This is a genomic window from Rhodococcus sp. NPDC056960, assembly GCF_042674125.1.
In the GTDB taxonomy this organism is placed as follows: Bacteria; Actinomycetota; Actinomycetes; order Mycobacteriales; family Mycobacteriaceae; genus Rhodococcus_F.
In genome coordinates this window covers 115,344-172,418 of record NZ_JBHURF010000007.1, presented here as the reverse complement: position 1 = coordinate 172,418, position 57,075 = coordinate 115,344, and the positions used below count along the sequence as shown (strand labels likewise).

Annotated in this window: 51 protein-coding genes, 1 tRNA gene and 1 pseudogene (2 of these 53 running past the window's edge); 22 read left to right on the top strand and 31 right to left on the bottom strand. The window is 67.1% G+C overall.

Annotated features, from left to right (window positions below):
- From ACFTWF_RS13175 to ACFTWF_RS13155, 5 genes and pseudogenes are all read right to left on the bottom strand, one after another.
- A protein-coding gene (locus tag ACFTWF_RS13175) for an amino acid adenylation domain-containing protein (RefSeq protein ID WP_378461648.1) crosses the window boundary here: on the bottom strand, positions 1-1,707 show its start. It extends 12,996 nt beyond the left edge of the window; the window shows 1,707 of its 14,703 coding nt (coding positions 1-1,707); its start codon is at positions 1,705-1,707; its stop codon lies off the left edge, out of view.
- A 135-nt stretch (positions 1,708-1,842) separates the two neighbouring features.
- Positions 1,843-2,850, bottom strand: a complete 1,008-nt coding sequence (locus ACFTWF_RS13170; protein ID WP_185725721.1) for an NAD(P)H-dependent glycerol-3-phosphate dehydrogenase — start codon at positions 2,848-2,850, stop codon at positions 1,843-1,845.
- Positions 2,851-2,934: 84 nt separating this feature from the next.
- Positions 2,935-4,192: pseudogene (locus ACFTWF_RS13165) on the bottom strand (HNH endonuclease).
- Positions 4,193-4,793: 601 nt separating this feature from the next.
- Positions 4,794-5,630, bottom strand: a complete 837-nt coding sequence (locus tag ACFTWF_RS13160; protein ID WP_378461647.1) for a class I SAM-dependent methyltransferase — start codon at positions 5,628-5,630, stop codon at positions 4,794-4,796.
- Between the two features lie 105 nt (positions 5,631-5,735).
- A complete protein-coding gene (locus ACFTWF_RS13155; RefSeq protein WP_378461646.1) occupies positions 5,736-8,438 on the bottom strand; it encodes an AAA family ATPase in 2,703 nt (900 codons plus the stop codon).
- A gap of 122 nt (positions 8,439-8,560) precedes the next feature.
- On the opposite strand from ACFTWF_RS13155, the gene ACFTWF_RS13150 reads away from it, so the two are divergent.
- Both ACFTWF_RS13150 and ACFTWF_RS13145 read left to right on the top strand, forming a co-directional pair.
- Entirely contained in the window at positions 8,561-10,495 is a 1,935-nt protein-coding gene (locus tag ACFTWF_RS13150) for a 2-oxoacid:acceptor oxidoreductase subunit alpha (protein WP_378461645.1), read from the top strand.
- A 5-nt stretch (positions 10,496-10,500) separates the two neighbouring features.
- Positions 10,501-11,568 carry a 2-oxoacid:ferredoxin oxidoreductase subunit beta gene (locus ACFTWF_RS13145; RefSeq protein WP_378461807.1) on the top strand — a complete coding sequence of 356 codons (1,068 nt, stop codon included), beginning with the start codon at positions 10,501-10,503 and terminating at the stop codon, positions 11,566-11,568.
- On the opposite strand, the gene ACFTWF_RS13140 is transcribed toward ACFTWF_RS13145, so the two are convergent.
- The 7 genes from ACFTWF_RS13140 to ACFTWF_RS13110 form a co-directional block, all read right to left on the bottom strand.
- Positions 11,544-12,812: an MFS transporter gene (locus ACFTWF_RS13140; protein WP_378461644.1), complete on the bottom strand. Its 1,269-nt coding sequence runs from the start codon at positions 12,810-12,812 to the stop codon at positions 11,544-11,546. The two genes, ACFTWF_RS13145 and ACFTWF_RS13140, sit on opposite strands and share 25 nt — an antisense overlap.
- A gap of 146 nt (positions 12,813-12,958) precedes the next feature.
- A complete protein-coding gene (locus ACFTWF_RS13135) occupies positions 12,959-13,753 on the bottom strand; it encodes a 1,6-dihydroxycyclohexa-2,4-diene-1-carboxylate dehydrogenase (RefSeq protein ID WP_378461643.1) in 795 nt (264 codons plus the stop codon).
- Positions 13,750-15,288: a benzoate 1,2-dioxygenase electron transfer component BenC gene (benC, locus tag ACFTWF_RS13130; RefSeq protein ID WP_378461642.1), complete on the bottom strand. Its 1,539-nt coding sequence runs from the start codon at positions 15,286-15,288 to the stop codon at positions 13,750-13,752. Before benC ends, ACFTWF_RS13135 begins: the two co-directional genes overlap by 4 nt.
- Positions 15,289-15,324: 36 nt before the next feature.
- Positions 15,325-15,834 carry a benzoate 1,2-dioxygenase small subunit gene (gene benB / locus ACFTWF_RS13125; protein WP_378461641.1) on the bottom strand — a complete coding sequence of 170 codons (510 nt, stop codon included), beginning with the start codon at positions 15,832-15,834 and terminating at the stop codon, positions 15,325-15,327.
- Between the two features lie 14 nt (positions 15,835-15,848).
- The gene (gene benA / locus ACFTWF_RS13120; RefSeq protein ID WP_378461640.1) at positions 15,849-17,225 is read right to left on the bottom strand and encodes a benzoate 1,2-dioxygenase large subunit; all 1,377 of its coding nucleotides are present in this window, start codon (positions 17,223-17,225) and stop codon (positions 15,849-15,851) included.
- A gap of 93 nt (positions 17,226-17,318) precedes the next feature.
- The gene (locus ACFTWF_RS13115) at positions 17,319-18,341 is read right to left on the bottom strand and encodes a 2Fe-2S iron-sulfur cluster-binding protein (RefSeq protein ID WP_378461639.1); all 1,023 of its coding nucleotides are present in this window, start codon (positions 18,339-18,341) and stop codon (positions 17,319-17,321) included.
- 2 nt (positions 18,342-18,343) lie between these two features.
- Positions 18,344-19,555 carry a cytochrome P450 gene (locus ACFTWF_RS13110; protein WP_378461638.1) on the bottom strand — a complete coding sequence of 404 codons (1,212 nt, stop codon included), beginning with the start codon at positions 19,553-19,555 and terminating at the stop codon, positions 18,344-18,346.
- A gap of 205 nt (positions 19,556-19,760) precedes the next feature.
- Here ACFTWF_RS13110 and ACFTWF_RS13105 point away from each other — a divergent pair, with 205 nt between their 5' ends.
- Positions 19,761-20,708: an AraC family transcriptional regulator gene (locus tag ACFTWF_RS13105; protein ID WP_378461637.1), complete on the top strand. Its 948-nt coding sequence runs from the start codon at positions 19,761-19,763 to the stop codon at positions 20,706-20,708.
- 22 nt (positions 20,709-20,730) lie between these two features.
- Here ACFTWF_RS13105 and ACFTWF_RS13100 read toward each other — a convergent pair whose 3' ends face one another.
- Together ACFTWF_RS13100 and ACFTWF_RS13095 are read right to left on the bottom strand one after the other, a co-directional pair.
- Positions 20,731-22,347 (bottom strand): 4-hydroxyphenylacetate 3-hydroxylase family protein, encoded by a 1,617-nt coding sequence (locus tag ACFTWF_RS13100; protein WP_378461636.1) that lies wholly within the window; start codon positions 22,345-22,347, stop codon positions 20,731-20,733.
- A gap of 26 nt (positions 22,348-22,373) precedes the next feature.
- Complete coding sequence (locus ACFTWF_RS13095) at positions 22,374-22,934, bottom strand: flavin reductase family protein (RefSeq protein WP_378461635.1); 561 nt, start codon at positions 22,932-22,934, stop codon at positions 22,374-22,376.
- Between the two features lie 164 nt (positions 22,935-23,098).
- Between ACFTWF_RS13095 and ACFTWF_RS13090 the strand changes: the two genes are divergently transcribed.
- Entirely contained in the window at positions 23,099-24,037 is a 939-nt protein-coding gene (locus ACFTWF_RS13090; RefSeq protein WP_378461634.1) for an AraC family transcriptional regulator, read from the top strand.
- A gap of 1 nt (position 24,038) precedes the next feature.
- Here ACFTWF_RS13090 and ACFTWF_RS13085 read toward each other — a convergent pair whose 3' ends face one another.
- Positions 24,039-24,986 (bottom strand): acyl-CoA thioesterase, encoded by a 948-nt coding sequence (locus ACFTWF_RS13085; protein ID WP_378461633.1) that lies wholly within the window; start codon positions 24,984-24,986, stop codon positions 24,039-24,041.
- 232 nt (positions 24,987-25,218) lie between these two features.
- Between ACFTWF_RS13085 and ACFTWF_RS13080 the strand changes: the two genes are divergently transcribed.
- The gene (locus ACFTWF_RS13080) at positions 25,219-25,758 is read left to right on the top strand and encodes an intradiol ring-cleavage dioxygenase (protein WP_378461632.1); all 540 of its coding nucleotides are present in this window, start codon (positions 25,219-25,221) and stop codon (positions 25,756-25,758) included.
- Between the two features lie 14 nt (positions 25,759-25,772).
- On the opposite strand, the gene ACFTWF_RS13075 is transcribed toward ACFTWF_RS13080, so the two are convergent.
- On the bottom strand, positions 25,773-26,543 hold the full coding sequence (locus tag ACFTWF_RS13075) for an IclR family transcriptional regulator C-terminal domain-containing protein (RefSeq protein ID WP_378461631.1): 771 nt from the start codon (positions 26,541-26,543) through the stop codon (positions 25,773-25,775).
- Positions 26,544-26,750: 207 nt separating this feature from the next.
- Here ACFTWF_RS13075 and catA point away from each other — a divergent pair, with 207 nt between their 5' ends.
- Genes catA through catC form a run of 3 tightly spaced genes read left to right on the top strand, consistent with a single transcriptional unit; the run spans position 26,751 to position 29,041 of the window.
- A complete protein-coding gene (gene catA / locus ACFTWF_RS13070; RefSeq protein WP_378461630.1) occupies positions 26,751-27,593 on the top strand; it encodes a catechol 1,2-dioxygenase in 843 nt (280 codons plus the stop codon).
- A 29-nt stretch (positions 27,594-27,622) separates the two neighbouring features.
- Positions 27,623-28,744 carry a muconate/chloromuconate family cycloisomerase gene (locus ACFTWF_RS13065; RefSeq protein ID WP_378461629.1) on the top strand — a complete coding sequence of 374 codons (1,122 nt, stop codon included), beginning with the start codon at positions 27,623-27,625 and terminating at the stop codon, positions 28,742-28,744.
- Positions 28,745-28,759: 15 nt separating this feature from the next.
- Positions 28,760-29,041, top strand: a complete 282-nt coding sequence (gene catC / locus ACFTWF_RS13060; protein ID WP_378461628.1) for a muconolactone Delta-isomerase family protein — start codon at positions 28,760-28,762, stop codon at positions 29,039-29,041.
- Between the two features lie 8 nt (positions 29,042-29,049).
- Here catC and ACFTWF_RS13055 read toward each other — a convergent pair whose 3' ends face one another.
- Positions 29,050-30,237 carry an ROK family protein gene (locus ACFTWF_RS13055; RefSeq protein WP_378461627.1) on the bottom strand — a complete coding sequence of 396 codons (1,188 nt, stop codon included), beginning with the start codon at positions 30,235-30,237 and terminating at the stop codon, positions 29,050-29,052.
- Positions 30,238-30,388: 151 nt separating this feature from the next.
- On the opposite strand from ACFTWF_RS13055, the gene zwf reads away from it, so the two are divergent.
- From zwf to ACFTWF_RS13030, 5 genes are all read left to right on the top strand, one after another.
- Complete coding sequence (gene zwf / locus ACFTWF_RS13050) at positions 30,389-31,867, top strand: glucose-6-phosphate dehydrogenase (RefSeq protein ID WP_378461626.1); 1,479 nt, start codon at positions 30,389-30,391, stop codon at positions 31,865-31,867.
- The gene (gene edd, locus ACFTWF_RS13045; RefSeq protein ID WP_378461625.1) at positions 31,864-33,717 is read left to right on the top strand and encodes a phosphogluconate dehydratase; all 1,854 of its coding nucleotides are present in this window, start codon (positions 31,864-31,866) and stop codon (positions 33,715-33,717) included. The genes zwf and edd overlap by 4 nt, the downstream gene beginning before the upstream one ends.
- 10 nt (positions 33,718-33,727) lie before the next feature.
- Positions 33,728-34,354: a bifunctional 4-hydroxy-2-oxoglutarate aldolase/2-dehydro-3-deoxy-phosphogluconate aldolase gene (eda, locus tag ACFTWF_RS13040; protein WP_378461624.1), complete on the top strand. Its 627-nt coding sequence runs from the start codon at positions 33,728-33,730 to the stop codon at positions 34,352-34,354.
- A 17-nt stretch (positions 34,355-34,371) separates the two neighbouring features.
- On the top strand, positions 34,372-35,550 hold the full coding sequence (locus tag ACFTWF_RS13035; RefSeq protein WP_378461623.1) for an ROK family transcriptional regulator: 1,179 nt from the start codon (positions 34,372-34,374) through the stop codon (positions 35,548-35,550).
- 216 nt (positions 35,551-35,766) lie between these two features.
- A complete protein-coding gene (locus ACFTWF_RS13030) occupies positions 35,767-37,218 on the top strand; it encodes a sugar porter family MFS transporter (protein WP_378461622.1) in 1,452 nt (483 codons plus the stop codon).
- 36 nt (positions 37,219-37,254) lie between these two features.
- On the opposite strand, the gene ACFTWF_RS13025 is transcribed toward ACFTWF_RS13030, so the two are convergent.
- A complete protein-coding gene (locus tag ACFTWF_RS13025) occupies positions 37,255-37,986 on the bottom strand; it encodes a FadR/GntR family transcriptional regulator (protein WP_378461621.1) in 732 nt (243 codons plus the stop codon).
- Between the two features lie 167 nt (positions 37,987-38,153).
- Between ACFTWF_RS13025 and ACFTWF_RS13020 the strand changes: the two genes are divergently transcribed.
- The 3 genes from ACFTWF_RS13020 (at position 38,154) to ACFTWF_RS13010 (ending at position 41,204) form a co-directional block, all read left to right on the top strand.
- Positions 38,154-39,548: a GntP family permease gene (locus ACFTWF_RS13020; protein WP_378461620.1), complete on the top strand. Its 1,395-nt coding sequence runs from the start codon at positions 38,154-38,156 to the stop codon at positions 39,546-39,548.
- A 31-nt stretch (positions 39,549-39,579) separates the two neighbouring features.
- Positions 39,580-40,116, top strand: coding sequence for a gluconokinase (locus tag ACFTWF_RS13015; protein WP_378461619.1), 537 nt, complete (start codon positions 39,580-39,582; stop codon positions 40,114-40,116).
- Between the two features lie 116 nt (positions 40,117-40,232).
- Entirely contained in the window at positions 40,233-41,204 is a 972-nt protein-coding gene (locus ACFTWF_RS13010) for an alpha/beta hydrolase (RefSeq protein ID WP_378461618.1), read from the top strand.
- On the opposite strand, the gene ACFTWF_RS13005 is transcribed toward ACFTWF_RS13010, so the two are convergent.
- Complete coding sequence (locus ACFTWF_RS13005) at positions 41,149-42,606, bottom strand: MFS transporter (protein ID WP_378461617.1); 1,458 nt, start codon at positions 42,604-42,606, stop codon at positions 41,149-41,151. The genes ACFTWF_RS13010 and ACFTWF_RS13005 overlap by 56 nt on opposite strands.
- Before the next feature lie 101 nt (positions 42,607-42,707).
- Between ACFTWF_RS13005 and ACFTWF_RS13000 the strand changes: the two genes are divergently transcribed.
- Positions 42,708-43,088 (top strand): MarR family winged helix-turn-helix transcriptional regulator, encoded by a 381-nt coding sequence (locus ACFTWF_RS13000; protein ID WP_378461616.1) that lies wholly within the window; start codon positions 42,708-42,710, stop codon positions 43,086-43,088.
- Between the two features lie 4 nt (positions 43,089-43,092).
- Here the strand turns inward: ACFTWF_RS13000 and ACFTWF_RS12995 are convergent, their stop codons facing one another.
- The 12 genes from ACFTWF_RS12995 to ACFTWF_RS12940 all read right to left on the bottom strand — a co-directional run bounded on the left by ACFTWF_RS12995 (position 43,093) and on the right by ACFTWF_RS12940 (position 52,574).
- Positions 43,093-43,896, bottom strand: a complete 804-nt coding sequence (locus tag ACFTWF_RS12995) for a transglutaminase family protein (RefSeq protein WP_378461615.1) — start codon at positions 43,894-43,896, stop codon at positions 43,093-43,095.
- 51 nt (positions 43,897-43,947) lie between these two features.
- Positions 43,948-44,787, bottom strand: coding sequence for an alpha/beta hydrolase (locus ACFTWF_RS12990; RefSeq protein ID WP_378461614.1), 840 nt, complete (start codon positions 44,785-44,787; stop codon positions 43,948-43,950).
- A gap of 70 nt (positions 44,788-44,857) precedes the next feature.
- Entirely contained in the window at positions 44,858-46,084 is a 1,227-nt protein-coding gene (locus ACFTWF_RS12985) for a cytochrome P450 (RefSeq protein ID WP_378461613.1), read from the bottom strand.
- Positions 46,085-46,187: 103 nt separating this feature from the next.
- Positions 46,188-46,264, bottom strand: a tRNA-Met gene (locus ACFTWF_RS12980).
- A 61-nt stretch (positions 46,265-46,325) separates the two neighbouring features.
- On the bottom strand, positions 46,326-46,964 hold the full coding sequence (locus tag ACFTWF_RS12975) for an LON peptidase substrate-binding domain-containing protein (RefSeq protein WP_378461612.1): 639 nt from the start codon (positions 46,962-46,964) through the stop codon (positions 46,326-46,328).
- Positions 46,964-47,437 (bottom strand): DUF309 domain-containing protein, encoded by a 474-nt coding sequence (locus tag ACFTWF_RS12970; RefSeq protein WP_378461611.1) that lies wholly within the window; start codon positions 47,435-47,437, stop codon positions 46,964-46,966. The genes ACFTWF_RS12975 and ACFTWF_RS12970 overlap by 1 nt, the downstream gene beginning before the upstream one ends.
- Positions 47,438-47,453: 16 nt before the next feature.
- Positions 47,454-48,203 carry an ESX secretion-associated protein EspG gene (locus ACFTWF_RS12965; RefSeq protein WP_378461610.1) on the bottom strand — a complete coding sequence of 250 codons (750 nt, stop codon included), beginning with the start codon at positions 48,201-48,203 and terminating at the stop codon, positions 47,454-47,456.
- The gene (locus ACFTWF_RS12960) at positions 48,200-49,531 is read right to left on the bottom strand and encodes a hypothetical protein (protein WP_378461609.1); all 1,332 of its coding nucleotides are present in this window, start codon (positions 49,529-49,531) and stop codon (positions 48,200-48,202) included. Before ACFTWF_RS12960 ends, ACFTWF_RS12965 begins: the two co-directional genes overlap by 4 nt.
- Before the next feature lie 21 nt (positions 49,532-49,552).
- Positions 49,553-50,122 (bottom strand): DUF3558 domain-containing protein, encoded by a 570-nt coding sequence (locus ACFTWF_RS12955; protein WP_378461608.1) that lies wholly within the window; start codon positions 50,120-50,122, stop codon positions 49,553-49,555.
- The gene (locus ACFTWF_RS12950; RefSeq protein ID WP_378461607.1) at positions 50,119-50,454 is read right to left on the bottom strand and encodes a hypothetical protein; all 336 of its coding nucleotides are present in this window, start codon (positions 50,452-50,454) and stop codon (positions 50,119-50,121) included. Before ACFTWF_RS12950 ends, ACFTWF_RS12955 begins: the two co-directional genes overlap by 4 nt.
- A 97-nt stretch (positions 50,455-50,551) precedes the next feature.
- Positions 50,552-51,895, bottom strand: coding sequence for an HNH endonuclease (locus ACFTWF_RS12945; RefSeq protein ID WP_378461606.1), 1,344 nt, complete (start codon positions 51,893-51,895; stop codon positions 50,552-50,554).
- Between the two features lie 79 nt (positions 51,896-51,974).
- Complete coding sequence (locus ACFTWF_RS12940) at positions 51,975-52,574, bottom strand: TetR/AcrR family transcriptional regulator (protein WP_378461605.1); 600 nt, start codon at positions 52,572-52,574, stop codon at positions 51,975-51,977.
- 139 nt (positions 52,575-52,713) lie between these two features.
- Between ACFTWF_RS12940 and ACFTWF_RS12935 the strand changes: the two genes are divergently transcribed.
- The 5 genes from ACFTWF_RS12935 to fabG all read left to right on the top strand — a co-directional run.
- Positions 52,714-53,859: an acyl-CoA dehydrogenase family protein gene (locus ACFTWF_RS12935; protein WP_185727810.1), complete on the top strand. Its 1,146-nt coding sequence runs from the start codon at positions 52,714-52,716 to the stop codon at positions 53,857-53,859.
- Positions 53,860-53,898: 39 nt separating this feature from the next.
- A complete protein-coding gene (locus ACFTWF_RS12930) occupies positions 53,899-54,660 on the top strand; it encodes an SDR family NAD(P)-dependent oxidoreductase (RefSeq protein WP_378461604.1) in 762 nt (253 codons plus the stop codon).
- Between the two features lie 44 nt (positions 54,661-54,704).
- The gene (locus ACFTWF_RS12925; protein WP_378461603.1) at positions 54,705-55,400 is read left to right on the top strand and encodes a TetR/AcrR family transcriptional regulator; all 696 of its coding nucleotides are present in this window, start codon (positions 54,705-54,707) and stop codon (positions 55,398-55,400) included.
- Positions 55,401-55,517: 117 nt separating this feature from the next.
- Positions 55,518-56,327 (top strand): SDR family oxidoreductase, encoded by an 810-nt coding sequence (locus tag ACFTWF_RS12920; RefSeq protein WP_378461602.1) that lies wholly within the window; start codon positions 55,518-55,520, stop codon positions 56,325-56,327.
- Positions 56,328-56,393: 66 nt separating this feature from the next.
- Positions 56,394-57,075: the 5' portion of a 3-oxoacyl-ACP reductase FabG gene (gene fabG / locus ACFTWF_RS12915; RefSeq protein WP_378461601.1), read on the top strand. Its footprint extends 77 nt past the window's final position; only the first 682 of its 759 coding nucleotides appear in the window; the start codon lies at positions 56,394-56,396; its stop codon lies beyond the right edge, outside the window.

Genomic DNA, 57,075 nt, shown 5'->3' with positions numbered 1-57,075 from the left:
CGGAGAGGTCAACCCGACCGTTGCCCGGGCGTCGCCGAGCATGTGCCGCACCCGCGTGACAGGGTAGGTGGGGTCCACCGGCAGGAAGGCCGCTCCCGTCTTCGCGACGGCCCAGACCGCGCACACGTAGTCGAGCGACCGCGGAAACGCGAGCGCCACAACGTCGCCGGACCCGACACCGAGCTGCCCCAGCGCCGCAGCGATCCGGTCGGAGCGCGCGTCGAGGTCGCGGTACGTGATCCTGCGGCCGGAACAGACCACGGCGGTGGCGTCCGGATCCTGCGCGGCGGCAGCGCGAAACACATCAGCGAGCGTGACTGGCGCGCTGCCGGGCGGTCCGGAGGCGGGAACCAGCGCAGCTGTCTCGTCGTCCGTGAGGACCGCGAGCTCACCGACGGGGAGGGACACATCGGCGTCGAGGAAGTGCCGGAAGTACCGCAGGAACCTCGTGTGGTGCCCCTCCACGTCCTCTGGCGAATACAGTCGCGGATTCGCCTTGAAATCGAGGTGCAGCTGTCCGCGGGGACCGTACCGGTAGAGGTTGACGAGGAGATCCTCGATCGGGCCCGAAGACAGCACCTGCAAGTGCCCCTTCAGCGAGCCGAGTTCGATCTCCTCCGAAAACAGCATGATGTTGACCGCCGGTCCGAACAGTCGCGGCCCCGATGGCGACGGTCCCAGATCGGCGCGAATGTCCTCGTGCCGGTACCGCTGATGGCGCAGGGCGCCGGACATCGCGAGCCGCGTGCGGGACACCAGATCGCCGACACTCGCGGTCCCGGCAGACCCGATGCGCAGCGGCACCACGTTCGACACCATGCCACCCGACCGGCGCAGCGCAGCCGTCGTGCGGGCCGACACCGGCAGGCTGAGCGTGACGTCGTCCTCGCCGCTCATCCTCGCCAGATACCCGGCGACCGCAGCGACGGCCAGCGTCGCGGGATTGGCGCCGTGCACCGCCGCGCTCTTCTCGAGCTGATCGACGGTCTCCGTCGTCAACGTTCCACTGACGCTCCGGGAATCGGCGGTCGCCGGTGCGGAGCCGCGCGCCAAGGTGCTCGGGTGCGTGACGCCGCGCATCGTCTCGAACCAGTAGTCTCGGTCGGCTTCCCGGCGAGCGGAGTCGCGGTATCCGATCTCGAGTTCGTGGACACGGCGAAGACCGAGGGCCCTGTTCGGGGGCGGCGGCAGTCCCCGCACCGCGGCGGAATACAGCTCGGCGATCCGGTAGACCATCGTGACGGAACCGTAACCGTCCAGGGCGATGTGGTGGGCGCGTGAATACCAGAAGTAGTGGTTTGTCCCGACCTGGAGGACGTACGTGACCACCAGGCGTTCCCGCCGCACATCGATCGGCGCGGCCGTCTCGGTGCGCATCCACGCGTGCGCCGACGCCGCAGGATCCGGTGCGTCGCGGAAGTCGACGTACCCGACTGTCACACCCAGTCCCGGATCCACCCGTTGCACGGGTTCGCCGTCGGCCTCGGAGATGGTCAGGAAAAACGATTCGAATTCGGCCGCCGCTTGCGCACACGCCGACGTCAGGACACCGCGGTCCAGGTCGCCGCGGATGTCGACGTATTGGGCGACCGATACGGGAACCGCGGGGTCGACGTGCTGCGCGAGCCACATCCCCCTCTGTGCGGGGGACAGCGGAAAGGCGTGCGCAGACGAGTCTCCGGGACCAACCGAGGTCGGTGAACTCATCGCTGACTTCTCTCACGCAGCCGTCCCCGCACGACGCTGCTAGGCGGGATACCTCCACTCAGGAGTCTGCCCCAGATTTCTAGGAGATTGCTTAGAAACGTCTAGATAATGCAATGGCTGGATGCAGTTGTGCGGTCACGCCACCTCGTGCTCCCCGCCGGCAGCGACTTTCCGCAGGCCACGATAGGCGCCTTCCGGTGTCTGCCGCCCCGCGACCACGGCCTCGACTTCGGCGGCGATGGGCATGTCCACGTTGTAGTCGCGGGCCAACTCCATCACCGTGGGGGCAGTCTTGACGCCTTCCGCCACCTGCCCCAGCTTGGCGACGGCCTCGTCGACCGTCATGCCGCGGGCAATGAACTCACCCACCCGGCGGTTCCGCGAACTGGGGCTCATGCACGTGGCGATGAGGTCTCCGACCCCGGTGAGTCCCGCGAACGTCCGCGGATTCGCGCCCATCGCCTCGCCAAGCCGGGTCATCTCGGCCAGCCCGCGCGCCAGGACCATCGCGCGCGTGTTGTCGCCGACATCCAGGCCGTCGGCCATTCCCGACGCGATGGCCACGATGTTCTTCAGCACGCCACCGAGTTCGCAGCCCAGCACATCGGTGTTGCGGTAGACGCGGAACACGGCGGACGCGAACAACGGCTGCAACGCCGTGGCCACCCGAACGTCCTGGGTGGCGACGACGGATGCCGCGGCCAGTCCGTCGACGATCTCCCGCGCAATGTTGGGGCCCGCGAGAAGCCCGACCGGATGACCGGGCAGGCATTCGGCGATCACCTCGGTGGGACGCAACCGGGTTCCCGGTTCCAGTCCCTTCGCCAGCGACAGCACGGGCACCCACGCTCGGACCTCGTTGGTGATCTGAGCGAGCGTGCTGCGGACCGCATGCGACGGCACCCCCACCACGAGAACGTCGGCTTCCTGCGCGGCCTCCACCAGGTCGGCCGTAGACCGCATCGAGTCGGGGAGCGGGCGGTCGCCGAGGTAGCGGGAGTTGCGGTGCTCGGTGTTAATCTCGTCCGCGGTTTCGGCATTTCGCGACCACAGCAGAGTCGGTGTGTTGTGGGCGGCGAGACCAGCCACCGTCGTACCCCACGAGCCGGCGCCGAGCACGACGACGCGTACCGGCCGGGCCATTACCGATCACCCATCGTGTTGTTGCTGTCCATGACCTCAAGCCTCGCACTTGCCGGGCGTTCACGAAGCTGATTCGGTGCACACTCATGACGCGCGCAGGTGTGTCGGAGTCGGCAGCGGCGGCGCGGTGGATCGGTAGTGGTGCCCGGTCGGGGTGCCGAGATCGATCGCATGCCGACCACCCCGGCGGGTGACCGGGCGGGCCACCCACCCCGGTGCCTCCTTCGCGTAATTACACGCCTCACACACACCCGACCCGTTGCCCGCACTGGTCCGACCCATCTTGTCGTGTGAGCGGATGTGATCGTGATGGCGGATCGGCGCATCACACCACGGCGTCCGGCACGTCCGATCCCGCAGATCGATCAACCTCGCCAGACTCTTCGGAAACGTGCGCGACCGCGAGTCCATCGCCGTCAACGCCCCCGACCCCGGGCACGCATACACCCGCCGCAACGCGGTCTCCGTGTCCGCGCTCACCGCGTCCGCCACCAGGTGCCGGGCGATCCCCGCCGGCACCGGACCCCACCCCTGCAGCTGCGCCGCCTCGGAACCCGCCCGCGATAAGGGTGTCATCGGAGAGCACCAGATTCACCGCCACCGGCACCCCCGCCGCCACCGCCCGTCCGGTGCCGCGGTCGAACAACAGATCCACCATCAGCTGATTCCGGGTCCGGCCACCGCCCTGTCCGGTGGCGATCAGACGGTCCGCGTCCCGCCCCAGCGTGGCCTGCAAACACACCGCCTGCGCCACCGGCATCAGCACACTCAGGTACGCCATCATGTCCGGCGCCGGCCGTGTCGTCACCCGCCGCTCCGACACCGCCTTGCGGTGCCGGCGGACGACTGCGGCGGCGTCGAGTTCAGCCGCCAACGCCGCCGCCCGCGCGATCAGCCCGCGATCACCGACCCCGTCCAGCACCGTCGGGTCGGCGCACAACCGGCGGTCCACGATGCCCCGATCCGATGCGGACAGGCAGGCCGTCTCCCGCACCAACAGGGTGGCCCGCCATTCGTTCAACCGCCCCGACCGCAGCAACGCCAGCGTGTGCGGCATCTCGTGCACCACCGCCCGAGCGAACCCCAGATGCCGGCCACCCCGGTTCGGGGATTCCCTGCGCGCCAACGCGATCTGCGACCCGATCCCGCGATTCCACTCCGCCCGCGGCAGCCCCGCGGCCTGCCGCTCCGCCCGAACACATGTCGCGACGTGATCGGTGATCACCGCCTGCGCCGCACAGCCCACCGACTTCAACGCCTCGATCGCATCGAGCAGGTCGATCCCCGCCCCGGCATCCCCACCGGCCTCGACGCACCGCAACCGCGCGGTGAACGCCCGCACCTCCGCCAGATCCGGTGCCACCACATCCCCCGATGCAGCCTCCCCCACGACCAACCTCCCCCAAGGTGATTCGAAACTTTGTTCGATTCTAGCAACCGATCCCGCACCGGGCAATACCCCGACCGTCCGGCGCTCAGGTTCTCCTCGGGTGCCGCCGTCCGAGTTCGTTGCCGCCACAACGGGCCTCGCATTCATGTCGTCCTGTCGACATATAGTCGGCCGATGACCGTTCCAGAGGGGTGGGCCAGGACCGTCACGTGGTGCGCGAGCACCATCGACCCCGCCGAAGGGCGGCGCGCCCCTCAGCTCGGTCGGAGTCCCTCTGCGACAAAGGCGGCCACGGTGCTGGCGATGCTGTTCGTCGCCGCTTCGGCGATAGATTACGGACTGTCCTTTCTTGCGGCGGGGGTCTGCACTGGCAGAGGTTGGCGGCGCTTCTCGTCGGTTGTCCGCTCACCCTGCTCGGGCTGATCAGCTGGATCAGTATGTGCGTCAAGTACGGTCGCGGAGGGCCGCTATACGGTCCGGCGGCGGCGGTGGCTGTGCCCGACAAGGCTTACCGCGAGCTGGGTTCGGCGGACCGCGATCGTGGTCGAGCTCGCTACCACTTCCGCGCGGTGAGTAGCAGGTACTCCCAGTTCATCACGGTGCTGCCGTTCCCGTAGTCGAAGCGGTGTGCGAGATCGGCGAGTTCCCGGTCCAGCGCGGCCACGCGGTCGGGGTCGCCGGCGATGTGCCGGTACACCGCGATGGTCGGGCCGTACCGGGTCTTGAAGTAGTCGCGGAAGTCTTCCGGTGATCGGAACTGGTCGACGCGCAACGTCTTCCGGGTCGCCACGACATCGGTGACGCGATGGGAGAGCAACGCCCGGACGTGGTCCTCGCGACCCCACAGCGGCGGGGGTTGCGCGCCGGGCGGGGGCGGCGGTGCGTAAGGTTTCATCGTCGCGAACATTTGGCCGATGAAGCCTTCGGGGGTCCAGCTGAGCAGGCTGATCGTTCCGCCGGGCCGGCAGACGCGGACCAGTTCGTCGGCGCTCGCCTGGTGATGCGGGGCGAACATGACACCGACGCACGACATCACGGTGTCGAATTCGTCGTCGGCGAACGGCATGGCTTCGGCGTCGGCCTGCCGCCATTCGACGTGGGCCCCGACTTCGGCGGCGCGTCGGCGCCCCGCGTCGAACAGTTCCGGGGTGAGATCGCCGGCCACGACGCTCGCGCCGGACAGCGCCGCGGGGATGGCGGCGTTGCCGGATCCCGCCGCGACGTCGAGAACTCGGTCACCGGGCCTGATGCGGCTGGCGCTGACCAGGGCGGGGCCGAGGTCGGCGATGATGTCGGTGGCCAGGGCGGGATAGTCGCCGAGGGCCCACATCGCGCGGTGCTTGTTCTTCAGTTCGCTGTCGGCGCGCACTGCGTCGATTGTGTCATCCATCTCGGAACTCCAGGGAGGTCGGCTGCATCGGTCGCGTTCCAGCCTGGCCGGACGACGCCGCCTGTGACAGGCACCCTCGGGGTGGGTTCCCACCACCCCGGGGCGTCACTCCTGTTCGCGGAACTGCGCGGCGAGTTCGCTGCGCGAGCGGATGCCGAGCTTCGCGTAGACCCGGGTCAGGTGGTACTGCACGGTCTTGACGGACAGGAACAACTCGCCCGCCGCCTCCTTGTTGCTGGCGCCGCCCGCGACGAGTTCCGTCACCGCGCGTTCCTGTGGGGTCAGTTCGTCGAGTGTGAAGCGGCTCCGTTTGAGGTTGAGGCCGCCGGCCTTCAGTTCGCGGTCGCATCGTTGCACATAGGCGGTGGCGCCGAGCGCGAAATAGCTTTCTCTGGCGGCCTGCATGACGGCGTCCGCTTCGCGTCGCTTGCCTGCCCGGCGCAGGGTCTGACCGTAGGCGAAGTTGACGCGGGCGCGGTCGTAGGGGAGAGGCAGGGTCTCGAGATGTGCCAATGCTTCCTCGAAGACGTCCCGGGCGCCGTCGATGTCGCCGCGTGCGCCGGCGATGCGGCCGCGCGCGTAGCCGAGCCGGGCCATCGCCGATCGGTGTCCCCGCTCGGCGGCGCGTTCCTCGTGCGGGACGAGAAAGGTGTCTGCGTCGTCGACGCGACCGGCCATCACGAGCGCATTCGCGTAGACGTCGGGCCACTGCCAGAAACCGGGTTCGTCGATGCCTTCCCGCGGATGCAGGCGGGTGAGGGGCTCGAGCGCCCGGATCACCCCCGCGTAGTCGGTCTCGACCTCGGCGCACTGTGCGCGCGCCAGTGAGGCCGGAATGAACATCATGGGGTAGTCGTGCGAACTTGCGGCCGCGAGACGAAGGTGCTCCTGAGCCGCGGGCCAGTTGCCGCGGAGCGCATGCGTCTGCGCGCCGGTCCAGTGCACGAGGGGGCGAAGGAGGTCGAGCGTGGCATCCTCGAGTTGGTGGCCCGCCCGTTCGACGGTGACGATGGCGCCGCTCCAGTCGCCGAGGGCGAATTGCGTTCGCGCCAACCAGGCTTGCGCCCACAGCGAGATGCGGGTGGAGCCCATCCGGAAGGCCGTGGGTACGGCGCTCTCGAGTTCCTGGCGCGCTGTCTCGGGATCGTCGAGAGCCAGGTCGAGCCAGCCCCTCGCCATGTCGAAGCGCTGCGATTGGGCGCCGAGGGCGACCTTCGCGGACAGCGTGTCGTATGCGGCCCGTGCCTCTGCGATCCGGCCGGTGGCGGCGAGCCCGAGTCCCATGATCGCCGCGGATTCGACGGCCGACGGATCCGCCGAGTCGACGAGAGCAACTGCCCGGCAACCCCACTCGACGAGATCCGGCCCGTGCCAGCGGGCGAGCGAGTCGAGGACGCGCCGCTGGCAGATCAGTGCCGCGGTGGCCGGATCGGTCTCCGGGTCGCATGCGGCCCAGGACTGGGTGAGCAGCTGGTCGGCTTCCGCGGGACGTCCCCGTTGAATCGCGAGGTAGCCGAGGACGGCGTCACGTAGGGGACTTGCCGGGAAACTCTCGATCTCGGGCGCGAAAGCCAGGGCCTGCGAGAGTTTTCCGGTGCCGAGGAGTGCGTCGACGGCGCGAATCAGCCGATGCTCGCGTTCGCCGCGATCCGCGGTGAGCCGGCTGGACTTGATCAGTGCGTCCGCGACCGCCGACCACGCCCCGACCGTCGCCCTGCCCGCGGAGTATTTGTCGAGTTCGTCCGCGAGCGCGGGGTCGGCGAACGAGGTGGCGGCGGCGCGGTGGTCCAGGCGCCTGCCCTCGTCCTCGACGATGCGTGCGGCGTGGTCGTGCAGATCGCGCAGCCGGACCGGTCCGAGGCTGCGGTAGACGGCGGCGCGGGTGAGCGGTGACGGGAAGGACAGTACGGTCACGCCGCGATGCTCACCGACGGCGAGTAGTCCCGCGCGGTGAATTTCGTCGAGTGCCTCCACGGGGTGCTCGATGTCGGCGAGTGCGGCGGCGTCGGCGAATCGGGGTTCCCCGGCGAGTACGGCGGCCGATTCGACGAGCGCGCGGGCCGGCGGCGAGCAGGCGGACACCCGCGACAGAACGTTCGCGGCGAAGGTGCGCGGCACCGGCAGCACCGGTTGCCACTGACCCCACGCACTCGGATCGACTTCTTGCAGAAGCTGCGTGAGGTGCCGGGGGTTCCCGGCGGTGTGCTGCACGAGTTGGTGCGCCACCGGGGCCGGAAGGTCGACGTGTGCGAGGTCGTTCGCCAGCGCGCGGGTATCGGACGCGTCGAGTGGACGCACGCGGATCCGATGCCTGCGGTGCCGGTCGAGAAGGTCGAGGACCTCCGCGGGAACGCCGTCGGGCGGTTCCGAGTTCGTGACGAGCGCGATCAGCGCGGACCGATCGAGGAGATGCACGACGGACGTCAGGGCCTGGAGCGACGCGACGTCGGCCCAGTGCGCATCGTCGAGGACGACGACGAACGGTGCGTCTCCGGCATCCTTGGCCACCGCTTCGACCAGTTCGCGAGCGACGTCGAGGGGGTCCTCGGCCGTCACGTCCGCACCCAGGAGTTGCCCGGCGACGCCGAAGGGGCGACCGGACGCCCACGGCGCGCAGACGGCCGAGAATTTGAGCAGATCGGGATGGGCGGCGAGGAAGTGCTCCACGAGCGTCGTCTTGCCGATGCCCGGAACGCCCTCGACTACGACGACGACCGGTACGTTCGCGGCCGCCTCCTGCAGGACGGCCGCGAGTTCGGCGAGCTCGCGGGAACGTCCGACAAGTTCGATGTTGCCTGGATCACTCACACCACTCACCGTATCGCGACGCGAATTTTCGGCGTGTGCGTGGCGAAAACGAGGATCGCTTGTAACGTGAAGTGAGAAGCTGCTGGTCAGAACGACCACGAGTCGAAGGATTCGGTGCATTCATGACGACGGAGGCGAACTCCACGAAGTTGGAGCGGGTGGCCATCCGCTTTGCCGGCGATTCGGGGGACGGCATGCAGTTGACCGGCGACCGGTTCACGTCGGAGGCGGCCGCGTTCGGCAACGACCTCGCCACCCAGCCCAACTTCCCCGCCGAGATCCGGGCGCCACAGGGCACGCTCCCCGGGGTGTCGTCGTTCCAGATCCAGATCGCCGACTACGACATCCTCACCGCCGGCGACCGCCCGGACGTCCTGGTCGCGATGAACCCGGCGGCGTTGAAGGCGAACCTGGCCGATCTTCCGCGAGGCGGCATGATCATCGCGAACACGGACGAGTTCACCAAGCGGAATCTCGCGAAGGTCGGATACGCCACGAGTCCCCTCGACGACGACTCCCTCGAGGACTACGTCGTGCATCCGGTGGCGATGTCGACGTTGACGGTCGGCGCGGTCGAACCCGCCGGCCTGAGCCGCAAGGACGGCGAACGGGCGAAGAACATGTTCGCCCTCGGGTTGCTGTCATGGATGTACAACCGTCCCACCCACAGCATCGAGCGATTCTTGCAGACCAAGTTCGCCGCGAAGCCGCAGATCGCGGAGGGCAACCTCCTCGCATTCAAGGCGGGCTGGAATTACGGGGAGACGACGGAGAGTTTCGCGACCACGTACGAGGTGTCGGCGGCGACGCTCCCGCCCGCCACCTACCGCCAGGTCACCGGGAACACCGCACTGGCGTACGGAGTGGTGACCGCAGGCCGGCTGGCGTCGCGGGACGTCTTCCTCGGCACCTATCCGATCACCCCGGCGTCGGACATCCTGCACGAACTGAGCAAGCACCGGAACCTCGGCGTCACCACGTTCCAGGCGGAGGACGAGATCGCTGGGATCGGTGCGGCGCTGGGCGCGTCGATCGGCGGTGCTCTCGGGGTGACGAGCACGTCGGGGCCCGGGCTGGCGCTGAAGAGTGAGGCGATCGGGCTGGCGGTGATGACGGAGGTGCCGCTGCTGGTCATCGACGTCCAGCGAGGTGGCCCGTCCACCGGGCTTCCGACGAAGACCGAGCAGTCGGATCTGTTGCAGGCGATGTACGGGCGCAACGGCGAGTCGCCCGTTGCGGTGATCGCGCCGTGCTCACCGGCCGACTGCTTCGACGCGGCGGTCGAGGCCGCGCGGATCGCGTTCACCTACCGCACTCCGGTGCTGTTGCTGTCGGACGGGGCCATCGCGAACGGCAGCGAACCGTGGGCCATCCCGGACGTGGCCGGGCTGGAGCGGATCGACCCCGGCTGCGAGACGGCGCCACCGGCAGACGGCGAGTTCGCACCGTACGCCCGCGACCGGGACACGCTCGCCCGTGCCGTGGCGATCCCGGGGACACCCGGACTCGAACACCGGATCGGCGGTCTCGAGAAGGCCGACGGCAGCGGCGACATCTCCTACGATCCCGCCAACCACGACCTGATGGTTCGGTTGCGCCAGGCCAAGATCGACGGAATCAGCGTCCCCGACGTGGTCGTCGACGATCCCTCGGGGGAGGCCGACCTGTTGCTCGTCGGGTGGGGCAGCTCGTACGGGCCCATCGGCGAGGCCTGCCGGCGTGCGCGTCGGGAGGGCAAGAAGGTGGCCCACGTGCAGGTGCGCAACCTCAACCCGCTGCCCGCGAATCTCGGTGCGGTGCTCCGCAGTTACGGGACCGTGGTCGCACCGGAGATGAATCTCGGCCAGTTCGCGATGATCCTTCGGTCGAAGTTCCTGGTCGACGTCCAGTCGGTGACCAAGGTGCGGGGGCTGGCGTTCCTCGGCGACGAACTGCACGAGGTGATCGACTCCGCCCTCGCCGGAACGTTGCGTGAACACGAGTTGGCGAAGACCACCGACGCGCTCGCGTCGGCGACCTACCGATCGACCGGACCCCGGTGGGAGGAATCGGTGTGACACAGATGATCAGTCGTGTCGGTGCAGATCTGGGACTGAGCGCCACCGCTCACGTTCCCACGACCGACGAACCGCAGAAGGCCAAGGACTTCGCCTCCGATCAGGAAGTGCGGTGGTGTCCGGGGTGCGGAGACTACGTCATTCTCGCCACGATCCGAAGTTTCCTGCCGGAGTTGGGACTGCGACGCGAGAACCTGATGTTCGTCTCCGGCATCGGATGTTCGAGCCGGTTCCCGTACTACCTCGACACGTACGGGTTGCATTCGATCCACGGTCGCGCGCCGGCCATCGCGACCGGGCTGGCGGTGACGCGACCCGATCTGTCGGTGTGGGTGGTCACCGGTGACGGCGACGCCCTGTCCATCGGCGGCAACCACCTCATCCACGCCCTGCGAAGAAACGTCAACATGACGATCCTGTTGTTCAACAACAGGATCTACGGGCTGACCAAGGGGCAGTACTCGCCGACATCGGAGGTCGGGAAGGTCACCAAGTCGACGCCGCTGGGATCGGTGGATCACCCGTTCAACACACTGTCACTCGCGCTGGGGGCGGAGGCGACGTTCGCGGCCCGTGCGATGGACTCGGACCGCAAGGGGTTGACCGACGTGCTGCGGCAGGCGGCTGCGCACCGCGGCACGTCGTTCGTGGAGATCTACCAGGACTGCCCGATCTTCAACGACGGCTCCTTCGACGTGTTACGTAAGGACGGTGCGGAGCAGCGCCTGATCCCGCTGACCGACGGCGAGCCGATCGTCTTCGGCGGAGCAGGCGAATACTGTGTCGTCCGCTCGGGTTTCGGTCTGAAGGTGACCGCGACCGCCGCCGTCGACCCGGGCGAGATCGTGGTGCACGACGCGTGCACCGACGACCCCGACTACGCGTACGCCCTGTCGAGGCTCTCCGATCAGGACCTCACGCACACCGTCACCGGCGTGTTCCGCAGCGTCGCGCGGGACACGTACGACGACATGGTCCGCCTGCAGAACGAGATCGCACGGGAGAGCGACCCCGTCGACGACGGCTCCCTGCAACGTCTGCTGACCGGTCACGACACCTGGACGGTGGAATAGGCGGTCGTGACCTCGGGACGTGCTGCTCGTGCGCGCGGGACGAAGAACGTCACGATCCCGCCCAGGACGGCGATACCCGCGAAGACGGAGAACGCCACCTGGCTGCTGATGCCTGCGCTGATCAGGGCTCCGCCGATCAGGGGGCCGAAGATGCCGCCGAGCCGGCCGAACCCGGCACACCAGGCCACTCCGGCGCCGCGGGCGGACGTCGAGTAGTAGTTGGACACGAAGCCGTAGATCAGGACCTGCGTGCCGATGGTGCCGACTCCGGCCACGGCGACGGACGCCAGGAGCACCGAAAGTGGGAAGCCGAGCGTCAGGAGGATCAGGGCGAGTGCGGCGAGGCCGAACGTCGTGGCGACGACGCGCTGCGGCCCGATGCCGTCGGCCACCTTGGAAGCGATCAGACCGCCGAGGATCGCGCCGCCGTTGAGGACCAGCAGGAACGACAGCGAACCTTTCGCGTTGAAACCGGCGTCCTCCATGATCTTCGGGAGCCAGGTGTTGAGTCCGTAGGTGAGCAGCAGGCCGGAGAAGCTCATCAGTCCGAGAAGGGCGGTCCCCCAGGCATAACGGCGGGTCGCGAGTGCGGCGAAGCCGACCTTGTCCTCGTGCCCGCGGGCGACGAGCCACTGCGGGGACTCGGGCAGTTTCACGAGCGCCAGCGGAAGCAGGATCACGATGGGCAGTGCACCGATCCAGAAGAGGCCGCGCCAGCCGATCGTGTCGTGCAGCACGATCGCGAGGAGCGACGCGAGCACCCCGCCGGCGGGGACGCCGCTGTAGACGATCGCGTTGTACAGATTCCGCTTTCCGGGAGGCGCGAACTCCGCCACCATCGCCCCGGCGGTGGCGACGAGACCACCGACCCCGATGCCGGTGAAGAAGCGCAGCAGACCGAACATCGTGACGCTGGTCGACATCGCGGCGAGTCCCATGCCGAGGGAGAACCACACGATGTTGATCAGCATCATCCGCCGCCGGCCGAGATAGTCGCCCACGGCGCCGGCGGTGAGGGCGCCCACCATGACACCGATGAGCGCGTATGAGCCCAGCGCACCGGCATGCTGGGCGGAGATCTCGCCGAGTTGGCTGGGATCGTTCATCAACGTCGGAAGGATGGTGCCGTACACGACCAGGTCGTAGCCGTCGAAGATGATGGCGATCGTCGCGATGGCGACGACCCAGGTGACGGCACTGCGGTGCCGTGGACTTGCCCAGGTGTCGGGATTGGATTGATTCATGGTGATCTCCGCTCTCTGAGTGTGACGGGGAACCGCGCCGAAGTCGAAAGTGCAGTGGCTCACAATCGAATTCGGGTAGAGAAATGCCTCATCGGCGAGACGATGCAATGCGTCCCGCCGATGAGGCGGTCGAGATCGGTGAGGTGCTAGCCCAGGTCGCCGCCGGCGACGGGCAGTACCGTCCCGGTGATGTAGGTGGCCTCGTCGGATGCGAGGAAGACGATGGCCGCGGCCTGCTCGTCCAGCGTTCCGTACCGCTTCATCAGGGACGAGTCGACCGTCTGGTCGACGATCTGCTGGTACCAGGCCTTTTCCTGGTCGGTCTCCGCGCCGGGGCCGCGGGGAACTCGGCGCGCCGGCGCCTCGGTGCCGCCGGGAGCGGTGGCGACCACGCGGATTCCGTACTGCGCGGCCTCGAGGGCGAGGGACGCGGTGAGGGCGTTGACGCCGCCCTTCGATGCCGCGTACGGCACGCGGTTGACGCCCCGGGTTGCCACGGAGGACACGTTCACGATGGTGCCCGACTGCTGGGCGATCAGGTGGGGGAGGGCCGCGCGGCACGTCCACAGGGTCGGGAACAGGGACCGCTGCACCTCCGCCTGGATCTGCTCGGCGGTGTAGTGCTCGTACGGCTTGGCCCAGATGGTCCCGCCGACGTTGTTGATCAGCACGTCGAGCCGGCCGTACTGCTGCCGTGCCTCGTCGATCGCGGCCTCGGCGTCGGTGAACTGCTCGAGATCGGCGGTGATGCTGTGCGCTTCGGTGCCGTTCTCGCGCAATCCTTTCGCGACGTCGTGGACCAGTTCGGCGCGGTCGATCAGGATCAGCGACGCACCCTCCGCCGCGAGGCGGGTGGCGACGGTCAGGCCGATGCCCTGCGCTGCGCCGGTGACCGCGACGGCCTTGCCGTCGAAGCGGTGCGGGGTGACATGTCCGCTCATGCGACGGCGCTCCTCTCGATGGCGCGGCACATGGTGGCCTTCGCGTGCGCGCTGTGGCTGACGATCAGGTCGTGAGCGGCGGCCCGGTCACCCTTCTCGAACGCCGCGACGATGTCGAGGTGGTCGTGCTGGATGTGCTCGTCCACCCAGTCCGCGGTGCGGAGCACCTTGGTCATCAGCTGCGTGACCTCCAGGCGGTTGTACGCCTCGAGGAGCACGTCGTTGGCGGTGCACCGGAACAGGAACTCGTGGAAGGCGGCGTTGGTGTCGGTGAAGGCGCCGGCATCCGTGAAGTGGTCGTTGTCGATCGATTCGCATGAGGTCTCGGCGAGGATCCGGTACTCGGCCAGCTGTTCCTGCGTCATCCGGCCGATGGTCAGTTCCATCGCACCGAGTTCGAGTGCCATGCGGGCGTCGAACTGGGCGTCCGACTCCGACAGCGGCTGGTGTTCCTCGCCGATCTCGTATGCGGGAGCGGCCTCGACCGCGGCGTCCGCCGTCGCTGCGGACGGCGCGGATCCACTGGGTGTCGCCGCGTTGTTGAACTTCTCGAAGTAGAAGTTCGCCGGCGTGATGCCCTCCGACTTCAGGTGGTCGCGGACGGCCTCGACCATCGGCGGGGGACCGCACAGGTAGACGTCCACGTCGCCGTCGTTCAGGTGTGCGGGCTCGAACAGGCCGGTGACGTACCCCTTGTTCGGGGCGCTGCTGGCGGGGTCGGACACGCAGTAGTCGAAAGTGAACTGCGGCAGGGATTTCGTGTATTCCTCGAGCTTGTCCAGCTCCACCAGGTCCGCGTCGGACGACACACCGTAGACCAGGTGCACGGGGTGGTCGGCGGCGTCGGTGCGCATCTTGTCGAGAATCGACAGCAGCGGGGCGAGCCCGGTGCCGCCGGCCAGCAGCAGCGCGCGACGCTTCTGCTGACGCAGGAAGAAGCTCCCCATCGGGCCGGTGAATTCGAGTGTGTCGCCGACCTGCGCCCGGTCGCGCAGGTACTCCGACATCAGGCCGCCATCGGTGATCTTGACCAGGAACGACAGTTCCTTCGACGTGGGTCCGGTGCTGAACGAGTACGAGCGGGTCGCGTCCGTCCCCGGGACGGTGATGTTCACGTACTGCCCCGGGAGGAAGACGAGGTCGTCGCGGTTCGCGATGTCGATCGTGAACCCGATGGTGGTGTCGGAGAACTTCCGGATCTCGGTGATCGTCGACGAGAACGTTCCCGCGGCCGTCTTGGCGACGTCGGACGTCGTCGGGATCTGCAGCACCAGATCGCTTTCCGGCATCATCTGGCACGGGAGGCAGTAGCCCTGCTCCGCCTCGTCGTCGGTGAGTGCTTCCTCGATGTAGTCGCCGCCGTCGTACGTGCCGGATTCGCAGAGCGACTTGCAGGTGCCGCACGCCCCGTCCCGGCAGTCGAGGGGGATGTTGATCCGCGCACGGTAGGACGCGTCGGCGACCGTCTCGTCGCCGTCACACTTGATGAAGCGGGTGATCCCGTCCTCGAAACTCAGTGCAACTTGGAAAGTCATGGAAAACAGCTCGATTCGCAACGATGGGGGAGGAACTCAGATGTGGTAGATGTCGACCACGTGGTGGATGTAGTCGTTCTTGAGCACGACCTTCTTCTTCGTGATCAGAGGCTCCGCGCCGGAGAAGTCGATCGTGTAGAAGGAGTTTCCGAAGTACGTGTCGACCGTGTTGTACCGGAAGTACAGGGTGAACCAATTGAACCGGACATCTACGACCTGGCCGCGGCGTTCCGTGACCTCGACGTTCGAGATGTTGTGCCCGGTGCGGGGTTCCGGAAGGCTCGTGGCGCTCGACCGATCGGTCTTGATGCGGAACACCCGGTCCTCGATGCCGCCGCGGTTGGCGTAATAGATCAGCGAGATCTCGGTCATCGGGTCGGTGGTCAGTTCGCCGTCGTCGGCCCACGCCGGCATCCAGAACTCGGAGTCGGGGTGATAGCACTCGATCCACTTCTCGAACTCGCGGTCGTCGAGGTAGCGGGCCTCACGGTAGAGGAACTGCTCGATATCGTGCTGGGTGACGGTGTTTTCGGCAACTGCAGTCATGTCTCTCGTCTCCCTCAGCGGTTGGTTGCGGCAGCGTCGGCGTCGAGTGCCTCGGTGAGCGCCCGCACCCAGTAGCCGTGCTGGATCGGGTAGAGGCCCTCGTCCTCGGTCTTCACGCCGCTGGAGATGGGGTTGATGCCGATCTTCTTCGCGTTCTCGTCCGGTCCCTGCAGCTGGTGGGTGACACCGCGGCTGAGGTCGTTGAACGGTGCGGCTCCGGCCTGGTACGTCTTCTGGCAGGAGCGGAACTCCTCGAGATCGTCCGGGGTGGCCATACCGGTGGCATTGAAGAAGTCCTCGTACTGCCGGATGCGGGCGGCGCGGGCCGCGCGGCTCTCACCCTTGGGGGCGATGCAGTAGATGGTGACCTCGGTCTTGTCGACGGAGATCGGGCGGAAATGCCGGATCTGCGAACCGAACTGGTCCATCAGGTACACGTTCGGGTACAGGCACAGGTTGCGGGACACCCCGATCATCCAGTCGGCGCGGTCCTCGCCGTACTCGGCGACGAGTTCGTCGCGGCGCTCGTTGAGGGGACGGTTCGCGGGATCGGCCCACTTGGTCCACAGCAGCAGATGGCCGTTGTCGAACGAGTAGTAGCCGCCCTGCTGCTTCGACCACTTGCCGGCGTCCATCGCCTTCGTGGCGTTGGTGGACTCACCCGATTCGCGCCTCGACGTGGTCGCGGCGTAGTTCCAGTGGGTGGCGGACACGTGGTAGCCGTCGGCGCCGTTCTCGGTCTGCAGCTTCCAGTTGCCGTCGTACGTGTAGGTGGACGCTCCTCGCAGCACCTCGAGGCCGTCGGGTGACTGGTCCACGATCATGTCGATGATCTTCGTGGTGTCACCGAGGTGCTCCTCGAGCGGCGGGACGTCGGCGTTGAGGCTGCCGAACAGGAATCCGCGGTAGTTTTCGAACCGCGCGACCTTGGTGAGGTCGTGGGAGCCGTCCTTGTTGAACTGTTCGGGGTAACCGGCCTCGCGGGGGTCCTTGACCTTGAGGAGCTTGCCGGAGTTGTTGAACGTCCACCCGTGGAAGGGGCAGGTGAACGTGGTCCGGTTGTCCGTCTTGCGCCGGCAGAGCATGGCACCGCGGTGGCTGCACGCGTTGACCAGGGCGTTGAGTTCGCCCTCCTTGTTGCGGGAGATGACGATCGGCTGGCGGCCCATGTACGTGGTGAAGTAGTCGCCGACGTTCGGAATCTGGCTCTCGTGCGCCAGGTAGATCCAATTGCCCTCGAAGATGTGCTTCATCTCGAGTTCGAATAGGTCCTCGTCCGTGAAGACGCTGCGTCGGACCTGGTAGCGGCCGGTTTCCGCGTCCTCGATCAGCGCGTCGGCGAGCTTGGCGCGCACGTCGTCGGACGGCGCTGTATACAGGGTTTCAGTCATGGGATCCTCCAAGATCTCCGGGGGCTTGCGCCCTGCGGGGGCGCCCGGGTCCGGCAATGGATTCCACTCTTGCAGCCTGTGCGCTGCATCACACTAGGCATTTGCCGAGTACTGATTAGGACGTGTCCGGCATGCGAACTTTTCCCGGAAGATGCGTCGCGGAGCCATGCGCCGGCGTTTGAACGCCTTGACGCCGGCATCGACCATGGCCGGCGGCCCGCACAGGTACCCGGAGTAGCCGCGACAGGTGTCGAAATCCTCCACGAATGCGTCGCCGACGTAGCCCGACCGGCCGGACCACGTCTGACCGCTGAGACACGGAACGTACCGGAACCCCGGGTGCGCTCGTTCCCATTCCCGCAACAAGTCCACGTCGTACAGGTCGGCTTCCTCCCGCACGCCGTGATAGAGGTGGATCGCGCGATCCGGCGTCGTCGACAGCGCATGGCGAACGATGGATTTCAGTGGGGCGAGGCCGGTGCCGCCGCCGAGCAGGATCATCGGACCCTCGTCGACGGGATCGAGCCGGAAGTCGCCGAGCGGTCCCACCATGTCGACGCGCTCACCGACGGACATCGAGCCGAACACCCACCCGTCCGTCGCGACTCCGCCCGGTTGCCTGCGGATGTGGAACTCGAGCTGTTTCGATTCGCCCGGAGTGTTCGCCATGGAGTACTGGCGGCTGTGGTCGGTGCCGGGGACCCGCAGTTCGACGTACTGACCCGCGGAGAATTCGAGGGGGCTGTCGAGCGTGACGAGAACGCGCCGCGTGCCACGGGCGACGTCCTCGATTGCGCTCACAGTACCGACCAGGTCCCGTAACGCATGGACGGTGCCCGCGGGCGCCGTGTCCAGGCGTTCCACCACCGTGTCGCTGCACGGCGTGGCCTGGCAGGCCAGCGCGAACCCCTGTTCGCGCTCGGCCGGGGTCAGCGTGTCCACGGGCGACGGGCCGTGGTCGACGGACCCCGACACCACCCGCAGCTTGCACGTTCCGCACGTGCCCTGATTGCACGAGTTCGGCATCCACACGCTGCCCCGGAGGAGAGCGTCCAGTATCGGCTGGTCGGGGCGGCATTCCACGGTGTCGGTGGCGACGGAAACGGTGAACGTCACGGCTACACCTCCCACGTCGTCCGGAGTGCGGTCGGGCCGCGGAAACCCCAGCCCCAGAATTCGACGTCGGCACCGGAGTCGCGTTCGAGGTTCGGGATCGCCTCGAACAGTTCCTCCAGACCGATGCGGCAGACGTGGTTGGCGAAATAGATGCCCGCGCACGCATGGCTGCCGGAACCGAACGCCAGGTGGGGCAGCGGGGGACGCATCATGTCGTAGTCGGTGGGGGCGTCGTAGACGTCGGTGTCGTGATTCGCCGACCCGTAGGACAGCAGGACCACGGAGCCCTCGGGGAGGAACACGTCCCCGAGCGTGACGTCGGTGGTGCTGACGCGGGCGGTGGCCGACCAGATCGGGGAGGTCCAGCGCATTCCCTCGGAGATCGCCCGCGGAATCAGGGCGGGCTCGTCGACGACGGCCTCCAGCTGCTCGGGCCGGGTGAACAGGCCCACGAGCGTCGATGCCATGCCGTGGCCGGGTTCCTGCATCGCGCCCAGCAGGTAGACGAACAGGGTGGGGTAGATGTAGTCGCGGTCGCGGACCTGCCCTTCGGGCATGCCGTCGTGCAACCAATGCGAGATGGCGCTGTCGTCGGGGTTGACGATCCAATTGTCGATGAGCGGATCGACGATCGCCCGGATCTCGGCTTTCGCCTCGTCGCCCTGCACGAATCCTTCCGGGTTCGTGAACTCACCGTTCGCGTCCACTCCGGCATTGGTGAAGGAGTTCGACAGCCGGTGGAACCAGTCGCGCAGCGTGTCCGAGCTGACGTCGTTCAGGCCCAGCAGGTCACCGAGTGCGCGCACGCTGACGGGCTCGCAGTACTGCGAGACCAGATCGGCGTTGCCGTCGTTCTCGAACTGCTCCACGTAGCGCCGCGCGATGGGGCGGACGAGTCCGTCGACCCACCGGTCCACCTCCGACGGTTGCAGTGCGGGGTCGACCATCGAGCGCAGATCGCGGTGAATCTCGCCGTTGACCCCGATCACCGCCGGATGGCCGAACGTGCGGCCGCCGGCTTTGGTGATGATCCCCTCGAAATCGGGGCTGTTGGCGATGGTGCGGCACAGGTCGGCGGTGGTCGCGACGAACGAACCGAGAACCGGGACGTAGGCTAGCGGCGCCTCGGCGCGCAGCCGTTCGTAGACCGGATAGGGGTTGCGCTCGAGTTCCGTCATCGTGATCTCGTCGATCCAGGACAGCGTGGCAGTCATGTGAATTCTCCTCTTCGGAAACAACTTTCGCGGCCGTGGCTGCGTGGAGGAGAACATATTGCGCGGGTAGGCGGGTGGTCTAGCCGTTCTGCGCGAGGTCTGGACGATGTGCGCGACGAGTTGTGAGCGGGGTCTCAGATATCCTCGACTCGGCGTCCCGGTGCAGCTTGAATAGGTCGGAACGACTCTTCAACGAGGCAGGTGCATGACGATGGCATCGACGATCACCGAGACCCGGGACTGGGATGCGGCGTCGAGAGCGGTGGCCGGTGCGTATTTTCCCCACACGCTGACCGACCTGTCGTCGGGCGGTGCGATGACGCTGTCGATGCGGACCGTCGACTTCGGCCCCGTCACGCTCGGCAGGCTGGGCTGGGGCGCCGACGTGTCGATCGCATGCGACTACCCGGGCGCGTACGAGGTCAACATCCCGCTGTCCGGGTCGTTGGAGTCCCGTTCGCAGGACGGCACGATGGTGTCGAGGCCGGGGCAGGCCACCGTCTTCCGGGCGGACGAGCCGACCTTGATCACCCGGTGGAGCGGCGATTGCTCGGTGCTGGGCGTCAAGTTCGACGGCGACTACCTCGAGCAGGAGGCAGACCGGATTCTCGGCTCCGACCTGCGGACCGGGCTGCGCCTGCCGTCCCAGATCGATCTCACCGCCGCGGCGGAGAGCAGCTGGTTTCGCCTGGTGCGCTCGCTGACCGCGCAACTGCGGGAGCCGGCCGACCTCCTGGCGAACCCGGTTGTCGGCCCACAACTCGCCGGCGCGATCACGTCCGCGTTCATCCTGGCCGTCACGCCCGACGAGAAGACCCGCGCCGGCGCCCCGCGACCGCGGATCGTCAAACGTGTCCTCGACGGGCTGAACGACGACCCGGCCCGGGCCTGGACGGCGGCCGACATGGCCGAATTGGCCGGCACCAGTGTGCGCCGGTTGCAGGAGGGTTTCCGTCAGTACGTCGGACGCACCCCGTCCGAATGCCTCCTCGACATCCGTTTGAGCCGGGCCGACGCGGACCTGAAGGCACTGGGCGGGAGCGTCACCGTCTCCGAAGTCGCTGCCCGCTGGGGCTTCACGCATGCGGGCCGGTTCGCCGCCGCGTACCGCAGGCGGTACGGCAAATCCCCGTCAGAGCTGATTCGCTTCTGACGGGGACTGCGGGGGTGTGCGGTTACTTGTTGCCGAAGTACGAGACGTCGTCGTTGCCGATGAGGTCGGGCACCGTCCAGCCGTCGAGGTCGTACTCGGACAGGCACTGCTCGGCGAAGCCCTTCATGGAGGCGACGTCACCACGGTTCTCGGCGGCGAACAGAAGTTCGGCCTTGACGTTCTCGTGGTTGCCCGAGTAGTTGCGCTCGTACAGCTCGTGCCGGCCGCCGAACTCGCTGCCAATCGAATCCCACAGCGCCTTCATGATCTTCACCCGCTCGACCGCGGTCATGCCGTCGGAGCCGCGCACGTACTTGTCGAGGTACGGGCGCACGTCGGGGCTCTTGAAGTCGCGTGCGCTCGACGGCAGGTAGATCAGGCCGGACGCGACGTCCTGCTCGATGATCTCCTTGATCCGCGGGTAACCCTGGATCATGAACATCCGGTACGTGAGACCGTATTCGAGCTTGGGGATGACGGTGTCGCCGATCCACGGTTCGGGGTTGCGTGCCATGGATTCCGTCAACGACCAGAACAGGTTTCGCCAGCCGATGACCTCACCGACGCGGGTCTGGACGCCGCGGAATCCGCCTGCGCCGGTGGCGTCGAGGGCCTTCATCAGCATGCCGGCGATGAAGTCGAGCTTGACGGCGAGTCGCGTGCAGCCCTGGAAGGTGAAGCGGGGCAGGAACCCCGATTGCGGGAAGAAGCCGTTGATCTTGTCCACGTCGCCGTACATGAAGACGTTCTCCCACGGCACCAGCACCTTGTCGAAGATGAAGATGGTGTCGTTCTCGTCCATGCGGCTCGACAGCGGGTAGTCGAACGGGGTGCCCATGACGGCCGCGTTCTGCGTGAACGAGGACCGGCAGATCAGTTTCACGCCCGGTGCGTCCATCGGGACGGTGCAGATGAGGGCGAATTCCTTCTTCTTGATCGGCAGGCCGTAGTGGGCGATGAAGTTGTAGTTGGTGATCGCCGAGCCGGTCGCGACGACCTTGGCGCCCGACACGATGAGACCGGCGTCGGTTTCCTTCTCCACCTTCATGAACACGTCGCCGACCTCGTCCGGGGGCAGCTGCCGGTCGACGGGCGGGTTGATGATCGCGTGGTTCCAGTAGAGGACCTTCTCCTGCGATTCCTTGTACCAGCGCTCGGCGTTGGCCTGGAACGGCGAGTAGAGCTCTTTGTTGGCGTGCAGCGTGCCGAGGAACGAGGCCTTGTAGTCGGGGCTCCGGCCCATCCAGCCGTACGTCATGCGCGCCCAGGTGGCGATCGCGTCGCGTTCCTTCAGCAGGTCGTCCGAGGACTTCGGGGCCTTGAAGAACGGCATGGTCACGCCGCCGTTGCCGGTGTCGGTGGACGTCGTGACCTTGTCGACGTGCTCACCGGTGTGCATCGAGTCGTAGAGGCGGGCGGTCATCCGGATGGGGTTCCGGAACGCCGGATGGGTGGTGACGTCCTCGACGCGTTCCCCGTGCAACCAGATCTCGCGGTCGTCCTTCAGCGACTCGATGTACTCGTCGCCGGTCATCGGTCGGGTGGCGAAGTTGGCGGTGCGGTTGGCCTCGGCGTTCTCCGCGGGGTTGACCTTCGTGGGGTCGAGCGTGGTCTCGGGTGCGCTTTCGGTGGTGGTCATGAGGGAAGTCCTTTCGGATTCGGCGGTCAGTGGGCGGGCTGGAGATGGAAGGGGGTGAAGGAGGTGGCGGCGTCGAACCATCCGCTGTTCGGATCGTCCATCGATCCGTTCCACGCGGCGGACGCCGACGGTGTGCCGAGGTCGTGGAACGTGCTCCGGTAGAACAACAGCGGATCCTTGCCGCTGGATTCGGCTGCCACGATCTCGCCGATGAAGATGATGTGGTCGCCGCCGTCGTATTCGGCCCACGGCTTGCAGGACAGCGTGGCGGCGGCCCCGGAGATGATCGGAGCGGTCGGACCGTCGGCCCACACCGGTTCGGGGTTCTGTGGGCGCCCCGCGAAATGCAGGGCGGTGCCCACCTGGTCGGCGGCGAGGATGTTGACGGCAAACGGTGCCTTGGTCAAATAGTTGCAGGCCTTCGACTTTCGGGTCAGGGTGACCTGGCACAGCCTCGGTTCGATCGACACGGCGGTGAAGGCGGTGACCGTCGCTCCGTGCGGCAGACCCTCGGAGTTGCTGCACGTGATGACAGTGACTCCGCTGGCAAACTGACCGAAGATGTTCCGGAGTTCGCGCTGCTCCATGTTCGGAGCCTCCTTTCCTGTCCGGGCGCTGTTGCGGTACGGACGAACGTACGACCGCGCGAACAGGGCGTCGATCCGCTGAGCGCGGAGGTGATCCGCTTTGCGCAGTGACTCGGGTCACGCAGAAAATTGCATTCGAAGGTGTCCGTGGTCACACTGGTGCCATGCAGTCCACGCCCAGGCCCCTGCGCCCCGAAGATTGGGACGAGGCGTCGCATGTGGTGTCGGACGTATACTTCCCGCACCGGCTGACCCCGCTGAGCAGGTCGAACGCGCGCAATACCGTCGCCGAGGCCGTGGAGCTGGGCCCGGTGAAGATCACCCACATCGGGTGGGGTGCGGACGTGTCGATCCAGTCGGACCACCCCGGCGCCTACGCGATCAACGTGCCGCTGTCGGGACATCTGGAATCGGTGACGGGCAGAACCGAGGTGTCGTCGGTGCCCGGGTCGGGCACCATCTGCCCGCCCGACACCACCACACTCATCACCGACTGGAGCAAGGACTGCTCGATCATCGGCGTGCGCGTCGACCGCGACTACCTGCACCGCGAGATGGCGCGGGTCCTGGCGCGGCCGGGGCTGCGGCTGCCCGCGCAACTGGACCTGACCAGCGCGAACGGTGCGAGCTGGCTGGCCCTGGTGCGGTCGCTACTCGACCAGATGCTGCGATCGGACGGCGTCTACGCGAACCCCCTTGTCGCCGAGCAACTGTCGGGGGCGGTCACCACCGCGCTCGTCCTGGCGGCGATCCCGGACGACGACACCGCGGGCGGCGGGACCCGTCCGCGCATCGTCAAGCGCGTCACCGACGAGATCCACGCCGACCCGGCGCGGGCCTGGACCGCGGCCGAGATGGCCGAGATCGCGGGCGTCGGAGTCCGCCGCCTGCAAGAGGGCTTCCAGGAGTACGTCGGCGTGAGCCCCCGCGACTATCTGCTCGACGTGCGCCTCGAACGCGTCCACGACGACCTGCTGCGCGCGGACGGTTCGCCGACGGTCGCCGAGGTCGCGATGCGCTGGGGTTTCACGCACACGGGCCGGTTCGCGGCGGCGTACCGGCGGAAGTACGGCGTGGCGCCGTCCGAGGCGCTCCGGGGCTGACCTACGCCAGGGCGCCGATTCGCGCCCGGTCGCGGAGGGCGATCAGTTCGCGGGCATGGGCCTCGAGTTTGCGATCCTCGTCGGACTGCGGAACCCACTGGCGTGCCCGGGTCGCGACGCCGTTGTCGTCTACGGCGGCGACGACGGTCAGGCAGTGGGTGGTGAGGTTCATTTCCCCGGTCCGGGGATCGCCGGACCGCACGTGCACCGAAATGTGCATGGTCTGGGCGCCGGTGTGGAGCAGGCGGGCGTCGACCTCGACGATGTGCCCGATCTGGATCGGGCGGTAGAACCGGACGCCGCCGGCGTAGACCGACACGCACGGGGTGCCGTTCCACGACGTGCCGCACAGGTAGGCGGCCTCGTCGATCCAGCGCATCACGGTTCCACCGTGCGTCTTGCCACCCCAGTTGACGTCGGTGGGCGCGGCGAGGAAGCGGGTGAGCGATTCCGGCGCGGTGCCGGCGTCGGTGTAACTCTGCTTGCTCATCGCCTCTTCGATATCGGCGCGCAGGCCGATACGCATGACCGCCTCGTCGGCCTCGGCGCGGTCGGCGGCCGTGACGGGCTTCCACGGCGGCACGCTGGTCGGCTTCCCGGAGTCGTCGACCGCCACGAAGATGACGAGGCAGTTGCTGGCCTCGGTGAACTGTCCGGTGCGCGGGTCCGCGGACGACACGGTGCACTGGATGTGCATGCTGGACCGGCCGGTGTGGACGAGTCGTGCTTCGACCTCCACGAGGTGCCCCGACTCGATGGACCGGGTGAATTTGATGTTCCCCACGTATGCGGTGACGCAGTAGGCCCCGCTCCAGCCGACCGCGCAGGCGTACGCGGCCTTGTCGATCCATTCGAGGATCCGGCCGCCGTGGACGGCCCCGCCGAGGGTCGCGACCTCGGTGGGTGCGGCCAGGAAGCGGAGGGTGATGCTGCGGGGAGGAGTGGTCATCGATGTGATCCTCGGGTGTTCGACGTGGCCGGCACGAGGGCGCGAACCGGGGACGGCGAAACGTCGTTGTCCGCCGGTGGCGGGGAAATTATCCCACAGATGCACCGGACCGACTCGTCCACGATGTGAACGGGGCGCAGGTTGACGAGCGCTTGTGATGGGGCGCACACTCAATCGGACCGCACAGCGTTCTCAACGTACGCACAGCGTACGAGAGTGATCGGATCAGGTGATGACTTCAACGTCGACGACGACCGCATCCCCGGTGGGCCGGGCCTCCTGCGACTACGTGGACCGGGAGTTCTACCTCCCCGCGCAACGGGTGCTGCCGTGGACGGCGAACCTCGCGGCACTCCCCGGCGAACCGGGGGCACCCCTGCGCGTGACGGGTGTGGTCCGGTCGCGCACCGGCGAACCGCTGTCGGGCGCCGAGATCGAGATCTGGCACGCGGACGCCGACGGATGCTATTCCGGGTACTCCGCGGAGATCCTGCGCAACAACCTGCGCGGCATCGTCGTCACGTGCGCCGGGGGTCGCTTCGACATCACGACCGTGCAGCCCGCGCCGTGTGAATTCTCCAGCGCCCGAGGCGATGCGGATGTGGGACACCTCAACGTCGTCGTCCACGCACGCGGTTTCCGGTCGCTCGAGACGCGCTTGGTGCCGACGCCGGACGCTTCGCGAGAAGTGGACGAGTCCGCCGTCGAATCGTTCGTCGACCTCGGTGCCGACGGGCAGGTCGCCTGCGACTTCGTGCTCTACCCGATCTGATCGACGTGCGGTCCTCAGCCGGCGTAGCCCATGTCGGCGCCGAGGGCGGCCGCGGCGGCGAGGACGCACGGAACGGCCTGTTCCCGGAACTGCGCGGGAGTGTTGCGCGCGGACGACGTCGAACAGGCGACGACGCCCACGACGGTGCCCGTCGCGTCGCGGACCGGTGCGGCCAGCGAGATCAATCCCTTCTCGAGTTCCTCCGACGTCAGCGCGTAGCCCTGTTCCCGGACCTTGCCGAGTTCGCGTTCGAGTTCTGCCGCGGACCCGATGGTCTCGGGCCCCAGCTTCTGGAACGTCGACTCGGCGACGACCCGTTCGACGACCTCGTCGGGAGCCCAGGCGAGCAGGGCGCGGCCCATCGAGGTGGCGTACGCGGGGACGCGGGTGCCGACCGAGACGTTGATGCTCATGATCCGCCGGACGGGGACGCGGGCGGCGTAGACCACGTCGGCGCCGTCGAGCACGCCGAGGGAGGCGGACTCCTGCGTCTTCTCCGCCACCTCGAGCAGCCGGGGCATTGCGGCCTCGATCAGCGCGTGCGACTCGGAGTAGTGCTGACCGATGCTGAGCACCCGCGGGGTGAGCGACCACCGTCCTCCCGAACCCGCGACGTACCCCAGCTTCTGCAGGGTGAGCAGGATCCGGCGGACCGCGGGCCGCGACAGTCCCGCCTCCGTGGCGAGTTCGGCGAGTGTGGGGTTCGGCCGCTGGGCGTCGAACGCGAGGAGTACCGCGAATCCGCGCTCGATGCTCTGGATGTAGTCGCGATCGTTCTCGGGCATGGCGGCCTCCACCAGGGGGTTCTCGTATCGATCCGAACTCGGGGTTGACATTTCAATGTGACTGCGCGCACAGTAGTGGTGTACGCACAGCGTGATCGTAGTACGCAAAGCGTACAAGACGCAAGACCCTCCGGCGTGTGAACACCCACCGCGTCGCCCAGAACTCGATAACAGCCCGTCCGAATCCCTCCAGCCCAAGGAGAAAAGATGACCACCACCGAGAGCCCCACCGCAGCCGGTTCCGGCACCGCCGCCACCGACAAGTTCAAGGCCGAACGCGTCAGTGCCGACACCTCGCCCGAGCGGCTCGCCGCGATCGCCAAGGACGCCCTCGGCGCGCTCAACGACGTGATCCTCAAGCACGGCGTCACCTACCCCGAGTACCGCGTCTTCAAGCAGTGGCTCATCGACGTCGGCGAGGGCGGCGAATGGCCGCTGTTCCTCGACGTGTTCATCGAGCACTCCGTCGAAGAGGTGCTGGCCCGCAGCCGCAAGGGCACCAAGGGCAGCATCGAGGGCCCGTACTACATCGAGAACTCGCCCGAACTGCCGTCGAAGTGCACGCTGCCGATGCGTCCCGAGGACGAGAAGATCACCCCGCTCGTCTTCGCCGGTCAGGTCACCGACCTCGACGGCAACGGCCTCGCGGGCGCGAAGGTAGAACTGTGGCACGCCGACAACGACGGCTACTACTCGCAGTTCGCCCCGCACCTGCCCGAGTGGAACCTGCGCGGCACGATCATCGCCGACGACGAGGGCCGCTACGAGATCACCACCATCCAGCCGGCGCCCTACAAGATCCCGACCGACGGTCCCACCGGCCAGTTCATCGAGGCACAGGACGGCCACCCGTGGCGTCCCGCGCACCTGCACCTCATCGTGTCGGCGCCCGGCAAGGAGTCGGTCACCACGCAGCTGTACTTCAAGGGCGGCGAGTGGATCGACAGCGACGTCGCGTCGGCCACCAAGCCGGAACTGATCCTCGACCCGAAGACCGGTGACGACGGCAAGAACCACGTCACCTACAACTTCGTGCTCGACCCCGCGTGAACCGTTCCACCCGTAGAGAAAGTGATCCGATGACCGACCTGTCGATCGTCTCCGTCGAAACGACGATCCTCGATGTGCCGCTGGTGCGTCCCCACAAGTTCGCCACCACGTCGATGACCGCGCAGCCGCTGCTCCTGGTCGCCGTGAAGACCGAGGGCGGCGTGACCGGCTACGGCGAGGGCGTCGTCCCCGGCGGCCCCTGGTGGGGCGGCGAATCGGTGGAGACGATGCAGGCGATCGTCGAGAAGTACATCGTCCCGGTGCTGCTGGGCCGGGGCGTCGACGAGATCACCGGCATCATGTCGGACATCGAACGGGTGGTCGCGAACGCGCGTTTCGCGAAGGCCGCCGTCGACGTCGCGTTGCACGACGCCTGGGCGCGCAGCCTGGGTGTGCCCGTGCACACGCTGCTCGGCGGCGCCTTCCGGAAGAGCGTCGACGTCACCTGGGCCCTCGGCGCCGCACCCGCCGAGGAGATCATCGAGGAGGCCCTGGGCCTGGTCGAGTCCAAGCGGCACTTCAGTTTCAAGCTGAAGATGGGCGCCCTCGATCCCGCCGTCGATACCGCGCGGGTGGTCCGGATCGCGCAGGCCCTGCAGGGCAAGGCCGGGGTCCGGATCGACGTCAACGCCCGCTGGGACAGGCTCACCGCCCTGAAGTACGTGCCCCGCCTCGTCGATGGCGGAGTCGAACTGATCGAACAGCCCACACCCGGTGAACAACTCGAGGTCCTCGCCGAGCTCAATCGCCTGGTTCCCGTCCCGGTGATGGCCGACGAGAGCGTCCAGACTCCGCACGACGCCCTCGAGGTCGCCCGGCGCGGCGCGGCCGACGTCATCGCGCTCAAGACCACGAAATGCGGCGGACTCGCCAAGAGTCGCGAAGTGGTCGCGATCGCCAAGGCTGCCGGAATCGCCTGTCACGGAGCGACGTCCATCGAGGGCCCGATAGGCACCGCGGCGTCCATCCAGTTCGCCTGCTCGGAACCCGGAATCAACTTCGGCACCGAACTGTTCGGACCGCTACTGTTCAGCGAAGAGTTGCTGCAGGCACCGATCCGCTACGCCGACGGTCAGGTGTTCCTGCCCGAAGGCCCCGGACTCGGCGTCGAACTCAACATGGACGCGGTCAAGACCTGGACCAGGAACTAAGGAGAACACCACCCGATGGCACTTTTTCACGTCCGCATGGACGTCGCCATTCCCCGAGACCTCGACCCGAAGGTTCGGGACGAGACCATCGCCAAGGAGAAGGCGTACTCGCAGGAACTCCAGCGCTCCGGCAAGTGGCCCGAGATCTGGCGGATCGTCGGGCAGTACAGCAACATCAGCATCTTCGACGTCGAGTCGGCCGACGAACTGCACGAGATCCTGTGGAACCTTCCGCTGTTCCCGTACATGAAGATCGAGATCATGCCGCTCACCAAGCACGGTTCCGACGTCAAGTAGGGCGGCGCCTATTTCTGTTGCGCCAGTAACCGGTCGACGGCGCGCACGCTGAGGACGTGGTCGAGTGCCATGGTGGCGCTGCCGACGACTCCCGACAGTTCCCCGTGCGTCCAGGGGAGGATCTGAAGCTGTTGGGTGGCCACGGCGATCGCGTTGCCGTAGAGGGTTTCGCGTAGCCCGGCGACGAACGTGTCGTACGCCTGCGCCATGTCGCCGCCGACGATCACGACCTCCGGGTTGAGAAGGTTGATCGCGCCGGACAGGACCTCGCCGATCTGACGCCCGCTCTCGCGGATCATCCGCCGGGCCTCGGCGTCCCCGGCGAGGGCGAGGGTGATCACGTCGCGGATGTGCGTCACTTCGCGTCCCTGCTCCTGCAGGTTGCGGACCAGCGCCCACCCGCCGGCCACGGCCTCGATACATCCCACATCACCGCAGCGGCACACGACTCCGTGTGCCGCTGCGGTTTTCGTGTGTCCGATCTCGCCGGCCGCGCCGAGGGCGCCGCGCTGGAGCACGCCACCGGACACGAGTCCGGCGCCGAGGCCGGTGGACGCCTTGATGAGCAACATGTCGGCGAAGTCGCGGCGTTCCCCGCGCCGCTCCGCCAGGACCATCACGTTGGCGTCGTTGTCGACGAAGACGGGGGCGTCGGTGACGTCGGCGAGGAACGGCTGGAGGGGGACGCCGTCCCATCCCGACATCATGGGGGAGTTCAGGCTGCACCCGCGTTCGGTGTCGACGGTGCCGGGGAGGCTGATCCCGATCCCGACCGTCCGTCCCGCGGTCTCGCCGAGGCTCTCGCGGAGTGCGATGAGGCGCGTCGCGATGACGGGCATCAGCTCGGCCGGGCTGGTGCCGATTTCCTGCTCCACGTCCTCGGCGACGATCACGTCGCCGGCGAGGTCGCAGATGGCCAGCTGGGTGCGGCTCCGGCCGATGGCGGCGGACAGCACGACACCTGCCTGGACGTGAAACGAGAGCTTCACGGGTGGGCGGCCGCCGGTCGAGACGCCTTCCTCCCGTTCGACGACGAGTCCCGAGGATTGCAGCGACGACACCCGGGCCGCGACCGCCGTGCGCGACAGTCCGGTGAGGTTGCCGATCTCGGTGCGCGTGGTGGCTTGCCCTGCGCGAATGAGCGCGAAGACGTCGCCACCCGTCGCCGGGGAGGTCGTCGAGCGAGGCGTCCGCATGCAGGCCATTCAACCAACCGGACACGCGTCTGACAACGTAAGCCCCGGACCTTTGTTCACAAAAATACGTAAGTCTGTATTGATCGAAAGCCAAAGGTCGCCTATCGTCGTCTGTGACGGCCCACACATACGGCTTTCAGAGGGAGATGACATGTCACCAGCGACCACCGTGGATCCGTGCGATTTCGTCGTGTTCGGCGGCACCGGCGACCTGGCGGTTCGTAAGCTGCTTCCCGCGCTCTACCTGCGCGACAGGGACGGCCAGCTGCCCGCCGAAACCCGCGTGATCGGTGCCTCGCGGGCCGGTCTCGACACCGACGGCTACCGCGACAAGGTGCGAGGAGAACTCGCGCGGTTCGTCTCCGGCGATCAGCTGGATTCGGACACCTGTGAGCGATTTCTCAATCGCCTCGAATACGTCACCGTCGACGTCGCGGATCCCGCGAACTGGTCGGACCTGAACGACTGTCTCGCCGACCGCGACGGCGCGATCCGGGTGTTCTACCTGGCGTGCGCTCCCGGCCTGTTCGGGCCGATCTGCGAGAACCTCGCCCTGAACGGTCTCGCCGACGCGCAGTCCCGCGTAGTGCTGGAGAAGCCGATCGGGCACGACCTCGCCTCGGCCCGCGCCGTCAACGACGCGGTCGGCGCCGTGTTCGAGGAATCGCAGATCTTCCGTATCGACCACTACCTCGGCAAGGAGAGCGTCCAGAACCTTCTGGTCACGCGATTCGCCAACACCTTCCTCGAGCCGCTGTGGAACTCCTCCTCGATCGACCACGTGCAGATCAACGTCGCCGAGTCGCTCGGAGTGGGCAGCCGCGGCGGCTACTACGAGTCGGCGGGTGCACTGCGGGACATGCTGCAGAACCACCTCCTGCAGCTGCTCTGCCTCGTCGCGATGGAGCCGCCCACGTACGTCGACCGCGAGACCGTGCGTGACGAGAAGCTCAAGGTCCTCCAGGCCCTCAAGCCGATGAGCCCGCAGGACGTCGAACGCTGCACCGTCGCAGGACAGTACGGCCCCGGACTGGCCGACGGGATCGCCGTGCCCGGATACCAGGACGACGTCGAGAACCCGGACAGCACCACCGAGACGTTCATCGCCGTCAAGGCCGAGATCCAGAACTGGCGGTGGGCCGGCGTGCCGTTCTACCTGCGCACCGGCAAGCGCATGGACCGCCGGTGCTCGGAGATCGTGGTGCAGTTCAAGCCCGTCCCGCACCCCATGTTCCCCGGCAGCGAGGGCCACAGCGAACCCAACCGCCTCGTCATCCAGTTGCAGCCCCACGAAGGCATGCGGCTGCACATGACAGCGAAGGAGCCCGGCCCCGGCGGCATCCGCCTCAAGCCGGTGTCGTTGGACCTCAACTACATCGAGACGTTCAAGCGTCCGTCGCCCGACGCGTACGAGCGGCTGCTGATGGACGTCGTCCGGGGCAACCCGACCCTGTTCATGCGCCGCGACGAGGTCGAGGCGGCGTGGGAGTGGGTCGAGCAGATCCTCGTCGGCTGGGAGAAGTCCGAGCGCGGACCGCGCCGCTACCCGGCGGGCACCAACGGGCCCACCGACGCGACCATCCTGATCGAGCGCGACGGCCGCGCCTGGCACGAAGGAGTCACCGCATGACCGACGCATCCACGACCCCGGCCGGCGTGCACCCCGTCCTCGCTGCCGTCACCGAACGCATCGTCGAGCGCAGCAGGCCCGAGCGCACGGTCTACCTCGACCGCATCCGGCAGGCCGCCGACCGCGGTCCGGCGCGCGGCAAGCTGGCCTGTGCGAACCTCGCGCACGGTTTCGCCGCGTCCGGCCCGGCCGACAAGAAGGCGCTGCGCACCTTCGTCAAGCCGAACGTCGCGATCGTCTCGTCGTACAACGACATGCTGTCGGCGCACCAGCCGTTCGAGCACTTCCCGCGGCAGCTGAAGGCCGCGGTCATGGAGGCCGGTGGCATCGCCCAGTTCGCCGGTGGCGTCCCCGCGATGTGCGACGGCATCACCCAGGGCCGCGACGGCATGCAGCTGTCGCTGTTCAGCCGCGACGTCATCGCGATGGCGACGGCGATCGGACTGTCCCACGACATGTTCGACGCCGCCCTCATGCTCGGCGTGTGCGACAAGATCGTGCCGGGAATGCTCATCGGCGCACTGGGTTTCGGTCACCTGCCGACCATCTTCGTTCCCGCCGGACCGATGACGTCGGGACTGCCCAACAACGAGAAGTCCCGGGTGCGCCAGCTGTACGCGGAGGGCCGCGCCGACCGCGAGGAACTACTCGACGCCGAGGCGGCGAGCTACCACGGCGCCGGCACGTGCACGTTCTTCGGCACCGCCAACTCCAACCAGCTCCTCATGGAGGTCATGGGCCTGCACCTGCCCGGATCGAGCTTCGTCAACCCGGGCACCCCGCTTCGTGACGCGCTCACGACGGAGGCCGGAAAGCGCGTCACCGGTCTCACCGCTCTCGGCGACGACTACACACCGGTCGGCGAGGTCGTGGACGAGAAGGCCGTCGTCAACGGCTGCGTGGCGCTGCTCGCCACGGGTGGTTCGACCAACCACACCATGCACCTCGTGGCGATCGCCCGCGCCGCCGGAATCACGCTCACGTGGGACGACCTCGCCGAACTGTCGGCCGTCGTCCCGCTGCTCGCCCGGATCTACCCCAACGGGTCGGCGGATGTGAACCACTTCCACGCGGCCGGCGGCCTCGGCTACGTCGTGTCGTCGATGCTCGACGCGGGACTGCTGCACGAGGACGTCAAGACCGTCGTCGGTCCGGGCCTGCGCAGGTACACCGAGGAGCCGAAGCTGTCCGGTGACGGCGTCGAATGGCAGCCCGGGACTCCGGTCAGCCACGACACCAGCGTCCTTCGCGGCCCCGAGGAACCGTTCGCGGTGAACGGCGGCCTGAAGATGCTGAAGGGCAACCTCGGCGAATGCGTCATCAAGGTGTCCGCGGTCAAGTCCGAGCACCAGGTCGTCACCGGCCCGGCGCGGGTGTTCGACGACCAGCTCGACTTCCTCGCCGCGTTCGAGGCGGGCGAACTCGACCGCGACTTCGTGGCGGTGCTGCGCTACCAGGGTCCCCGCGCCAACGGCATGCCCGAACTGCACAAGCTCACACCGGTTCTCGGGTCCCTGCAGGACAAGGGCCGCCGCGTCGCGCTCGTGACCGACGGCCGCATGTCGGGTGCATCCGGCAAGGTTCCCGCCGCGATCCACCTCACCCCGGAAGCCGCGGTGGGCGGACCCCTGGCACGGGTGATCGACGGAGACGTCCTGACCGTCGACGCTGTTGCCGGAACGGTGAACGTCCACGTCGACGACGCCGAGTTCGCCGCCCGGCCTGCGACCGGCCGTGCGCTCGGCGCCGACGAATGGGTCGGCACGGGACGCGAACTGTTCGCCGGCCTGCGTGCCGCCGTCGGACCGGCGACCCAGGGCGCCAGCATCTTCCATCCCCAACCCGTCTAAGGAGTATTCAGTGACGAACAGCCCCTCCCTCCTCGACCGCGTCCCGGTCATCCCCGTCGTCGTCGTGGACGACCTCGGCGACGCAGTGCCGGTGGCCCGTGCGCTGGTGGCCGGCGGCATCCCGATGATCGAACTGACGCTGCGCACGCCGTGCGCTCTCGACGCCATCAAGGCGATCGCGAGCGAGGTGCCGGAAATCTGCGTCGGGGCGGGCACGATCGTGGAACCGGTCCAGGCCGCACAGGCGGCCGAAGCGGGAGCGCAGTTCCTGGTCTCGCCGGGCAGCACCGAAACCCTCCTGAAGGCCATGACGGACACCGGACTACCGCATCTCCCGGGCGCGGCAACCGTCTCCGAGGTGCTCTTCCTGCTCGAACACGGCTACCGCGAACTCAAGTTCTTCCCCGCGGAGGCGTCGGGCGGCGCGAAGTTCCTCGGCTCGATCCACTCGCCCGTCCCGGCCGCGCGGTTCTGCCCCACCGGCGGCATCTCCACGTCGAACGTCGGCGACTACCTGTCGCTGCCCAACGTCGGCTGCGTCGGCGGATCCTGGCTGACGCCCGCCGACGCGGTGCGGCAGAAGGATTGGGACCGGATCAGCGGCCTCGCACGTGAGGCGTCCGCACTCGCCCGGTAGCGCGGTACGGTGACGTGGTGCGCGACAGTGACAACGGTGATCCCCCCCGGCCGGGTTCTCAGTCGTCGCTGAAGTCCGCCAACCAGCACCGGGTGGTCCGGGAGCTCCAGACCTCGGGTGAACTCACCCAGGCGGAGATCGCGCGCCGCACTGGGCTGGCACCCGCCACCGTCTCCAACATGGTCAAGGAATTGACCGCGGCCGGGATGGTCGCCGTGCCGGACGGTGACCACCCCGGCCAGCGGGGCCGGGCGGTACGGCTGACCCGAAAAATGGGGCTCGCCGTGGGGATCGACTTCGGGCACCGTCACCTCACCGTGGCCGTGGCAGACATGGCGCACCAGGTGCTCGCCGAGGAACGCGTCGAACTCGGGCCGGGCCACCGCGCCGAGGACGGCGTGGTCCAGGCGGGCACCCTGCTGGATGCTGCCCTCGATCGACTCGGCTGCGATCGCACGTCCGTCCTCGCCGTCGGCATGGGCCTGCCCGCGCCGCTCGAGACCGACACCGGCGAGGTCGGCGGTCCGTCGATCCTCCCGGGGTGGGTGGGGGTCGACGCCGCCGCCATCGCGTCGGAATACCTCGGCACCGCCGTGCACGTCGACAACGACGCGAACCTCGGTGTGCTCGCCGAGCACATGTGGGGCGCGGGCCGGGGGACCACCGACCTCGCCTACATCAAACTGTCCGACGGGGTGGGTGCCGGGCTCGTCCTCGACGGCCGGCTGTATCGCGGAAGGGGCGGCACCGCAGGCGAAATCGGGCATCTGACGCTCGACGAGTTCGGTCAGGTGTGCCGCTGCGGCAACCGCGGCTGCCTCGAGACCCTCGTCGCCTCGCACGTCGTGATCGGACTGCTCGAACCCAGCCGCGGTCCCGACCTCACCATCGCCGACATCGTCGCGATGGCCGAGGGCGGGGATGCCGCGTGCATCCGGGTGCTCGCCGACACCGGGCGGCACGTGGGTGTCGCGGCGGCGAGCCTGTGCAACCTCGTCAATCCCGAACGCCTCGTCATCGGCGGCGAACTCGCGCTGGCCGGCGAACTGTTGCTGGGGCCGATGCGTGAGGTGGTCGGCCGGTACGCGGTGCCCAGCGCCGTGCGTTCCCTCGACATCCGGGTCGCCGAACTCGGCCCCCGTGCGCAGGTCCTCGGCGCCGTCGCGCTGGGTCTGCGATCCGCGCTTCCGGCCTGACCGTTCGTCGCTGACTCCTCGATCGATGCGAGGGTGAACATTGCGCTGTCTATGTTCATTCGTGAACGTAAATCGTGCAAAACAGGCATTGCATGTTCATGTCTTGACGATTCCCGTGTTTGTTGCCTACTGTGTTCCACACCACAACGAATGCGCTCTCTGCGCAGGCCTCGGCCCGATCCGAGTCTCGATCACCCCTTGCTCACGAGGAGTCCCATGTCTGAAAACGTCCTGTTGCCCGGTGCGGAATCGCCCGGTGACACCGCAGAGGGCACGTCGGTTCCCGTTCGTATCGCGGCCGTCGCCGCGCTCGGCGGGCTGCTGTTCGGTTACGACAGCGCGGTGATCAACGGCGCCGTGTCGGCGATCGAAGGCAAGTTCCACGTCGAGTCCGCCCTCCTCGGATTCGCGATCGCCTCGGCGCTGCTCGGTGCCGCGGCCGGCGCCATGCTGGCCGGGCGGATCGCCGACCGGTACGGACGCCTCGTCACCATGCGGGCCGCGGCCGTGATGTTCCTGCTGAGCGCCATCGGCACCGGGTTCGCCGCCAACGTCGAGATTCTCGTGACGTTCCGGATCGTCGGCGGCATCGGCGTGGGTCTGGCCTCGGTCATCGCACCCGCCTACATCGCCGAGATCTCGCCGGCCCGGGTGCGCGGACGGCTCGGATCTCTGCAGCAACTCGCGATCGTCACCGGCATCTTCGTCTCCCTGCTCGTCGACTACGCGCTCGCCGCGCTCGCCGGCGGCTCCCAGGAAGAACTGTGGTTCGGGCTCGAAGCCTGGCGGTGGATGTTCCTCGCGATGTGCGTGCCCGCACTGGCGTACGGCCTGCTGTCGCTGACGATTCCCGAATCTCCCCGCTACCTGATCGCGCAGGGACGCCTCGGCGAGGCCCGCGGCGTCCTCGCGGTTCTGCTGGGGGAGAAGGGCCTGGACCTCAAGATCGAGAGCATCCGCTCGTCGCTGGCCAGCGAGACGCGACCGTCGATCCGCGGCCTGAAGGGCTCCGCGTTCGGGCTCATGCCCATCGTGTGGATCGGCATCGGACTGTCCGTCTTCCAGCAGTTCGTCGGGATCAACGTGATCTTCTACTACTCCAGCGTCCTGTGGCAGGCCGTCGGCTTCGACGAGGGCAGTTCGCTGCAGATCACGGTCATCACCTCGGTGGTCAACATCGCCACCACCCTCATCGCCATCGCGTACATCGACCGGGTCGGCAGGCGGCCGCTGCTCATCATCGGCTCCGCCGGTATGGCCGTGACGCTCGCGACCATGGCGGTCATCTTCGGAACCGCATCCACCACCGTCGTGAACGGCGTCACGACGCCGCAGCTGACCGGACTGCAGGGACCGATCGCTCTCGTCGCCGCCAACCTGTTCGTGGTGGCCTTCGGAATGTCCTGGGGCCCCGTGGTGTGGGTCCTGCTCGGCGAGGCGTTCCCCAACCGCATCCGCGCCGCGGCCCTCTCGCTCGCCGCGGGCGCCCAGTGGGCGGCGAACTGGCTCATCACCGTCACGTTCCCGTCCATGAAGGACTTCTCGCTCGGAATCTCCTACGGGTTCTATGCCGTGTGCGCCGTGCTGTCGCTCGTGTTCGTGCTGCGCTGGGTCAAGGAGACGAAGGGCGTGGAACTCGAAGCCATGCACGCCGATTCGGTCGCGTAGGGCCTGCACTCTCCGACGACGACACCCGCGAGAATCTCACTCGCGGGTGTCGTCGTCGTCCTTCATCTGCTCGACGGCCGTCGCGGATTCGGTCACGATCGCGCGCATGGCCGCTTCCGCCGCGTCGGGGTCGCCCATCTGGATGGACGACGCCACCACACCGTGCAACCGGATCGCTTCGGTCTCGGCGACGTGCGGCATCAGCGAGTGGCGGGTACGGCCCTCGAGTACCTCCACGACGATCTGCGACATCGCGCGCAACAACGGGTTCCCGGACGCGGTGAGCAGGGTGCGGTGAAAGTCGGAGTCGTGGGCGAGGTAGGCGTCCGTGTCCGCCGCACGCGACGTCGACGACATTCCGATGACCGCGGCCGTCAGTGCCCCGCACTGCTCCGGCGTCGCCCGGGTCGCCGCGAGACGAGCGGCGAGCGGTTCGATCCCCGACCGCAGTTCGCTCAGGCTCGACAGCTGCTCGAACCGCTGCGGTCCGGCCAGCTTCCAGCGAATCACGCTCGGATCGAGGGAATTCCAGTGTTCCTCGCCGAGGACGGTGATCCCGACGCGCCTGCGCACGGCGAGGAGTCCGAGCGATTCGAGTACGCGGACCACTTCACGCACGACGGTGCGGGAGACGGAGTACTGGGTGACCACGTCGTCCGCGGAGATGCGGGTGCCTGCCGCCACGACCCCGGCCACGATGTCGCTGCCCAGCCGATCGAGCACCGTCTCGTGCAACTGCCGGTATTCGGCACCGTCTGCGTTGGTCATCCGCCGATGGTCCCACGGTTGCCCCCACTGAACACACGTTGGCGTGCCATTCGAGCTCTAAGTAGTACTTATTTGGTGGTGGCCTTGAAATCATATGGTTTTTGAGGCACAGTGACCTGAGTCACGAACAAGGGTCATTCCATCACCGATCTCCCTGGAGCAACCGAATGAGTACCGCTTCACTACTCGCCGCGGCCGACAGCGCCGGCCACGACACGCGGCTGATCACGGCCGCCGTCGTCGGCGTCGCCGTCATCATCGCGCTGATCACCTGGCTCAAACTCCACCCGTTCCTCGCGCTGTCGATCGGCGCCGTCGGCGTCGGAATCGCCGCAGGACTGGGTGCGCAAGACTCGGTGAAGTCGTTCGTCGAGGGCTTCGGGGCCACGATGGGCAGCGTCGGAATCCTGATCGGATTCGGCGCGATGTTCGGAAAGCTGCTCGCCGATTCCGGTGGCGCCGACCGCGTCGTCGACACCCTCGTCGGCCGGGCCGGACCTCGGACGCTGCCGTGGATGATGGCGCTGGTCGGCGCGGTGATCGGCCTGCCGATGTTCTTCGAGATCGGCCTCGTGCTGTTGATGCCGGTGATCATCCTCGTCGCCCGCCGTTCGGGGCTGCCGTTGATGCGCATCGCGATCCCCACCCTGGCAGGTCTGTCGGCCATGCACGGCCTGGTTCCACCTCATCCCGGACCGCTGGTCGCGGTGGCGGCGCTGAACGCGAACCTCGGACTCACCCTCGCGCTCGGCGTCGTCGTCGCGATTCCCACCGTGATCGTGTCCGGCCCGCTGTTCAGCAAGCTGGCGGCGCGATGGGTCGACGTCCCCGTTCCCGAGCTGTACGTGACCACCGAAGACAAGGAGGGCGCCGAAGCGGCGGCCGCGCGTCGTCGCCCCGGATTCGCGACCACCCTCGCCGCCATCCTGCTCCCCGTCGTCCTCATGCTGGGCAAGGCGATCGCCGACGTCGTCGCCCCCGACTCGGAGGGGTGGATCAAGGCCCTGCTCGACTTCCTCGGCACACCGGTCGTCGCCCTCGGGCTCGCGGTGCTCGCCGGCATGGTCCTCCTCGGCCGCGGCGGCGGCATGGATCGCAACGCACTCGCGGCCTCGCTGGAGAGCTCGCTGCCTCCGATCGCCGGAATCCTCCTCATCGTCGGCGCCGGCGGCGGATTCAAGCAGGTCCTGATCGACACCGGCATCGCCGACGTGATCGCCGAAGCGATCAAGGGCAGTGCGCTCCCGGTACTGTTCCTCGCCTGGCTCGTGGCCGTGCTCATCCGGGTCGCCACCGGATCGGCCACCGTCGCCACGGTCACCGCATCCGGCATCCTCGCACCCGTCGCCGCCGAGCTGACGTCGACGCACGTGTCGCTGATGGTCCTCGCGATCGGCTCCGGTTCGCTGTTCCTGTCCCACGTCAACGACGCCGGATTCTGGCTGGTCAAGGAATATCTCGGCGTCACGGTGGTACAGAACCTGAAGACGTGGACAGTCATGGAATGCATCATCTCCGTCACCGGGCTGGCCGGTGTCCTCGCGCTGAGCGCGTTCATCTGAGAGGCCGAAAATGTCGAGTGAGGTTGGTGAGATGCACGTGAGTACGCGCGAAGCGCAGACCGCGGATCCGGTCCTGGTGCTGATGGGGGTGTCGGGGTCCGGGAAGTCGACGGTCGCGGGAATCATCGCCGGGGCCATGGGCTGGGACCTGCAGGAGGGAGACGCCCTGCACCCGCCCGCGAACGTCGCGAAGATGGCGTCCGGCCAACCGCTCACCGACGAGGACCGCTGGCCGTGGCTCGATCTCGTCGCGGGGTGGATCCGGGAGCACACCGACAACGGTCTTCCCGGGGTCATCACCTGCTCGGCGCTCAAGCGCAGCTACCGCGATGTGCTGCGGGGCGACAACGTGGTGTTCGTGCATCTCGCCGGGTCGCGGCAGCAGATCGGCGAACGCCTCACCACCCGACTCGATCACTTCATGCCCGCGTCGCTGCTGGACACACAGATCTCGACGCTCGAGCCGATCGAGCCCGACGAGGACGCCATCGTGGTCGACGTCGGCGGATCGCCGACGCAGGTGGCGACCGAGATCATCGCTCGGCTGGAGCAGCGACTCGGCCGGTGAACGTCGAGTAATCGGACGGAATTGAGTCGAAGTCGCTCGGTAACGGGCGGCTTCGACTTACCGTGGCGGGAGGTGTCCAGCTCGCTGGATGAGCGTCCGATACGACGGAGGGCAGTATGCGAACGCGTGGATCGATCGTGTGGCACTGGGATGTCAGCCGAAGCGCACGGATGACGTTCTGGTTCGCCAGAGCCTTCGTCAAACCGTTGTTCGCGATCTGGCCGACCACGGACCGCGGCATCGAACTGCTGGCGGTCCTCGACGAACTGATCGACCGGCTGCCCAAGCCGCGGGGACTCGACATCGAGGCGATCTCGCTCGGCGGGGTGCCGTGCGAGAAGATCACCCATCCGCGGCCGACGCTCGGTTCGATGGACGGCGCCACCATCCTCTACTTCCACGGCGGCGGATTCGTGTTCTGCGGGCTCGCGACCCACCGGGCGCTGTGCGGGTTGCTCGCCGCCCGCTCGGGCGCACCCGTCGTCTCCGTCGAGTACCGTCAGCTTCCCAAGGGCGCGATCGGGGCGTCGCTGGTGGACGCCATGACCGCGTACACCGAGGTGCTGAAAGTGTGCGACGACCCCACCCGGGTCATCGTCGCCGGTGACTCCGCCGGCGGCTACCTCGCGATGAAGGTCGCGGAAGTCGCCGCGTTGCGGGGTGTCACGCGCCCGGCCGCGGTGATCGGATACTCCCCGCTGCTCAACCTCGACCTCGAGGACCACGACCCCGATTTCATGAAGCGCGACGCGTACCTGCCGATGTCGCAGGTGGCCAAGCTGAAGGATCGCTGGTTGGCCGGGCCCGACAATATTCCGGGCGCCCAGTCTCCCGTCGACGCCGATCCCGGATTGTTCCCGCCGGTCTTCCTCACCGCCGCCGAGTACGAGATCATGCGACCCGACGTAGAGATCCTCACCGACAATTTCGACCGGGCGGGACGGCAGATCGAGACCCACCTCTGGAGTGGGCAGATCCACGCGTTCCCGGTCATCGGCAAGGCTCTACGCGAGAGTCGCACGATCATCGGACTCACGGTCGACTTCGCGTCCCGCGCCCTGACCGAATCGAAGCGGCACTCTGCGTGAGAGGCGAGACCGTGACGAACAGTCCCAGCAGGGCGACTCCGGTGACGAGCACGAGACCGGAGTGGAACTGGTGGAACCCGGCGTCGCTGATACCGGACGCCGTGTGCGAACCGGCGGTGACCAGCGCGGTGGTCAATGCCAGGACGAGCGCCGCACCGACCTGAGCCGACGTCTGCACGAGACCGGACGCCAGCCCCTGCTCGGAGTCGTCGACGCCCGCCGTGGCCTGCGCCATGATCGACGTGAACCCCAGCGCGAAACCGACGCCCAACAGCACCACGCTGGGCAGGATGTCGACGGTGTAGTCGGGCTGATCGCTTCCGGCGAAGAGGAACCACAGGTAGCCCAGACTCAGCGACGTCAGCGCTGAGATGATCATGCGTGCCGTGCCGAACGCGTCGATCAGGCGGCCGACGAACGGTGATCCGAACGCCACGATGATGCCTGCGGGGAGGAGCCCCAGTGCCATCTCCAGCGGCGACCACCCGAGCACCGACTGCAGGAAGATGGTCATCATGAACTGGAAGCTCAGGTAGGAGCCGAACAGTGCGACGATGCTGAGGTTCGCCCGCACGATCGAGCCGACTCGGAGGATGCTCAGCCGCACCAGCGGGTGCGCCACCCGGTTTTCCACGACGAAGAACGACGCCAGCAGGGCCGCGGCCAGTGCGAACGAGCCCAGCGTGAGCGGATCGGCCCAGCCGCGGGCCGGCGCCGACACGACGGTGTAGACGGCGAGCAGCATGCCGGACACCAGCGTCGCGGCTCCCACGATGTCGTGTCCGCCGTTGTCGGCGGCGCGGTCGCGGGGGATGAGGACGGTCCCCGCGACGAGGGCGAGAACGGCGAACGGGACCGGCATCAGGAAGGTCCAGCGCCACCCGGCACTGGTCAGCAGTCCGCCCAGGATCAGGCCGGACGAGTATCCGCTGGCTCCGAAGACCGAGAAGATCGACAGCGCCCGGTTACGGGCAGGGCCTTCCTTGAACGTGGTGGTGAGGATCGACATCGCGGTCGGCGCCGTGAACGCAGCGGCGAGGCCCTTCACGAAACGGCTGGCGATCAGCAGTGTGCCGTTGTCGACGAGTCCGCCGACCAGGGACGCGACGGCGAACACGGACAGCGCGATCAGGAAGACGCGGCGACGTCCGAGCAGATCGGCGGTGCGTCCGCCCAGCAGCAGCAGACCACCGAATCCGAGAACGTATCCGTTGATGATCCATTGAAGCGACGTGGTCGACAGCCCGAGCTCGGTTCCGATGGAGGGCAGCGCAACACCCACCATCGAGACGTCGAGACCGTCGAGGAACATCACGAGGCACAGCACGGCCAGGACGCCCCAGAGGCGGGGAGTCCAGGCCTGGTCGGTGGTCGGAGCGGTGGTGGCATCGGTGATAGTCACAGGGAGGAATGTAGATGCACGTGCAATCAATGCGCAAGCACTAATTCCGTTTGCATTTAATTCGCTTGCACCTTTTTCGTGTGCGCGCTAGGGTGCGGTTCATGAGCTCTGAAGCAGACCTGCGCGGCACGTGGCGGCTGCTCGCGAGCAGATACAACGCGATCGCCTGTGAGTTGGATCGTGAGATGCAACACGCTCACGGGTTGAGCATGAGCGATTTCGAGACCCTCGACCGGTTGATGGACGCCACCTGCGAACGACCCCGGATGCAGGACCTGGCGGCCGAGATGTACCTCAGCGCCAGCGCCCTGTCCCGCAGCGTGGCCAGGCTGGAGAAGGCGGGTCTCGTGGCCCGAGCGCTCTGTGAGGCCGACCGGCGCGGCGTGTTCGTCGACGTCACCGACGCCGGACGCGCGGTGCACGCCGACGCCAAGAAGATCCAGGTGGGAGTGCTCAGCGAACGGCTTTTGGACGCAACCTGATTCGCTACGTCAACGACGTCGGTGTCACGTAGTCGTCGGACGGGAACTCGCCGTCGACCACGGCCGTGACCACGGTGTTCGTCAGCGTGATCGCCCCGCCGTGGTTGTCCAGGAAGGCCGTGTCCGCGGCGTCGCGTCCCGTGGCGATCCGCAGCAGCGCCTCGCGCGGGGCCAGTCGGGTCGCGTCGACCACCCGCCACTCGTCGTCGACGAACGCCTCGACGACGGCGTGGAAATCCATCGGATCGCACCCCGGCGCGTATACCGCAACCAGGCGTGCCGGGATGGTGACCGCCCGCAGAAGTGCCACCGTGAGGTGGGCGAAGTCACGGCACACGCCTGCCCCCGAGAGCATCGTGTCGACGGCGCTGTCGGTGGACCTACTCGAACCCGGTTGGTAGAGCAGCCGCGATCCCACCCACGTGGTGATGTCCTGGAGTAGCTCGGGGTGCGGCTTGGACAGGTTGAACTCACCGCCGGTGAACCCGAAGAACTTGTCTGCCTCCGCATATCGGCTCGGCCGAAGATACTTCGAGAGGTCGTAGTCGGTCACCGGGGGTGAATCGGCTTTGCCCGCAACCGAAGCCAAGTATTCGACGTGCAGCGATCCGGGAGGGCTGCTCAGCAAGTGCACTCGAGTGCCGTTCTCCGCCAGGATCTCTCGCGCCTCGACGCGGTCACCGTCGTGGGTGAACGTCAACGACTCGGACAACTCCGCACCGGGTGTCCGGGCCACCGCGATCTTGAATTCGAGACTGGTGGCGTCGGTGACATCGATGTCGAGAGTGGCGGTGACGTGACGTTTCATCCGCCCATCCTGGCATCCCTCGCCCGGGGGTGCACATCACCACCGCCGAAGTCAGGCCTGAACGCGCGGCCGCAACCACTCGACGAGATCGTCGAGTACCTCTTCGTTCTCCGGTTCGTTGAATACCTCGTGGAACAAGTTTTCGTAGATCTCCACCGTGAGATCCTCCGAACCCGCGTACTCCGCGATGAGTTCCGTACCTTTCACACTGGCGAGTCCGTCGTCGCGGCCGTGCTGGAGGAGCAGGGGAACCGTCAACGACGGCAGACGCTCCGGCAAATGTTCGGCAGCGAGAATCATTCCGCGGGCGATACCGGCAGGCACCTTCCCGTGGTGGACGAGGGGATCCGCCTCGTACGCCGCCACGACCGCCGGATCGCGGGAGACCAATTTCGCGTCGAGCGACTCGACGGGAACGTCGGGGAGGATGCGTCCCAGCAGCTTGCCGATCTCGACCACGATCCGCGGCGTCCCCCTCGTGACGTCGACCGCAGGCCCGGACAGCATGAGCGCCTTCAGATCCTGCTGGTGATCGAGCGCGTAGGTCAGCGCGATGGAACCACCCATGCTGTGTCCGAGGAGGAACCGGTCGGCTCCCGGCCAGTCCGTCGAGGCGATACCGAACAACTGGTGCAGGTCGTCCGTGAACTCCGTCCAATCCTTCAGGCGGACCCGTTTGCCGCCCGACCGCCCGTGACCGCGGTGGTCGGGCGCATAGATCGCGAGGTCGAGTTCTCCGAGCCGCTCGATCACGTGGTCGTAGCGGCGGGCATGCTCACCGAATCCGTGGCACAGAACCAGCACGCCGCGCGGGCGCCGCTCGGGGAGCCACACGTCGTAGACGATGGGAATCCCGCCCACGCCGGCGAAGGACGATTCTCGATGCTGCATGATGCCCCTTCGTGGTCCGAATTCGACGACTCAGATCATTGCACGACGAGGTGCCCCGGGAAGGGACAAATTAGGGGATCGGTCCGGGTGTGAACGCCACCGGCAGGTGCTTCAGCCCGTTGATGAAGTTCGAGCGGAGGCGCTGCGCCGGCGCCGTCTGCTCCATGTCGGGCATGCGACGCAGGATCTCGCCCAGCATCACCTTCATCTCGGCGCGAGCGAGGTTGGCGCCGAGGCAGAAATGGTGACCGCCGCCGCCGAACGCAATGTGCTGCGAGAAGTGGCCGGTCGGCCGGTCGATGTCGAACCGGCAGGGGTCGTCGAATACCGCCTCGTCCCGATTCCCGGACATGTGCCAGATGACCACCCGGTCGCCCTCGGCGATCTCGACGTCGTGCAGCACCGTATCCCTGGTCGCGGTGCGCCGGAACTGCATGACCGGTGTGGCCCACCGCAAACCCTCCTCGATCAGCGCGTCGAGCTTCGACGGGTCGTCGAGTACCTTGCGGCGCTCCTCGGGATGCTCCATCAGCGCCAGTTGGGTGTGGGAGATGGCGTTGCGGGTGGTCTCGTTGCCCGCGACCGCGAGCAGCAGGAAGAACATGTTGAAATCGAGTTCGCCGAGCTTCTCCCCATTCACGTCGGCCTGGATCAGGGCCGTCGCGATGTCGTCGCGGGGGTGCCTTTTGCGGTCCTCGAACATCGCCAGGCTGTAGGCGAACATCTGCGCCGCCGCCTCGCGTTCCTGTCCCTCCGCGAGATGGAACTCCGGATCCGACGAACCGATCATCTGGTTCGTCAGGTCGAAGATGAGCTTGCGATCTTCCTGAGGCACACCCAGGAAATCGGCAATCGCCTGAAGGGGAAGCTCGGACGCGATATCGACGACGAAGTCGCACTCACCACGCTCGATCACCGCGTCGACGATGCTGCGACCCCGTCTCGCGAGAATCTCGTGCAGCTGACCGATGCGGCGGGGTGTGAATCCCTTGCTCACGATCTTCCGCAGCGCCGTATGGCCCGGTGGGTCCATGTTGAGCATCATCAGCTGCTGGCCCGCCAGATCGTCGGGGCTCAGGTCGTCGATGTAGGTGGCGCCCCGCCACGACGAGTACGTCTCCGCGTCCCGGTTCACCGTCACGATGTCGGCGTGACGGGTAACGCACCAGAAGGGGTTGCCCCGATCGTCGAAGTGCCGGTAGACGGGAGCCTCCCGCCGCAACGTGGCGAACATCTCGTGGGGCACGCCCTCGGCGAAGGTGTTCGGATTGTAGAGATCGACGTCGGCGAGCTGCACGGTCCCTCCTGAGGCTCACGTATGAGAATACGTTCTAGTCCTGGAGGATGTGGAACAACGAAAACGGCCCCGGAGAATTGATATCTCCGGAGCCGTTTCCACTTGGTAGCGGGGACAGGATTTGAACCTGCGACCTCTGGGTTATGAGCCCAGCGAGCTACCGAGCTGCTCCACCCCGCGTTGCATTGACAACACTACACCCTCCCCGGAGTGCTCTTGACCAACCAGGGGGAGGGCTACATCACATCAGCCGAAACTGCACCATTTCGACGGCGTTCTCGATCGCCTCCGAGACCTCCCGCAAGCGTTCGTCCGCGCCCGCCGCAGCGAGGATCTGCAGACGGTCGGCGTCACCCATCGGAATGTAGGTGGCGATCTCGTACAGCCTCGTACCCAGCGCACCGCGGAAACCGCCGATGACGGGAACGTCGGGCGGAGCATTGCCTGTCTCCGTCGCGAGACGACGGAGCAGGCCGTACAAGAATTCGAGTCTCTCGATCAGCGCGGGGAACTCGTAGTCCGCTGTCTGGGTGCCGGTGTTCTCGTCCGGCCACACATCCACCTCGGCGATCGGATACGGATTGTCGGGCAACCACTTCGACACCTTGATGCGTTCCTCGGTGCGGCAGAACAGCTCGTACCGGCCGTCGCCGATCGCGGCATGCGATTCGATCCGCGCGATGGTGCCGATGTCGTGGCGCACGTCGCCGCCGCCGACCTCGTTGCCGCGCGCAATGAGCACCACGCCGAACCGGGGACCGTCGGGTGCGTCGAGGCAGTCGCGGACCAGTTCCTGGTAGCGGGGTTCGAAGACGTGGAGGGGAAGCTGCTGACCGGGCAGCATCGTCGAACCCAGCGGGAACATGGGGAGCAGAGTCATCAGGGGATTCTCAATCGGGGTACGGGCGTCGCCGGAAGCGGGTCGACGCGATCGATCTCGTCCGTCAGGTGGTCGGACCACATCAGTAGTCCGGAGATGTCGAGGCCGTGCGGCGCCTCCACCTCGTAGTGCCGTATCCGGTCGTGGCCCTGGCGCAGCAGTGACCGTGCGCCGGTCTTGTTGCCCCGCATCAGGTGGGTGAGACCCGCTGCGAGTTGTGCGAGTCCCTGCCACAGTTCCCGCTCGTCCTCGGGGGCAATCTTCCACGTGCCTTCGAGGATTTCGTGGGCGTGGAACGGCATGCCGTGGTCGAGCAGCCGCTGGGCCTCGGTGATCGCCTCGTCGGGCGGCAACCGCACATCGTCCGGGATGCGCGGCACCCCCTCGGCGTCGTGGGGCAGGGGGCGGCCGAGTTCGTCGCGGGGTCGCGCATTGAGGGGTTTCCCCGTCCCATCCCTGTCCCGATCGGCCATGGCACAAGGGTAACGCTCAGTCGCTGGTCGGCGAAGGGTTCGCGGCGGCTGCCGACACGCGTTTCGACAGCTCCTCCTGAACCACCCGGGCTGTCGCCGGTCGCAGGTGAACGCGGTCGTCCTGGTGATAGAGGTAGCGGCCGTCCCCTTCGACGTCGATCCAGGTCAGCTCGCCCAGAACAGGCTCGTCGAGCCCACTGCGCGCACCCCGGATGCAGATATATCCGATGCCCGTCCGCGGTCGGCCGACGACCCTGCGCAGGAGGGTGCCGTCGGAGACGCGGGCGTTCTGCAGGACCAAAGACCCGGTGTTTCGAGCCTCGACGTCGTCGGGGTGCGCGGTCAGCGACGCCGTCCGTCCGGGCGGGCAGTCGGGTAGACCCTTCACGAGCTGGGTGGTGAGCCAGTCGACACCCTCGGTGCCGGCGTCGATCCGGATGTCGCCGCGACCGGGTGCGCCACGTAGTTGTTCGGCGACGACGGCGACCCGGCCGCGGATGCTGCCCCTCCGCCGAAGCCCGGAGTCGAGTTCGGGGGAGGGAGCGAGCACAGTCACCGACAACTGTGGATGCCGCAGCGCCTCGATCGCCGCGACCAGGTTCGGCTCGTCCAGTGCCGTCCGCCACTGCTCCAGTTCGCGCTGCTGCACGGCGTACCGGTCTTCGGTCGCTGCGGCGGACCGATACTGCAACGGGTACGGCATACGGTCGAGATCCGTTGCCTCCCAAAGACACATGAACTGGGCCGACGTCAGCAGCCAGTTCATGCGCCGATTACCGGGGGTGCGACGGGGTCGAGTTTGCCGATCAGGTCGTTGCCGTTGTCGACGGTGATGAGGTAACTCGGCGTCTGGTGCTCCGTGTCGCCGTCGCCGTTGCCTGCCGGACCCCGTCCGGGGGCGCCCATCATCCCTGGTGCCATGCCCATCCCGGGTCGACTCATGCTCGGTTTCACCGGCGTCGCCGCTGCGGCGGCGGCTGCCGCGCCCGCACCCGCCGCGGCGCCACCGGGCGGGATCGGGCTTCCCGGAACCACACCGCTCGTCGAGGATTCCGAGTCGCGCCTGTCATTCTTCCGGCGCACGCTCGCCGCCGAGCCCGAGCCTCCGACGCCCGATCCGCTGGAGCTCGACCCACCGGTTCCGCCGTAGCCGCCAACGCCTGCCCCGCTCCCTGACTGCGAGCCGGTACCGGCCGCATTCTGCGCATTTGCGGCCGAAGTCTGCGCGGCGGAGCCGGGGCCTGCGCCTTGGTTGGCAGCGGCCTGGCTTGCAGCGGCGTCCGCATTCGCCGCGGACGTATTCGCAGCAGCAGCGTCCGCCGATGACTCCACATCCGCCGAGCCCTCGCCGTTCACGGACGCATCCCCGCCGCCCAAGGCGGAGGAGGAGTCGCCGTTGGTCGGGCTCCAGGGGCTCGAGCTGTGAGGAACCGTTCCGTGGGTACTCGACACACCGTCGGATCCGGTACCGACTCCCGAAGGTGTATACGGCTCCGGCAGTTGCGGGACGTTCGTGCCGACATCGCGGTAGTTCGGGACATAGATCGCTTCCAACTTCCGAACTGCCTCGAGCCGTGCCGCTTCCCGTGCAGTCTCGGACGCCTCCGCCGCAACAGGACTGAGTGGCAAATGAGACAGCACGCTCGGAGAACTAGTTGGCTGGGGCACAGACGCTTTCACATCCGCCGCTGCACTGCTCAGGATATCGAGCTTGACTGCGATTGCGGCGATACTCGATGTCAATTGGCCACTGGTTGCAGCGAGTTTCTCGGTCGCCTGTGCCGCGGCATCAGCTGCGGCACCCTCCCATCGTTCAGAAATCGTATTGCGGAGGACTGCGAATCCGAAGGCAAGGGGGAGGGAGTTCGAGATGTTGTGGCAGGCCTGGGCAAGTTCACCGATCGCGTCGGGAACCATGGTCTGCACCTTTGCGTACATTTCTTCGTGACCCATACCGTGGAAGCTCTCCATGGTCTGGATGTACGGGTCGTCTGTTCCTGTTCCTTCAATGAGCTTATCCGCCGAGTTCTGCAGGCCAGTGCGGCGTTGCTCGCCTGCGCCATTCGGACTTAGCGAGTCGAGGATCGCGGACACGGCATCCTTTGGCGGCACGGCTCAGTCCTCCTTCGGAATGTAGCGCTCGAAAATGCGGGCGGTGTCTTCGAGGCCAGCGCACCATTCGGGTTCGGGAGCAGGCCCAGCGTAATCGGGGAACAGGCTCCGAGTTAGGCCGAACATGCCGAAGGGGGTTTCAATGCTGAGATCGCACGCATTTCTTACTTCAGGGTTAAACTTCAGGAGCGCCCGACGACCGTTAACCTGAATCTCTGTGGCGTGGTCCTTAGACTTTTCTTGCTCCTCAGCCCAAGTGATATTCCCGGACAAAGCGTTCATTCCATAGAGGCCGTCGGTGGAATCATACGAACAGCCTAGGAATGTGTAACTCTTCGCAGGGAAGTCCGCGTTCTTTTCGCTATTCGGGTCGTACCCTGCTTCCAGCAGAGCTTCGTCGGGAATGTCGAGGCACGGATCGAAGACGACCTGAGGGCGAGTTGATTCATCCACGTGGCGCGGGACACGGGTGGATGACGTTGGCGGATCCGACTCAGTTGTCGCGCTCGCTGTGCACCCCACCAGCGCCATGGTGGTCGACGCAATGCCGATCCACGAAAGGGAACGTCTCATGCTGGAGTGTCCTCCTGGATTGCACCAAGGGCTTGTCGGATTGCGCTGTCAGCGTTCCCAAAGGCTTCGCCGCCGGCCGCAAAGGTATCGCGCATCAGAATAATTGCGTCACGGAACTGACTAAGGCGTTGATGCACTGACGCGGCATTGCCGGTGAATTTTGATTGATAGCCTTCCTGCAGCTCATGCGCGGAGGTGAAGCCTCCGAAGCCGGTGACCATGCGAAGGCGGTCTGCTTCCTTAATCGCATCGCGGACCTGCTCCAACATCGTGTTGCACACGCCGACGCACTTCTGGATTGCGTCGTCGTCAAGACGCAGTGTTTTGCTCATTCCCATCCCCCCAGTACTCGACAGGACCCCCACGGCCGCGTGCGGAGATGCTACCGCACGGTTGTGTCGTTCGGCTTGGTGCGCAGCGAGCTGATGTTCACGCTGTGTGGAGAAAATCTATGAGGATGCGTTCCACGTTCGAAGTGGTCTGAACTTCGCGTAACAGCAACGGTTTCGGTAGCGGCGGTGCCGTTGACTGGTACCGGTGTCCGGTGGGGGTGTAGATCTCGATTTTGTGCTGACCGCGGGGTTGTTGACGCGGCGTGGAGTGCCACCCGGCGCCTTGTTTGGCGTAGTTGCAGGCAGCGCATAGGCCGGCGCCGTTGTGTGCGGTGGTGGGTCCGTCGAATTCGCGGGGTTGGATGTGGTCGTGATGCCGGATCGGGGCATCGCACCACGGCGTGCGGCACGTTCGATCTCGCAGGTCGATCATCCTCGCCAACCCGGCGGGGAAGCACCGGGCCTGGGACTCGGTGGCGGTCAGCGCCCCCGACCCTGGGTTTGCGTACAGACGGCGCAGCGTGACCCGTGCTTCGTCGCCGGTGTCCGGATCGGCCGTGGCCTGGACCGCCTCCGATATCCAGTGCCGGGCGAGTGCGGCAGGGATGGGTCCGTATCCCTGCACGTGGGCAGGTTCGGACCCACCGCCGAGGAGGGCGCGGTCGGAGATGACCAGATTGACGGTGATTGGAGGTGCCGTCGCGGTGTGGGGTGCGCCGGTGACACGGGATACGAGGAGGTCGGCCATGATCTGCGACCGGGTGCGGTCGTCGCCGGCGGCGAGAATGGAATCGGCGTCACGAGCGAGGGTGGCGTGCACAGCCACGCCTTGGGCGACCGGCAGTAGGTCGCTGACGTAGGCCATGGTGTCCGGTGCGGGACGCGAGGTGACCCGTCGATCCGACACGGCCTTGCGGGCCCGCCGCACCATGGCTTCGGCGTCGACTTCGGCGGCCGCCGCGCGGACTCTCGCGCACACCGCCTGATCGCCGAGCCCGTCCAGTGTTGCCGGGTCGGCGCAGAGCAGGTGATCGAGTGCCGTGCGATCTTCTCGCGTCAGGCACGCGGTTTCGCGGACGAGGATCGTTGCCCGCCACTCACTGAGCACACCTCTTTCGAGTAGCGCCAAGGTGCAGGGCATCTCGTGGACCAGGGCGGTGGCCATTCCGAGATGGCGGCCGCCCCGGAACGGGGAGTCGCGTCGCGCCAGTGCCACCTGGTTGGCGATTCCTCGGCCTCGTTGCGACACGGGCACGTCACGCTCTGCTCGTGAGGCGCGAATGGAAGCGTCGAGGTCTGCGGTGACGCGGGCTTGCACGCCGGCGCAGGCAGCCTTCACTTCTTCCAGGTTGCGGAGTAGGTCGATGCGCGCCGCATCGCCGACGTTCCTGTCGAGATTCGGCAACTCGGCCAGAAACTCGACGACCCCTGATACATCCACCCCGACCCCCCGCGGCTTCGAATCCCCCGAATCGAACGTATGTTCTATCGTAGCTGTCGAAACGCCCTCGTGGCAATAGTCAGCCGGCACCGACCATGCGCATGGCGAGGTCCGCGTAGAGGTCCGCGACAGCTTCGGGCTCCGTGTACGCGCCGGCCGGGAACCAACGGCAGATGTCGACGCACAGCGACATGAGGGCGAGGGTGACGCCTTCGCCGTCGGGCACGGTGAATTCGCCGGATGCGGCTCCGGCGTCGACGACGGCGCGAACGATGTGCGTGATGTCGCGGCGCAGTTTCACCACGTCGCGATAGTGCTCGGGGGTGAGTGCATTGAGTTCGTACTGCACGACGCGAGCCTGCGCGTGGTGGGTGGCCTGCCAGCTCGCGAACGCGCCGATCAGCGCCTGCAGCCTCGTCGAGGGCGCCTCGTCGGGGAGGTCTGCACTCGTCACGACGTCGAGCGCCGCGGTGTGGCCTTCGTAACTGATCGCGAAGAGCAGCTCCTCTTTGGACCGGTAATGCGGGTACATCGCGGCCGGGCTCATGTCGAGTCGGGCGGCGATCTCGCGGGTGGTGGTGCCGCCGTAACCGCTGGTCGCGAACGCATCGACGGCTGCGGCTCGGATGCGGGCGGCAGCCTTGGACGGGCTGATCACCTGGCTGGGTGATTCGCTCATGTCTTTCTCCATCCTCGGCTGCGCGGCTGTTGACAATACCGCGCCGCACCATCACTATAAGCAAGCGCTTAGAAAATAAGCACACGCTTACATGCCTGAAGCGTGAACCAGTCAAGCTCGACATCCAGAAGGAGCGGTCATGCGACGCACCCTGTACGGCCCCGATCACGAGGCATTCCGCGAATCGGCCCGGGAGTTCGTGAACCGCAACCTGCTGCCCGTAGCCGACAAGCTCATCGCGCAGCGCTTCATCGACCGTGAGATCTGGCTCGAAGCCGGTCGCAACGGATTCCTGGGACTCGAGGTTCCCGAGGCGTACGGCGGAAGCGAGGCCGGTGACTACCGGTTCAACGCGGTTCTCGCCGAGGAGCTTTCGCGAGCCAGTGCCGCCGTGTCGTCGAGCTTCGGTATTCACGCCGACGTCGTCGCGCCGTACCTCGTGCAGCTCACGACCGAGGAGCAGAAGCAGCGCTGGCTGCCGAAGTTCTGCACCGGTGAGCTGCTCACCGCCATCGGTATGACCGAGCCCTCCGGCGGTTCCGACCTCGCCTCGCTCAAGACCACGGCAGTCAAGGACGGCGACGACTGGATCATCAACGGGTCGAAGACGTTCATCACCAACGGTTACAACGCCGACCTGGTGATCGTCGCGGCCCGCACCAGCCCCGAGAAGAAGTCCAAGGGCATTACCCTGTTCGCCGTCGAGACGGGGATGGAGGGTTTCGAGCGCGGACGCAAGCTCGACAAGGTCGGCCAGCACGAGTCCGACACCGCCGAGCTGTTCTTCGAGAACGTGCGAGTTCCGTCGGCGAACATCATCGGCGAGATCGACCGCGGCTTCATCCACATGATGGAGATGCTGCCGCAGGAGCGTGTCGGTGCCGCGGTCTCGAACATCGCGCACGCCGCGCCGATCCTCGAGGAGACGATCCAGTACGCGAAGGACCGCAAGGCATTCGGGCAGCCCATCGGCTCGCTGCAGTGGAACAAGTTTCTCCTCGCCGATCTGGTCACCCGCGTGGAGGTCACCCAGGCCTACGTCGACAACTGCGTCGCCGCACATGCGGACGGTGAGCTCACCGCGGTCGATGCCGCCAAGGCCAAGTGGTGGACCGCCCAGGTGCAGAACGAGGTCCTCGATCATTGCGTCCAGCTGCACGGCGGCTACGGATTCATGACCGAGTACCGCGCTGCCCGCGCGTGGATGGATGCGCGTGTCACCAAGATCTGGGCCGGTTCCAACGAGATCATGAAGGAACTGATCGGCCGCGACCTCGGCCTCTGAGCCCGACCCCGTAGCCCGACGACAAAGGAGTCGCTTCGTATGTCCGTTCTCGACAAGTTCAGCTTGACCGATCGGGTGGTCGTCGTGACCGGTGCGTCGTCGGGTCTCGGGGTTGCGTTCGCGCAGGCCGCGGCGGAGGCCGGTGCCGACGTGGTGCTGGCCGCGCGTCGCACCGACCGTCTCGAGAAGACCGCGGAACTGGTGCGGGCCGCGGGACGTCAGGCGCTGTGCGTCGCGACGGACATCGCCGACCCGGCTCAGGCGCAGAACATGATCGACGAGACCATGGCGAAGTTCGGCCGGGTGGACGTGCTGGTCAACAACGCCGGCGTCGGAACGGCCGTTCCCGCGACGAGGGAGACTCCGGAGCAGTTCCGGCAGGTCGTCGACATCAACCTGCACGGTTCGTACTGGGCTGCGCAGGCGGCGGGCAAGGTCATGAAGCCGGGCAGCGCGATCGTGAACATCGCGAGCGTGCTGGGCCTCACGACCGCGGGACTTCCGCAGGCCGCGTATGCCGCGAGCAAGGCCGGGGTGATCGGCCTGACCCGCGATCTGGCGCAGCAATGGGGTGCCCGCAAGGGCATCAGGGTGAATGCGATCGCTCCCGGATTCTTCGAGACGGAGATGACGGACCAGTACCAGGACGGGTACCTCGAATCGATGAAGTCGCGTCTGGTTCTCGGTCGCCTCGGTGATCCGGCGGAGCTGGCGGCGACCGTGGTCTGGCTCGCGTCGGATGCCGCCGCATACGTCACGGGGCAGACGATCGCGGTGGACGGCGGCATCACCATCACATGAGCGTCGGGTTGGGCGGTGCTGCTGCGCTGGCGTATAAGTAGGAAATGACCACGCGCACCGTCCATGAAGAGTGGGACGATCAGCCCGCCCCGTCGATGGCGGCCACCGACCTGCTGCGGGAGCCGCCGGCGACCGCTCGCGGTGCACGCACGCGCGCGGCATTGGTGGCGGCTGCACGGACGGTGTTCGAGCGGTCCGGGTACCTCGATGCCCGGCTCACGGACATCACGAAGGAAGCGAACTGCTCGACGGGCTCGTTTTACACCTACTTCGACAACAAGGAGCAGGTGTTCGCCGCCGTGCTCGAGGTGGCGCAGGAAGACATGATGCACCCGGGCATGAAGCGGGTGCAGGACACCGACGATCCGTATGCGGTTCTGGAGGCGAGCAACCGCGCCTACCTGGAGGCTTACCGGCGCAACGCCAAGCTGATGGGCCTCCTCGAGCAGGTGGCGCACATCGACCCGGCGTTCGCGGATCTGCGCCGTCAGCGGGCCGACGCGTTCATCGCCCGCAATGCGCGGGGCATCGCGGAGCTGCAGGCGCGGGGCATCGCCGACGCGGAGCTGGACCCGATGCTGGCGTCGCGGGCGTTGTCGGGGATGGTCAGCCGGTTCGCGTACAACGTCTTCGTGGCCAACACGAACGGCGACGACGGCACGCCCGTCGACTTCGACGACGTCGTGTTCACCACGACGCGTATCTGGGCGAACGGGCTGCGGTTCCCCGAGCGGAGCTGAGCTCCGTCCGAGGGCGGATGGGACACTCAGGTCGACAAAGCTGAATCCGACACCGGATTCAGGTAATTTCTGTGGAAGACTGGGGTCACGTCCGTGTCCCCGCGAGGGAGGAATCTCGTGCAGGTTGCTCAGAAGGTCGCCATCGTCACCGGTGGCGGGGGCGGAATCGGCAGTGCACTCGCGGAGCGGCTCGCCGCCGAAGGCTCCAGGGTCGTCGTCACCGATCTGGATGCCGCCTCGGCCCGGGCAGTGTCGGACCGGATCAACGCGACGAGTCCAGGGGCCTCGATCGCCCGCGGTGGTGACGCCTCCGACGACGCACAGATCGCGTCGGTCATCGACGCCGCGGAACAGGCCTTCGGTCCCGTCGACCTCTACTTCGCCAATGCGGGCGTCGCGGCAGGCGACCAGCTCGAACCCGACGATGCCATGTGGGACCTCGCTTTCGACGTGAACGTCCGAGCGCACGTCCGGGCGGCACGCCGCCTGATTCCCGGCTGGATCGAGCGCGGAGAGGGGTACTTCGTCAGTACGGCCTCGGCAGCCGGCCTCCTCACCCAGATCGGTTCCGCCCCCTACTCGGTGACGAAGCACGCCGCCGTCGGATTCGCCGAATGGCTGTCGGTCACATACGGCGACAAGGGAGTTCGCGTCAGCTGTCTGTGCCCCATGGGCGTGAACACCAAACTCCTCACCGACGACGCCGCACTCTCGGCGACCGCGGCCCGCGCCGTCACCACCGCGGGGACAGTGCTCGAACCATCCGAGGTGGCCGAATGCGTGCTCGCCGCAATGGAAGCCGAGCAGTTCCTGATCCTGCCGCACCCCGAGGTGCTCGAGATGTACCGGCACAAGGGTGCCGACTACGACCGTTGGATCCGTGGCATGCGCCGCTATCAGGCTGCACTTCTCGCCCAGTCGTCCTGACCCTGTTCGAAAGAGAACTGCGTAAACATCGTACGAAGACCGAGAACAATCAGCATGGAGGAAACAGTGAGCCAGGAACGTAGAACCGCGATCGTCACCGGATCGGCCAGGGGAATCGGCGCCGCCGTCGCGAAGCGGCTGGCCGACGACGGCTACGCGGTCGCCGTCCTCGACCTCGACGAGGCCGCCTGCGCGGCAACGGTGGACGCCATCAAGTCCGCCGGCGGCGAGGCGCTGGCGGTGGGTGCGAACGTGGCCGACGAGGCCTCGGTCGCCGCGGCGGTCGAGCGGGTCGCGACCGAACTGGGCGCCCCGACGATCCTGATCAACAATGCCGGGATCACCCGCGACAACCTGCTGTTCAAGATGACCGTTGACGACTGGGACGCCGTGATGAACGTGCACCTGCGCGGTGCGTTCCTGATGTCGCGGGCCGTGCAGAAGTACATGGTGGAGGCCAAGTTCGGCCGCATCGTGAACCTGTCGAGCACCTCGGCACTCGGTAACCGCGGGCAGGTCAACTACTCCGCGGCCAAGGCGGGCATGCAGGGTTTCACCAAGACCCTCGCGTTCGAACTCGGGAAGTTCGGCGTGACCGCGAACGCGATCGCGCCCGGATTCATCGAGACCGAGATGACCGCCGCGACCGCGGAGCGCGTGGGCGTCGGCTTCGAGGACTTCAAGAAGGCGGCGGCGTCGCAGATCCCGGTGAACCGGGTCGGGCAGCCCGAGGACATCGCGCACACCG

Bases quoted from the DNA above. Each gene is read 5' to 3' on its own strand.
- ACFTWF_RS13065 (WP_378461629.1), top strand. From the start codon at position 27,623: ATGACCGACCTGTCGATCGTCTCCGTCGAAACGACGATCCTCGATGTG.
- ACFTWF_RS13170 (WP_185725721.1), bottom strand. From the start codon at position 2,850: ATGGCCCGGCCGGTACGCGTCGTCGTGCTCGGCGCCGGCTCGTGGGGT.
- ACFTWF_RS12930 (WP_378461604.1), top strand. From the start codon at position 53,899: ATGTCCGTTCTCGACAAGTTCAGCTTGACCGATCGGGTGGTCGTCGTG.
- edd (WP_378461625.1), top strand. From the start codon at position 31,864: ATGACCGACGCATCCACGACCCCGGCCGGCGTGCACCCCGTCCTCGCT.
- ACFTWF_RS13055 (WP_378461627.1), bottom strand. From the start codon at position 30,237: ATGCGGACGCCTCGCTCGACGACCTCCCCGGCGACGGGTGGCGACGTC.
- ACFTWF_RS13160 (WP_378461647.1), bottom strand. From the start codon at position 5,630: ATGGATGACACAATCGACGCAGTGCGCGCCGACAGCGAACTGAAGAAC.
- catA (WP_378461630.1), top strand. From the start codon at position 26,751: ATGACCACCACCGAGAGCCCCACCGCAGCCGGTTCCGGCACCGCCGCC.
- ACFTWF_RS12990 (WP_378461614.1), bottom strand. From the start codon at position 44,787: ATGCAGCATCGAGAATCGTCCTTCGCCGGCGTGGGCGGGATTCCCATC.
- ACFTWF_RS13145 (WP_378461807.1), top strand. From the start codon at position 10,501: ATGATCAGTCGTGTCGGTGCAGATCTGGGACTGAGCGCCACCGCTCAC.
- ACFTWF_RS13105 (WP_378461637.1), top strand. From the start codon at position 19,761: ATGACGATGGCATCGACGATCACCGAGACCCGGGACTGGGATGCGGCG.
- ACFTWF_RS12940 (WP_378461605.1), bottom strand. From the start codon at position 52,574: ATGAGCGAATCACCCAGCCAGGTGATCAGCCCGTCCAAGGCTGCCGCC.
- ACFTWF_RS13100 (WP_378461636.1), bottom strand. From the start codon at position 22,347: ATGACCACCACCGAAAGCGCACCCGAGACCACGCTCGACCCCACGAAG.
- catC (WP_378461628.1), top strand. From the start codon at position 28,760: ATGGCACTTTTTCACGTCCGCATGGACGTCGCCATTCCCCGAGACCTC.
- ACFTWF_RS13150 (WP_378461645.1), top strand. From the start codon at position 8,561: ATGACGACGGAGGCGAACTCCACGAAGTTGGAGCGGGTGGCCATCCGC.
- ACFTWF_RS12950 (WP_378461607.1), bottom strand. From the start codon at position 50,454: ATGAGCAAAACACTGCGTCTTGACGACGACGCAATCCAGAAGTGCGTC.
- ACFTWF_RS13025 (WP_378461621.1), bottom strand. From the start codon at position 37,986: ATGACCAACGCAGACGGTGCCGAATACCGGCAGTTGCACGAGACGGTG.
- ACFTWF_RS13075 (WP_378461631.1), bottom strand. From the start codon at position 26,543: ATGCCCGAGAACGATCGCGACTACATCCAGAGCATCGAGCGCGGATTC.
- zwf (WP_378461626.1), top strand. From the start codon at position 30,389: ATGTCACCAGCGACCACCGTGGATCCGTGCGATTTCGTCGTGTTCGGC.
- ACFTWF_RS13110 (WP_378461638.1), bottom strand. From the start codon at position 19,555: ATGACTGCCACGCTGTCCTGGATCGACGAGATCACGATGACGGAACTC.
- ACFTWF_RS13030 (WP_378461622.1), top strand. From the start codon at position 35,767: ATGTCTGAAAACGTCCTGTTGCCCGGTGCGGAATCGCCCGGTGACACC.
- ACFTWF_RS13020 (WP_378461620.1), top strand. From the start codon at position 38,154: ATGAGTACCGCTTCACTACTCGCCGCGGCCGACAGCGCCGGCCACGAC.
- ACFTWF_RS12965 (WP_378461610.1), bottom strand. From the start codon at position 48,203: ATGAACTGGCTGCTGACGTCGGCCCAGTTCATGTGTCTTTGGGAGGCA.
- ACFTWF_RS12935 (WP_185727810.1), top strand. From the start codon at position 52,714: ATGCGACGCACCCTGTACGGCCCCGATCACGAGGCATTCCGCGAATCG.
- ACFTWF_RS12970 (WP_378461611.1), bottom strand. From the start codon at position 47,437: ATGGCCGATCGGGACAGGGATGGGACGGGGAAACCCCTCAATGCGCGA.
- benC (WP_378461642.1), bottom strand. From the start codon at position 15,288: ATGACTTTCCAAGTTGCACTGAGTTTCGAGGACGGGATCACCCGCTTC.
- ACFTWF_RS12995 (WP_378461615.1), bottom strand. From the start codon at position 43,896: ATGAAACGTCACGTCACCGCCACTCTCGACATCGATGTCACCGACGCC.
- ACFTWF_RS13000 (WP_378461616.1), top strand. From the start codon at position 42,708: ATGAGCTCTGAAGCAGACCTGCGCGGCACGTGGCGGCTGCTCGCGAGC.
- ACFTWF_RS13085 (WP_378461633.1), bottom strand. From the start codon at position 24,986: ATGACCACTCCTCCCCGCAGCATCACCCTCCGCTTCCTGGCCGCACCC.
- benB (WP_378461641.1), bottom strand. From the start codon at position 15,834: ATGACTGCAGTTGCCGAAAACACCGTCACCCAGCACGATATCGAGCAG.
- ACFTWF_RS13010 (WP_378461618.1), top strand. From the start codon at position 40,233: ATGCGAACGCGTGGATCGATCGTGTGGCACTGGGATGTCAGCCGAAGC.
- ACFTWF_RS13095 (WP_378461635.1), bottom strand. From the start codon at position 22,934: ATGGAGCAGCGCGAACTCCGGAACATCTTCGGTCAGTTTGCCAGCGGA.
- ACFTWF_RS13090 (WP_378461634.1), top strand. From the start codon at position 23,099: ATGCAGTCCACGCCCAGGCCCCTGCGCCCCGAAGATTGGGACGAGGCG.
- ACFTWF_RS13140 (WP_378461644.1), bottom strand. From the start codon at position 12,812: ATGAATCAATCCAATCCCGACACCTGGGCAAGTCCACGGCACCGCAGT.
- ACFTWF_RS13015 (WP_378461619.1), top strand. From the start codon at position 39,580: ATGCACGTGAGTACGCGCGAAGCGCAGACCGCGGATCCGGTCCTGGTG.
- ACFTWF_RS12955 (WP_378461608.1), bottom strand. From the start codon at position 50,122: ATGAGACGTTCCCTTTCGTGGATCGGCATTGCGTCGACCACCATGGCG.
- ACFTWF_RS12925 (WP_378461603.1), top strand. From the start codon at position 54,705: ATGACCACGCGCACCGTCCATGAAGAGTGGGACGATCAGCCCGCCCCG.
- ACFTWF_RS12975 (WP_378461612.1), bottom strand. From the start codon at position 46,964: ATGACTCTGCTCCCCATGTTCCCGCTGGGTTCGACGATGCTGCCCGGT.
- benA (WP_378461640.1), bottom strand. From the start codon at position 17,225: ATGACTGAAACCCTGTATACAGCGCCGTCCGACGACGTGCGCGCCAAG.
- ACFTWF_RS13080 (WP_378461632.1), top strand. From the start codon at position 25,219: ATGACTTCAACGTCGACGACGACCGCATCCCCGGTGGGCCGGGCCTCC.
- ACFTWF_RS13135 (WP_378461643.1), bottom strand. From the start codon at position 13,753: ATGAGCGGACATGTCACCCCGCACCGCTTCGACGGCAAGGCCGTCGCG.